The sequence below is a fragment of the Streptomyces sp. NPDC111802 genome, assembly GCF_055634335.1.
The window spans coordinates 109,815-164,457 of record NZ_JBVKCZ010000011.1 but is presented as its reverse complement, the minus strand read 5'-3'; the positions used below and the strand labels follow the sequence as shown (position 1 = coordinate 164,457).

General features: G+C 70.7%; 56 protein-coding genes and 4 pseudogenes (2 of these 60 only partly in view). 34 read left to right on the top strand and 26 right to left on the bottom strand.

From position 1 onward, the window contains the following. Positions 1–930 carry the 5' portion of an ATP-binding cassette domain-containing protein gene (locus ACZ7NC_RS14685; RefSeq protein ID WP_471488190.1) on the bottom strand. It extends 177 nt beyond the left edge of the window, so only the first 930 of its 1,107 coding nucleotides appear in the window; the start codon lies at positions 928–930; the stop codon falls past the left edge of the window. On the opposite strand from ACZ7NC_RS14685, the gene ACZ7NC_RS14680 reads away from it, so the two are divergent. After that, positions 875–1,666, top strand: coding sequence for a TetR/AcrR family transcriptional regulator (locus ACZ7NC_RS14680; protein WP_471488188.1), 792 nt, complete (start codon positions 875–877; stop codon positions 1,664–1,666). The two genes, ACZ7NC_RS14685 and ACZ7NC_RS14680, sit on opposite strands and share 56 nt — an antisense overlap. A 21-nt stretch (positions 1,667–1,687) precedes the next feature. On the opposite strand, the gene ACZ7NC_RS14675 is transcribed toward ACZ7NC_RS14680, so the two are convergent. Then, positions 1,688–2,662: a WD40 repeat domain-containing protein gene (locus ACZ7NC_RS14675; protein WP_471488186.1), complete on the bottom strand. Its 975-nt coding sequence runs from the start codon at positions 2,660–2,662 to the stop codon at positions 1,688–1,690. Between the two features lie 127 nt (positions 2,663–2,789). On the opposite strand from ACZ7NC_RS14675, the gene ACZ7NC_RS14670 reads away from it, so the two are divergent. The 3 genes and pseudogenes from ACZ7NC_RS14670 to ACZ7NC_RS14660 all read left to right on the top strand — a co-directional run bounded on the left by ACZ7NC_RS14670 (position 2,790) and on the right by ACZ7NC_RS14660 (position 5,315). Next, complete coding sequence (locus tag ACZ7NC_RS14670) at positions 2,790–3,455, top strand: SGNH/GDSL hydrolase family protein (RefSeq protein WP_471488184.1); 666 nt, start codon at positions 2,790–2,792, stop codon at positions 3,453–3,455. A 441-nt stretch (positions 3,456–3,896) separates the two neighbouring features. Continuing rightward, positions 3,897–4,292 (top strand): annotated as a pseudogene (locus ACZ7NC_RS14665) (helix-turn-helix domain-containing protein); the annotation flags it as partial. 30 nt (positions 4,293–4,322) lie between these two features. After that, the gene (locus ACZ7NC_RS14660) at positions 4,323–5,315 is read left to right on the top strand and encodes an aldo/keto reductase (protein WP_471488182.1); all 993 of its coding nucleotides are present in this window, start codon (positions 4,323–4,325) and stop codon (positions 5,313–5,315) included. Between the two features lie 131 nt (positions 5,316–5,446). Here ACZ7NC_RS14660 and thpR read toward each other — a convergent pair whose 3' ends face one another. Further along, the gene (gene thpR / locus ACZ7NC_RS14655; RefSeq protein ID WP_471488180.1) at positions 5,447–6,019 is read right to left on the bottom strand and encodes an RNA 2',3'-cyclic phosphodiesterase; all 573 of its coding nucleotides are present in this window, start codon (positions 6,017–6,019) and stop codon (positions 5,447–5,449) included. A gap of 25 nt (positions 6,020–6,044) precedes the next feature. Here thpR and ACZ7NC_RS14650 point away from each other — a divergent pair, with 25 nt between their 5' ends. Both ACZ7NC_RS14650 and ACZ7NC_RS14645 read left to right on the top strand, forming a co-directional pair. Further along, complete coding sequence (locus ACZ7NC_RS14650) at positions 6,045–6,563, top strand: GNAT family N-acetyltransferase (protein WP_471488178.1); 519 nt, start codon at positions 6,045–6,047, stop codon at positions 6,561–6,563. A gap of 109 nt (positions 6,564–6,672) precedes the next feature. Next, a complete protein-coding gene (locus ACZ7NC_RS14645; RefSeq protein ID WP_471488176.1) occupies positions 6,673–7,260 on the top strand; it encodes a Uma2 family endonuclease in 588 nt (195 codons plus the stop codon). A gap of 15 nt (positions 7,261–7,275) precedes the next feature. Here ACZ7NC_RS14645 and ACZ7NC_RS14640 read toward each other — a convergent pair whose 3' ends face one another. Together ACZ7NC_RS14640 and ACZ7NC_RS14635 are read right to left on the bottom strand one after the other, a co-directional pair. Next, complete coding sequence (locus ACZ7NC_RS14640; protein WP_471488174.1) at positions 7,276–8,550, bottom strand: MFS transporter; 1,275 nt, start codon at positions 8,548–8,550, stop codon at positions 7,276–7,278. 102 nt (positions 8,551–8,652) lie between these two features. Beyond that, the gene (locus ACZ7NC_RS14635; protein ID WP_093904463.1) at positions 8,653–9,090 is read right to left on the bottom strand and encodes a MarR family winged helix-turn-helix transcriptional regulator; all 438 of its coding nucleotides are present in this window, start codon (positions 9,088–9,090) and stop codon (positions 8,653–8,655) included. A 118-nt stretch (positions 9,091–9,208) separates the two neighbouring features. Here ACZ7NC_RS14635 and ACZ7NC_RS14630 point away from each other — a divergent pair, with 118 nt between their 5' ends. Beyond that, positions 9,209–9,391, top strand: a complete 183-nt coding sequence (locus ACZ7NC_RS14630) for a ribbon-helix-helix protein, CopG family (RefSeq protein ID WP_471488171.1) — start codon at positions 9,209–9,211, stop codon at positions 9,389–9,391. A 6-nt stretch (positions 9,392–9,397) separates the two neighbouring features. Here ACZ7NC_RS14630 and ACZ7NC_RS14625 read toward each other — a convergent pair whose 3' ends face one another. Next, positions 9,398–10,849: an NCS2 family permease gene (locus ACZ7NC_RS14625; RefSeq protein ID WP_471488169.1), complete on the bottom strand. Its 1,452-nt coding sequence runs from the start codon at positions 10,847–10,849 to the stop codon at positions 9,398–9,400. Positions 10,850–10,967: 118 nt separating this feature from the next. On the opposite strand from ACZ7NC_RS14625, the gene ACZ7NC_RS14620 reads away from it, so the two are divergent. Continuing rightward, entirely contained in the window at positions 10,968–11,264 is a 297-nt protein-coding gene (locus tag ACZ7NC_RS14620) for a DUF2530 domain-containing protein (protein ID WP_471488167.1), read from the top strand. Between the two features lie 103 nt (positions 11,265–11,367). After that, positions 11,368–13,764: a cation-translocating P-type ATPase gene (locus ACZ7NC_RS14615; RefSeq protein WP_471488165.1), complete on the top strand. Its 2,397-nt coding sequence runs from the start codon at positions 11,368–11,370 to the stop codon at positions 13,762–13,764. A gap of 95 nt (positions 13,765–13,859) precedes the next feature. Here ACZ7NC_RS14615 and ACZ7NC_RS14610 read toward each other — a convergent pair whose 3' ends face one another. The 4 genes from ACZ7NC_RS14610 to ACZ7NC_RS14595 form a co-directional block, all read right to left on the bottom strand. Further along, entirely contained in the window at positions 13,860–14,771 is a 912-nt protein-coding gene (locus ACZ7NC_RS14610; protein WP_471488163.1) for a hypothetical protein, read from the bottom strand. Between the two features lie 192 nt (positions 14,772–14,963). Beyond that, complete coding sequence (locus ACZ7NC_RS14605) at positions 14,964–15,722, bottom strand: calcium-binding protein (protein ID WP_471488161.1); 759 nt, start codon at positions 15,720–15,722, stop codon at positions 14,964–14,966. A gap of 171 nt (positions 15,723–15,893) precedes the next feature. After that, positions 15,894–19,043 (bottom strand): sacsin N-terminal ATP-binding-like domain-containing protein, encoded by a 3,150-nt coding sequence (locus ACZ7NC_RS14600; RefSeq protein ID WP_471488159.1) that lies wholly within the window; start codon positions 19,041–19,043, stop codon positions 15,894–15,896. A 121-nt stretch (positions 19,044–19,164) separates the two neighbouring features. Then, positions 19,165–20,244 carry an endonuclease/exonuclease/phosphatase family protein gene (locus ACZ7NC_RS14595; protein ID WP_471488157.1) on the bottom strand — a complete coding sequence of 360 codons (1,080 nt, stop codon included), beginning with the start codon at positions 20,242–20,244 and terminating at the stop codon, positions 19,165–19,167. Positions 20,245–20,331: 87 nt separating this feature from the next. On the opposite strand from ACZ7NC_RS14595, the gene ACZ7NC_RS14590 reads away from it, so the two are divergent. The 4 genes from ACZ7NC_RS14590 to ACZ7NC_RS14575 all read left to right on the top strand — a co-directional run bounded on the left by ACZ7NC_RS14590 (position 20,332) and on the right by ACZ7NC_RS14575 (position 25,008). After that, on the top strand, positions 20,332–21,027 hold the full coding sequence (locus tag ACZ7NC_RS14590; protein WP_471488155.1) for a response regulator transcription factor: 696 nt from the start codon (positions 20,332–20,334) through the stop codon (positions 21,025–21,027). Beyond that, entirely contained in the window at positions 21,020–22,132 is a 1,113-nt protein-coding gene (locus ACZ7NC_RS14585; RefSeq protein ID WP_471488153.1) for a sensor histidine kinase, read from the top strand. Before ACZ7NC_RS14590 ends, ACZ7NC_RS14585 begins: the two co-directional genes overlap by 8 nt. 62 nt (positions 22,133–22,194) lie before the next feature. Further along, positions 22,195–24,321, top strand: coding sequence for an RNase A-like domain-containing protein (locus ACZ7NC_RS14580; RefSeq protein ID WP_471488151.1), 2,127 nt, complete (start codon positions 22,195–22,197; stop codon positions 24,319–24,321). 21 nt (positions 24,322–24,342) lie between these two features. Beyond that, positions 24,343–25,008, top strand: coding sequence for a contact-dependent growth inhibition system immunity protein (locus ACZ7NC_RS14575; RefSeq protein WP_471488149.1), 666 nt, complete (start codon positions 24,343–24,345; stop codon positions 25,006–25,008). A 1-nt stretch (position 25,009) separates the two neighbouring features. Here the strand turns inward: ACZ7NC_RS14575 and ACZ7NC_RS14570 are convergent. The 5 genes and pseudogenes from ACZ7NC_RS14570 to ACZ7NC_RS14550 all read right to left on the bottom strand — a co-directional run. Next, a pseudogene (locus ACZ7NC_RS14570) lies at positions 25,010–25,184 on the bottom strand (IS5/IS1182 family transposase); the annotation flags it as partial. Positions 25,185–25,765: 581 nt separating this feature from the next. Then, a complete protein-coding gene (locus ACZ7NC_RS14565; protein ID WP_471488147.1) occupies positions 25,766–26,329 on the bottom strand; it encodes a DinB family protein in 564 nt (187 codons plus the stop codon). 85 nt (positions 26,330–26,414) lie between these two features. Next, complete coding sequence (locus ACZ7NC_RS14560; RefSeq protein ID WP_471488145.1) at positions 26,415–26,624, bottom strand: DUF397 domain-containing protein; 210 nt, start codon at positions 26,622–26,624, stop codon at positions 26,415–26,417. An 11-nt stretch (positions 26,625–26,635) separates the two neighbouring features. Beyond that, entirely contained in the window at positions 26,636–26,848 is a 213-nt protein-coding gene (locus tag ACZ7NC_RS14555) for a DUF397 domain-containing protein (RefSeq protein ID WP_471488143.1), read from the bottom strand. After that, positions 26,845–27,720 (bottom strand): helix-turn-helix domain-containing protein, encoded by an 876-nt coding sequence (locus ACZ7NC_RS14550; protein ID WP_471488298.1) that lies wholly within the window; start codon positions 27,718–27,720, stop codon positions 26,845–26,847. The genes ACZ7NC_RS14555 and ACZ7NC_RS14550 overlap by 4 nt, the downstream gene beginning before the upstream one ends. A 156-nt stretch (positions 27,721–27,876) precedes the next feature. On the opposite strand from ACZ7NC_RS14550, the gene ACZ7NC_RS14545 reads away from it, so the two are divergent. The 3 genes from ACZ7NC_RS14545 to ACZ7NC_RS14535 all read left to right on the top strand — a co-directional run bounded on the left by ACZ7NC_RS14545 (position 27,877) and on the right by ACZ7NC_RS14535 (position 30,098). After that, a complete protein-coding gene (locus ACZ7NC_RS14545; RefSeq protein ID WP_471488141.1) occupies positions 27,877–28,425 on the top strand; it encodes an ATP-binding protein in 549 nt (182 codons plus the stop codon). Positions 28,426–28,595: 170 nt separating this feature from the next. Next, positions 28,596–29,447 carry a helix-turn-helix domain-containing protein gene (locus ACZ7NC_RS14540; RefSeq protein ID WP_471488139.1) on the top strand — a complete coding sequence of 284 codons (852 nt, stop codon included), beginning with the start codon at positions 28,596–28,598 and terminating at the stop codon, positions 29,445–29,447. A gap of 102 nt (positions 29,448–29,549) precedes the next feature. Beyond that, positions 29,550–30,098, top strand: a complete 549-nt coding sequence (locus ACZ7NC_RS14535; RefSeq protein WP_471488296.1) for a Uma2 family endonuclease — start codon at positions 29,550–29,552, stop codon at positions 30,096–30,098. A 45-nt stretch (positions 30,099–30,143) separates the two neighbouring features. On the opposite strand, the gene ACZ7NC_RS14530 is transcribed toward ACZ7NC_RS14535, so the two are convergent. Continuing rightward, entirely contained in the window at positions 30,144–31,070 is a 927-nt protein-coding gene (locus tag ACZ7NC_RS14530) for a DUF3027 domain-containing protein (protein WP_471488137.1), read from the bottom strand. Between the two features lie 335 nt (positions 31,071–31,405). On the opposite strand from ACZ7NC_RS14530, the gene ACZ7NC_RS14525 reads away from it, so the two are divergent. From ACZ7NC_RS14525 to ACZ7NC_RS14510, 4 genes are all read left to right on the top strand, one after another. Then, positions 31,406–32,833, top strand: a complete 1,428-nt coding sequence (locus ACZ7NC_RS14525) for an MFS transporter (protein ID WP_471488135.1) — start codon at positions 31,406–31,408, stop codon at positions 32,831–32,833. Between the two features lie 80 nt (positions 32,834–32,913). Then, a complete protein-coding gene (locus ACZ7NC_RS14520; RefSeq protein ID WP_471488133.1) occupies positions 32,914–33,387 on the top strand; it encodes a DUF2771 domain-containing protein in 474 nt (157 codons plus the stop codon). A 23-nt stretch (positions 33,388–33,410) separates the two neighbouring features. Then, positions 33,411–34,061: a futalosine hydrolase gene (locus ACZ7NC_RS14515; protein WP_471488132.1), complete on the top strand. Its 651-nt coding sequence runs from the start codon at positions 33,411–33,413 to the stop codon at positions 34,059–34,061. Then, positions 34,051–34,899, top strand: coding sequence for a 1,4-dihydroxy-6-naphthoate synthase (locus tag ACZ7NC_RS14510; RefSeq protein WP_471488130.1), 849 nt, complete (start codon positions 34,051–34,053; stop codon positions 34,897–34,899). The genes ACZ7NC_RS14515 and ACZ7NC_RS14510 overlap by 11 nt, the downstream gene beginning before the upstream one ends. A 15-nt stretch (positions 34,900–34,914) precedes the next feature. Here ACZ7NC_RS14510 and ACZ7NC_RS14505 read toward each other — a convergent pair whose 3' ends face one another. Beyond that, positions 34,915–35,298 (bottom strand): cold-shock protein, encoded by a 384-nt coding sequence (locus ACZ7NC_RS14505; protein WP_404102966.1) that lies wholly within the window; start codon positions 35,296–35,298, stop codon positions 34,915–34,917. Between the two features lie 165 nt (positions 35,299–35,463). On the opposite strand from ACZ7NC_RS14505, the gene ACZ7NC_RS14500 reads away from it, so the two are divergent. Next, positions 35,464–35,715 carry a hypothetical protein gene (locus ACZ7NC_RS14500; protein ID WP_471488127.1) on the top strand — a complete coding sequence of 84 codons (252 nt, stop codon included), beginning with the start codon at positions 35,464–35,466 and terminating at the stop codon, positions 35,713–35,715. On the opposite strand, the gene ACZ7NC_RS14495 is transcribed toward ACZ7NC_RS14500, so the two are convergent. Together ACZ7NC_RS14495 and ACZ7NC_RS14490 are read right to left on the bottom strand one after the other, a co-directional pair. After that, positions 35,691–36,317 carry an HAD family hydrolase gene (locus tag ACZ7NC_RS14495; RefSeq protein WP_471488125.1) on the bottom strand — a complete coding sequence of 209 codons (627 nt, stop codon included), beginning with the start codon at positions 36,315–36,317 and terminating at the stop codon, positions 35,691–35,693. The genes ACZ7NC_RS14500 and ACZ7NC_RS14495 overlap by 25 nt on opposite strands. Before the next feature lie 15 nt (positions 36,318–36,332). Further along, the gene (locus ACZ7NC_RS14490) at positions 36,333–37,334 is read right to left on the bottom strand and encodes a hypothetical protein (RefSeq protein ID WP_471488123.1); all 1,002 of its coding nucleotides are present in this window, start codon (positions 37,332–37,334) and stop codon (positions 36,333–36,335) included. 234 nt (positions 37,335–37,568) lie between these two features. On the opposite strand from ACZ7NC_RS14490, the gene ACZ7NC_RS14485 reads away from it, so the two are divergent. From ACZ7NC_RS14485 to ACZ7NC_RS14475, 3 genes are all read left to right on the top strand, one after another. Continuing rightward, positions 37,569–40,103, top strand: a complete 2,535-nt coding sequence (locus ACZ7NC_RS14485) for a helicase-associated domain-containing protein (protein WP_471488121.1) — start codon at positions 37,569–37,571, stop codon at positions 40,101–40,103. A gap of 183 nt (positions 40,104–40,286) precedes the next feature. Continuing rightward, a complete protein-coding gene (locus ACZ7NC_RS14480; protein ID WP_383414045.1) occupies positions 40,287–40,415 on the top strand; it encodes a hypothetical protein in 129 nt (42 codons plus the stop codon). A gap of 77 nt (positions 40,416–40,492) precedes the next feature. Beyond that, positions 40,493–40,726: a hypothetical protein gene (locus ACZ7NC_RS14475; RefSeq protein WP_471488118.1), complete on the top strand. Its 234-nt coding sequence runs from the start codon at positions 40,493–40,495 to the stop codon at positions 40,724–40,726. Here ACZ7NC_RS14475 and istB read toward each other — a convergent pair. Then, on the bottom strand, positions 40,704–41,921 hold the full coding sequence (gene istB / locus ACZ7NC_RS14470; RefSeq protein WP_471488116.1) for an IS21-like element helper ATPase IstB: 1,218 nt from the start codon (positions 41,919–41,921) through the stop codon (positions 40,704–40,706). The genes ACZ7NC_RS14475 and istB overlap by 23 nt on opposite strands. Before the next feature lie 141 nt (positions 41,922–42,062). On the opposite strand from istB, the gene ACZ7NC_RS14465 reads away from it, so the two are divergent. Next, the gene (locus tag ACZ7NC_RS14465; RefSeq protein ID WP_471488114.1) at positions 42,063–43,706 is read left to right on the top strand and encodes a DNA repair helicase XPB; all 1,644 of its coding nucleotides are present in this window, start codon (positions 42,063–42,065) and stop codon (positions 43,704–43,706) included. Positions 43,707–43,780: 74 nt separating this feature from the next. Beyond that, the gene (locus ACZ7NC_RS14460; protein ID WP_471488112.1) at positions 43,781–44,065 is read left to right on the top strand and encodes a type II toxin-antitoxin system RelE family toxin; all 285 of its coding nucleotides are present in this window, start codon (positions 43,781–43,783) and stop codon (positions 44,063–44,065) included. A 68-nt stretch (positions 44,066–44,133) separates the two neighbouring features. Here ACZ7NC_RS14460 and ACZ7NC_RS14455 read toward each other — a convergent pair whose 3' ends face one another. Continuing rightward, positions 44,134–44,313, bottom strand: coding sequence for a hypothetical protein (locus tag ACZ7NC_RS14455; protein ID WP_471488110.1), 180 nt, complete (start codon positions 44,311–44,313; stop codon positions 44,134–44,136). Positions 44,314–44,589: 276 nt separating this feature from the next. Between ACZ7NC_RS14455 and ACZ7NC_RS14450 the strand changes: the two genes are divergently transcribed. Beyond that, a complete protein-coding gene (locus ACZ7NC_RS14450) occupies positions 44,590–46,638 on the top strand; it encodes a HelD family protein (RefSeq protein ID WP_471488108.1) in 2,049 nt (682 codons plus the stop codon). Positions 46,639–46,666: 28 nt separating this feature from the next. Here the strand turns inward: ACZ7NC_RS14450 and ACZ7NC_RS14445 are convergent. The 3 genes and pseudogenes from ACZ7NC_RS14445 to ACZ7NC_RS14435 form a co-directional block, all read right to left on the bottom strand. Further along, positions 46,667–47,208, bottom strand: a pseudogene (locus tag ACZ7NC_RS14445) (dihydrofolate reductase family protein). A 61-nt stretch (positions 47,209–47,269) separates the two neighbouring features. Next, entirely contained in the window at positions 47,270–47,965 is a 696-nt protein-coding gene (locus ACZ7NC_RS14440) for a copper homeostasis protein CutC (protein WP_471488106.1), read from the bottom strand. Positions 47,966–48,067: 102 nt separating this feature from the next. Then, a pseudogene (locus tag ACZ7NC_RS14435) lies at positions 48,068–48,646 on the bottom strand (maleylpyruvate isomerase mycothiol-dependent enzyme family protein); the annotation flags it as partial. Positions 48,647–48,736: 90 nt separating this feature from the next. Here ACZ7NC_RS14435 and ACZ7NC_RS14430 point away from each other — a divergent pair. The 4 genes from ACZ7NC_RS14430 (at position 48,737) to ACZ7NC_RS14415 (ending at position 51,580) form a co-directional block, all read left to right on the top strand. Then, a complete protein-coding gene (locus ACZ7NC_RS14430; RefSeq protein WP_471488104.1) occupies positions 48,737–49,390 on the top strand; it encodes an HD domain-containing protein in 654 nt (217 codons plus the stop codon). A gap of 28 nt (positions 49,391–49,418) precedes the next feature. Beyond that, positions 49,419–50,537 carry a GNAT family N-acetyltransferase gene (locus tag ACZ7NC_RS14425; RefSeq protein WP_471488102.1) on the top strand — a complete coding sequence of 373 codons (1,119 nt, stop codon included), beginning with the start codon at positions 49,419–49,421 and terminating at the stop codon, positions 50,535–50,537. Between the two features lie 39 nt (positions 50,538–50,576). After that, the gene (locus tag ACZ7NC_RS14420) at positions 50,577–51,014 is read left to right on the top strand and encodes a PPOX class F420-dependent oxidoreductase (RefSeq protein ID WP_471488100.1); all 438 of its coding nucleotides are present in this window, start codon (positions 50,577–50,579) and stop codon (positions 51,012–51,014) included. A gap of 92 nt (positions 51,015–51,106) precedes the next feature. After that, positions 51,107–51,580, top strand: coding sequence for a carboxymuconolactone decarboxylase family protein (locus ACZ7NC_RS14415; RefSeq protein WP_471488098.1), 474 nt, complete (start codon positions 51,107–51,109; stop codon positions 51,578–51,580). Positions 51,581–51,628: 48 nt separating this feature from the next. Here the strand turns inward: ACZ7NC_RS14415 and ACZ7NC_RS14410 are convergent, their stop codons facing one another. Together ACZ7NC_RS14410 and ACZ7NC_RS14405 are read right to left on the bottom strand one after the other, a co-directional pair. Next, positions 51,629–51,898, bottom strand: coding sequence for a DUF4031 domain-containing protein (locus ACZ7NC_RS14410; RefSeq protein ID WP_471488096.1), 270 nt, complete (start codon positions 51,896–51,898; stop codon positions 51,629–51,631). Between the two features lie 25 nt (positions 51,899–51,923). Further along, on the bottom strand, positions 51,924–52,310 hold the full coding sequence (locus ACZ7NC_RS14405) for a hypothetical protein (protein ID WP_471488094.1): 387 nt from the start codon (positions 52,308–52,310) through the stop codon (positions 51,924–51,926). Positions 52,311–52,365: 55 nt separating this feature from the next. Between ACZ7NC_RS14405 and ACZ7NC_RS14400 the strand changes: the two genes are divergently transcribed. The 3 genes in view from ACZ7NC_RS14400 to ACZ7NC_RS14390 are tightly spaced (at most 59 nt apart) and all read left to right on the top strand, a layout consistent with a single transcriptional unit that may run on beyond the window. Further along, complete coding sequence (locus ACZ7NC_RS14400) at positions 52,366–53,277, top strand: MurR/RpiR family transcriptional regulator (protein WP_471488092.1); 912 nt, start codon at positions 52,366–52,368, stop codon at positions 53,275–53,277. Positions 53,278–53,336: 59 nt separating this feature from the next. Further along, positions 53,337–54,272, top strand: coding sequence for an N-acetylmuramic acid 6-phosphate etherase (gene murQ / locus ACZ7NC_RS14395; protein WP_471488090.1), 936 nt, complete (start codon positions 53,337–53,339; stop codon positions 54,270–54,272). Between the two features lie 25 nt (positions 54,273–54,297). Beyond that, on the top strand, positions 54,298–54,643 hold the start of the coding sequence (locus ACZ7NC_RS14390; RefSeq protein ID WP_471488088.1) for an aldo/keto reductase. 500 nt of this gene lie beyond the right edge of the window; 346 of the gene's 846 nt are visible here — the first part of the coding sequence; the start codon lies at positions 54,298–54,300; the stop codon falls past the right edge of the window.

Genomic DNA, 54,643 nt, shown 5'->3' with positions numbered 1-54,643 from the left:
CGACTCCTCCTCGTCCGCCTCGGGTTCGCCGTCCGAGACACGGGCGACCACCTTCACCACACGCGGGATGTCGGACCGCTCGGCGACCACGACCTCGACACGGTCGCCGCCGACGAGGTTCTTCAGCCCGTCGGGGGTGTCGTCCGCGATGGCCCGCCCCTGGTCGATGACGGTGATCCGCGAGGCCAGCTTGTCGGCCTCCTCCAGGTACTGCGTGGTCAGCAGCACGGTGGTGCCGCCCGCCACCAACGCCCTTACCGATTCCCACACTTCGCCGCGGCTGCGGGGGTCGAGTCCCGTCGTCGGCTCGTCGAGGAAGAGCACCGCCGGGGCGAGGATCATGGAGGCGGCGAGGTCGAGGCGGCGCCGCATGCCGCCGCTGTACTTGCCGACGCCCTTGTCGGCGGCGTCGGTCAGGTCGAACTGCTCGAGCAGTTCGGTGGCGCGCAGCTTGGCCCGCCTGCCGCCCAGGTGGAAGAGCCGGCCGAACATCTCCAGGTTCTGCCGGCCGGTGAGCACCTCGTCCACGGCGGCGTACTGGCCAGTGAGTCCGATCCGCGCCCGCACCTCGCGCGACTGCCGGGCCACGTCCAGACCGGCCACCGTCGCCCGGCCGCCGTCCAGCCTGATCAGTGTGGACAGGATGCGCACGGCCGTGGTCTTGCCGGCGCCGTTCGGGCCCAGCAGCCCGTGCACCGTCCCCTCACGGACAGCCAGGTCGAAGCCGTCGAGCGCGCGCTTCTCGCCGTAGCGCTTCTCCAGCCCCTCGGCTCGTACCGCGTATCCGTCGTCCCCCTTTCGGTAATTGAGTACACCGTACCCGATTGCGCGTACACCGTACCCAGTTTTTTCGGCAGGACTTAAGCTGAACCGCATGACGAGCGGCAAGGGCGGCACCAGCGGTACGGAGACCAGCGGCAGCGGCGACATCGTCCGCACGCTGGAGCTGCTGTGGGACACGGGCCGACGGCCCAGCCGCGGGCCCAAGCCGGCTCTCACCCTGGACCAGATCGTGGAAGCGGCCGTCCGGGTCGCGGACGCCGAGGGCCTGGAGTCCGTCTCGATGCGCCGGGTCGCCGCCGAGCTGGGCACCGGCACGATGTCGCTGTACCGGTATCTCCCCGGCAAGGCCGAGCTGCTCGACCTGATGCTGGACCGCGTCCAGCGCCCCACCGAGAACCCGGCCGACCTGGGCGACGGCAGCTGGCGCTCGGCGCTGGCGGCGATGGGCCGCGCGACCCTCGACCTCTACCGCCGCCACCCCTGGCTGCTCCAGGTCAACCAGTCCCGCCCGATCCTCGGCCCGAGCGCCCTGGACGGCATGGAGAAGGTGCTCTCACGCATCCGCCCGATGGGCCTGAGCGACCCCGAGCTGGTCTCCGCGATCATCATGATCGACGGCTATGTCGTCGGGGCCGCGCGCACCCAGCTCTACCAGCGGGAGGCGGAACGCCGAACCGGCCTGACGGACCTGGAGTTCTGGCAGGCCCAGTCCCCCATGCTGGAGAAGGTCATGGCCTCCGGCCGCTACCCCCTCCTCGCCTCCCTCGACGAGAACACCTGGGGCCCCGACTTCGACCACTTCGAGTTCGGCCTGCAACGGATCCTGGACGGCCTTGAGGTCTTCGTCGCCCGGCGGGCGGAGGAACGTGGCGGGGAGGGCTGACACGCTCCCCGCCCCGGCGCCTCACCTGCGGCGCAACAGCCTGCGCAGTCCGAGCAGGACGACACCCGCGACGACCACCGCCACCGCGCCGACCTTGATGTCGCCGGTCGAGCCGCCGTCGCCACCGTCGTCCGAGGAGGCCGAACTCCCGTTGCCCGAGGACGAGTCGGAGGACCCCCCACCCCCGGGGGCGTCCTCGGCCACGACGGTGCTGCCCGCGCCCTCCATGCCGAGCATGAGCTTGCTGCCGTCGGGCGAGTAGCTGGCGGACTCGCCCTGGCCCAGCGGGACGTTGATGCGCTCCAGCCGCTTGAGCTTGCCGCCGTTCCAGTCGTACGCGATGCCGCCGAGGTATCCGCGCACGGCGAGCGTCCCGCCGTCCGGGGAGAACGCGGCGTCGGTGGCCCACAGGTCCACGGGGGTGGTGGGCTTGAAGACGTTCGTGCCCGACGAGGAGAGCTCGGCCGGTCCCTCGTACAGATGCCCGCCTTCCTCGTGCTTGTCGATGATGTAGACCCGGCCGGTCCTCGGGTGCACGACCATCGACTCGGCGTCGCGGGTGCCGTCGGAGTACTTCACGACGTACTGCGTGGCACGGATCGTCTGGTCCTTCAGCGTCCTGGGCTCGGGCAGGCGGTAGATCCAGACGTACGGCCACTGCACGCCGTCGTTGTCGCCGATGTCGCCGACCCAGATCTCGTTCCCCGGCCCGATGGAGATCGCCTCCACGTCACGCGGGGTGCCCACGCCCGTCATGGTGATCGTCGCGACCGTCTCGCCGGTGCCGCTGTCCACGGCGTAGAGGTAGGCGCCCTTGTCCTGGTCGTTGTGCGTCCAGTAGATGCCCGGGTGCTGTCGTGAGGCGGCGAGGCCGCTGGACTCCGTGATCCGCGGGTCCTTGATCGTGAAGTCCTCGTCGCCGTCGGCGGCGGAGGCGGGCAGGGTGAACGCAGCGGTGAGAAGGACCCCGGCGAGGATGGCTAGCGGTCGGCGCATGCCCCAAGCCTGCCATCCGGCCCGTGGGTTCGGAGGCCGGGCCGGACGGGGCGTCGGTCTAGGGGCGTGTCGGGGTTCACACCGCGCCGGGCGCTACCGAATGGTAGCGATCGTCCATCATGAGCGGATGCTCAGGTTCATGCCCGTCGGCGACTCCATGACCATCGGCAGCGCCGGCGAACACACATGGCGCTACCGCATGTGGCAGCACCTGCGTGAGACGTACGGCGGCCCCTTCGCCCTCGTCGGTCCGCGCGAGACGCTGTACGACAAGGCGATGGACGCTCCCACGTCGTACGAGTACGCCGACCCCGACTTCCCCCGTGCGCATCTGGCCGGCTGGGGCGAGGGCTGGCTGCACATGGCGCCGCTGATCGGCGAGGCGGTGCGGGGGTGCAGGGCGGATGTGCTGCTGGTGTCGCTGGGCCTGATCGACCTGGGCTTCTACACGGACGCCGAGCAGACGGCGCGGAACGTACGGGAGTTCGTGGCCGAGGCACGGTCGGCGAACCCGCGCGTGCGGATGGTCGTACTCCCCGTCATCCCGAACGTGCGCGCCGAGTCCGACCCGCCCTTCGCCGCCGAGGTCGCCCGCTTCAACGAGCTGCTGGCGAAGACGGTGGCGGACCTGGACGAGCCGCGCTCACCGCTTCTGCTGGCGTCCCCGCCACCGTCGTACGACATCCATCTCGACACGTACGACGGCACGCACCCGAACGCGAGCGGCGAGCACAAGATCGCGGAGGCGTACGCGGAGGCGATGTATCAGGCGTGGGGGCTGGGCGAGCCGTAAGACGACGTCTGAGGGCCGCCCGGTCGCGGCCGCCGGGGCGGACATGGCCGGGGCGTGCGGCGAAGAGCCCGGCGATCGTCTCCGGCACCAGCAGGGCGATCAGCACGCCGAGCGGCACGCGCCAGCCGTGGGTGGCGTCGTGCAGCACTCCCATGGCCAGCGGGCCGAGGCCGGCCAGCAGATAGCCCGTCGTCTGCGCCATCCCGGACAGGTCGGCGGCGGCCCGCGGGCCGTCCGTGCGCAGCCCGAGCAGCGTGATGGCCAGGGGGAAGGCGCTTCCGGTCGCCGCGCCGAGCAGGCACACCCACACCCAGCCCAGAGCGGGGGCGAGCAGCAGCCCCGCGAGGGAGAGCGCCTTGGTCACGATCACTGCCAGCACCAGGGTGCGCTCGCCGCGGCGGTCGCGGACCTGCTCGCCCGTGCCCGCGCGGCCACATCGCACCGCGGGCACAGTCCCAGTTCAGTGTGCCGCTGGAGCGGGTGTCCACGACCCGGCGCATCGAGGACCTCCGGCTGTACATCCGCAACCACATCGACGAGCGCCTCACCGTCGCGGACCTCGCCGCGCACGCCCATGTCAGCGACCGCCAGCTCACCCGCATCTTCAAGACCGAGCTGGAGACGACACCGCACGCCTACATCGAGTCGGCCCGGGTCGAGATGGCCGGCAACCTGCTGGAGACCACCGACGACACCCTGGAACGGATCGCCTCCGCATGCGGCTTCGGCACCGTCGACACCCTCATCCGGGCCTTCCACCGCCGCCGCGCCACGACCCCCAGCGAGTACCGGGCGAGGTTCCGCGGCCGCGGCGGCCCGTCTGGATCTCTTGCCTAGAGCGCACTCCACGTCGCTAGCGTGCACTTCATGAAGTACACGCAGCTCGGACGCACGGGACTCAAGGTCAGCCGGCTGGTCCTCGGCACCATGAACTTCGGCCCGCAGACCGACGAAGCGGACAGTCACGCGATCATGGACGCGGCGCTGGACGCGGGCATCAACTTCTTCGACACCGCCAACGTGTACGGCTGGGGCGAGAACAAGGGCCGTACCGAGGAGATCATCGGCAACTGGTTCGCCAAGAGCGCGGCCAACCGCGACAAGGTCGTCCTCGCCACCAAGGTGTACGCCAACATGGCCGCCGACGGCGAGGCCTGGCCCAACCACGACAAGCTGTCGGCGGTGAACATCCGACGGGCCGTGGACGCGTCGCTCAAGCGGCTGCGGACCGACCACATCGACGTCTACCAGTTCCACCACATCGACCGCGCCACCGGCTTCGACGAGATCTGGCAGGCCGTCGACGTCCTCGTCCAGCAGGGCAAGATCCTGTACGTCGGGTCCAGCAACTTCCCCGGCTACAAGATCGCCCAGGCCAACGAGACCGCCGCCCGGCGCGGCGGCACCATCGGCCTGGTCAGCGAGCAGTGCCTGTACAACCTCTTCGAGCGCCGCGCCGAGATGGAGGTCATCCCGGCCGCGCGGGACTACGGCCTCGGCGTCATCCCGTGGTCGCCGCTGCACGGCGGACTGCTCGGTGGCGTCATCAAGAAGGAGGTCGAGGGCGGCCGGCGCAGCTCCGGGCGGGCCGCCGAGTCCCTCGCCGACCCGGCCGTACGCGGGAAGATCCAGGCGTACGAGGACCTGCTCGACAAGCACGGTCTGGAGCCCGGCGAGGCCGCCCTGGCCTGGCTGCTCACCCGCCCCGGCGTGACCGGCCCGATCGTCGGCCCGCGCACCGCCGGGCAGCTGGAGTCCGCGCTGCGGGCGTCCGAGCTGGAGCTGAGCGAGGAGCTGCTGTCCGGGCTGGACGAGATCTTTCCGGGTCCGGGGCCGTCCCCGGAGGCCTTCGCCTGGTAGGCGGTCGTGCGGGCGCGGCAGTGGCCCTCGGTCACCTACCGAGGGCCGCCGCCAGCGCCACGAGCACGAACATCAGCACAAGCGCACCGGCCATGATCCGGTTCCGGGTTTTCGGGTCCACGTGGACGAGCCTAACCGGCCCCGGTGAGCGGTCGACGGGCGACCGCCTCGTACCGGGGCTGCTCGCCCGCGACCCCGGACCTCGGCAGATGGCTGCGCATCAGCACCAGCTCGTCCACCGTCCATGTCCGGCTGGTGAACTCGTCGAGGGCGGCGACATACGGCCGTACCTCCACCGCCGACCGGCTCCTCGCCACCGTCAGGTGCGCCTTGTAGCGCCGGTGCTCCCCCATCGGCACCCCGGCCTTGCGCGCCGCCGCCTCACTGCGGTCCGCCAGCAGCCGCAGGGTCGCCAGGTCCCCCTCCGCGCCCGTCCACAGCGCACGTCCGTGCCCGAACTGCCCGCCACGGCTCAGCGCCAGCGGGAACGGCGGCGTACGGTGCGCGGCGCGCTCCAGGCGGGCCGACAGGTCGGGTACGAGGTCGTCGTCGACCTCGCCGTAGAAGGCGAGGGTGAAGTGCCAGCCGGGGCGGCCGGTCCAGCGCAGCGCGTCCGCGCCGGGCAGCTTCTTCAACTCGGCGATCTCGGCGGCCAGTTCACGAGTCACGTCCTCGGGCGGCAGCACGGCGGCGAAGAGTCTCATGGGTCCAGCCTGGCATCATGAGGCGATGACGATCACCATCAGGGAAGGCGGGCGCGACGACCTCCCCGCGATACTCGGCATGCTCGACAGCTGCGTGGAGTGGCTGGTCGCGCAGGGGCGGCCAGGACAGTGGGGCACGAAGCCGCTGTCCGAGAACCCCGGGGTCGCTCAGTCGGTGACCCGTGACATGGACGAGGGCACCGCCTTCATCGCCGAGGTCGACGGCGTGCCCGCCGCCACCCTCACCCTCACCGCCGCTCCCGGCGCCTCCCTCTCCCACCTCCCGCCGCCCGGCGAACCCGAGCGCTACATCCACTGGCTCGCCTCCGACCGCCGCTTCAAGGGCGTCGGCGTGGGCAGCGCCCTGCTCGCGCACGCCGTCGAGGTGACCCGGCGGGCGGGTGTCTCGCTGCTGCGGGTGGACTGCTACGCGGGCGACGACGGCAGGCTGGTCCGCTACTACGAGGCGCATGGCTTCGTCCGCACCGAGACCTACACGGGCAAGGACGACTGGCCGGGGCAGGTGCTGGCGCGGCGGCTCTAGTCCTCGCGGGCCGCGAGAGTGGCCATGGCCACACGTGTCCCGGTCACCGTGCGTATCGTTGTACTGCGCGGCTGTACTCGTCCGGGGGCAGCCGGGGAGGAGCGCCACGATGACCGTCCTTGACGACAGGATCGAGATGGCCGAGGACTGCGGCGAGCTGACTCTGGACGTCCTGTTCGAGTGGCTCGAGAAGATGCCCATCCCCGAGGGAACGAAAGTTGAGATCGTCGGGGGGAACATCTTCATGTCACCGCAGCGGCAGACCCACTTTGAGATCGCTTTCGACATCCTGGAGCAGCTGCGCGCCAAGTACCCGCGCAAGCGGCTGGCCTCGGACGTGCGGATCGACTTCCCCGGGCATCTGAACGGCTATGCCTCTGACGTGGTGGCCATGGCCGAGCGGTCGGTGAAGGACGGCAAGGGCCGCTGGCGTTATCAGGACGTCGAATTCGTGGCCGAGGTCATCTCCAAGGACACGGCGGCCAACGACTACGGCCCGAAGAAGGACGTCTACGCCGCGGCCGAAGTGCCGGTGTACCTGGTCGTGGACCCGTACACCGGCGAGTGGCATCTCCACACCATGCCGAAGGACGGCAAGTACCACAGCCACGTCAGCTTCTCCTTCGGGGAGGACATCGACCTGACGGGTACGGCGGTCGGCCTCGTCCTGAAGACCGACGAGTTCCCCCAGGACTGACGCGCCTCCCCGCCCCTACGCCACCGTCGCCAGCTCCTCCTCCCGCTCCCTCGGCACGAACCGCACCTGCGGATGACCGTCGTTCCAGCCGACCGACAGGCGCAGGCCGCCGAGGCGGGCCAGGACCAGGGCGATGGTGACTGCCGCGGCGGCGGTGATCGCACCACCCACCGCCAGGCCCGCCCGGACGCCGTACGCGTCCGTGACCCAGCCGGCGATCGGCGCGCCCAGTGGGGCGCCGCCCATGAAGACCATCATGTACAGGGCCATCACGCGCCCCCGCATGGCCGGGTCCGTGGTCATCTGGATGCTGCTGTTGGCGGTGACGTTCACCGTCATGCCGAACATGCCGATGGGGACCATGAGCAGGGCGAACAACCACAGGGAGGGGGCGAGCGCGGCAACCATCTCCATCGCGCCGAACGCCACCGCCCCCGCGATCAGCACCCGCATCCGGGCCGTACCGCGCCGGGCCGCGAGCAACGCGCCCGCCAGGGAGCCGACCGCCATCAGCGTGTTGAAGAGGCTGTAGGAACCCGCGCCCGCGTGGAAGACGTCGTCGGCGAAGGCCGACAGGTAGACCGGGAAGTTGAAGCCGAAGGTGCTGACGAACCCCGCGAGGACGATGGTCCAGATCAGCTCCGGGCGTCCGGCGACGTACCGCAGGCCCTCCCGCAGCTGGCCCTTGCCGCGCGGGGCGCGCTGGACCGGGTACAGCTCACGCGCCCGCATCAGCAGCAGTCCGGCGATCGGCGCGACGAAGGACAGGCCGTTGGCGAGGAACGCCCAGCCCGTGCCGACACCGGTGATCATCAGGCCGGCCACGGCGGGGCCGACCAGACGGGCCGACTGGAAGTTCGCGGAGTTCAGGCTGACCGCGTTCTGGAGCTGGTCGGGGCCGACCATCTCGGAGACGAAGGACTGGCGGGCCGGGTTGTCGACGACCGTGGCGAGGCCTACGGCGAAGGCGGCCAGGTAGACGTGCCAGACCTGGACGTTGCCGGTGAGGGTGAGGACGGCCAGCGCGGTGCCGCTGAACGCCATCGACGTCTGGGTGACGAGCAGTGTGCGGCGCTTGGGCAGCCGGTCGACGAGGACGCCGCCGTAGAGGCCGAAGAGCAGCATCGGCAGGAACTGGAGGGCCGTCGTGATGCCGACCGCGGTGGCGGAGCCGGTGAGGCTGAGCACCAGCCAGTCCTGGGCGATGCGCTGCATCCAGGTGCCGGTGTTGGAGACGACCTGTCCGAGGAAGAACAGGCGGTAGTTCCTGACCCTCAGCGAGCTGAACATCGAGGACTTGCGGGGGACAGAGGTAGAAGGAGTGGTCGGTGCGGGTGCGGAAGCTGCTCCGGGTCCCGAACTCAAAAGCGTTCGCCTCCTCGCGGTGACTGCTTACAGGTGTGCGAGCTTCTCCAGCACGGGGGCGGCGGCGCGCAGTTTCGCCCACTCGTCCTCGTCGAGGCCCTCGACCAGGGTGGCCAGGAAGGCGTTGCGCTTGCGGCGGCTCTCCTCGAGCATCGCCTCGGCCTGCTCCGTCTTCGTGACGACCTTCTGGCGCCGGTCCTCGGGGTGCGGCTCCAGGCGGACCAGTCCCTTGGACTCCAGCAGCGCGACGATGCGGGTCATCGACGGTGGCTGTACGTGCTCCTTGCGGGCCAGCTCACCGGGGGTGGCCTTGCCGCAGAGGGAGAGGGTGCCCAGGACCGACATCTCGGTCGGGCTCAGCGACTCGTCGACCCGCTGGTGCTTGAGCCGGCGCGACAGTCGCATCACGGCGGAGCGCAGGGAGTTCACGGCGGCAGCGTCGTCGCCATGGGTAAGGTCCGACATCTCTTTAGAGTAACTCATTACCCTGACTAAAGACCACCAGGGGCAATATCACTCATCCGGGTGATCCGGTGGCGAAACGTGACGCGCCGAGCCTGCGGGTACCGCAACCCTCGTGTCCATGGGGACCAGCGTGCTCAGCCTGCGGATAGACCACGAGCTGCTCGAACGACTCAAGGAGCATGCGGCGAAAAGAGGAATGAGCGTCCAGGACTACGTCGTCCGGACGCTCATCCGCGATGACTTCGACGAGCGGTTCCAGACCGCCGTCGACGAGACCGAGAAGTTCTACGGCCTTGCTTGATTCCGGCTACGTCAGTCCCAGCGCCGGCATCAGGTAGTAGAACGTGAAGACGGCGGCCACGACGTACATCGCCACCGGCACCTCCCGGCCCCGCCCGGCGGCCAGGCGCAGCACCGCGAAGGTGATGAAGCCCATGCCGATGCCGTTGGTGATCGAGTAGGTGAACGGCATCATCACCATCGTCACGAAGGCCGGGATCGAGACCGTGTAGTCGGCCCAGTCGATCTCCTTGACGGAGTTCGCGAGGATCAGGAAGCCGACCGCGAGCAGGGCCGGGGTGGCCGCCTGGGACGGGACCATCGTGGCGACCGGCGTCAGGAAGAGCGCCACGCCGAAGAGGGCACCGGTGACGACGTTCGCGAATCCGGTACGGGCGCCCTCGCCGACGCCGGCCGTGGACTCCACGAAGGCGGTGGTGGCCGAGGAGGAGCTGGCGCCGCCCGCCGCGACGGCGAGGCCGTCCACGAACAGGACCTTGTTGATGCCCGGCATCTGGCCCTGGCCGTCGGTCAGCTTCGCCTCGTCGCTGACGCCCATGATCGTGCCCATGGCGTCGAAGAAGCAGGACAGCAGGACGGTGAAGACGAACAGGACGCCGGTCAGCGCGCCGACCTTGTCGAAGCCGCCGAACAGACTGACCTCGCCGATCAGACCGAAGTCGGGGCTGGCGACCGGGTTGCCGGGCCACTTGGGGGTCGTCAGACCCCAGGACGGCACGTTCGCCACCGCCTCGATGACGACGGCGAGCACGGTCATCGTGACGATCGAGATGAGGATCGCGCCGGGGACCTTGCGGACGATCAGCGCGAGGGTGAGCAGCACGCCGAGGATGAAGACCAGCACCGGCCAGCCGTTGAGGTGACCGTCGGCGCCGAGCTGGAGCGGGACCGTGGTCTGGGCGGCGTCCGGGATGCGGGAGACGAAGCCGGAGTCGACGAGGCCGATCAGCATGATGAACAGGCCGATGCCGATGGAGATGGCCTTGCGCAGGCTGTAGGGCACGGCGTTCATGACGCGCTCGCGCAGACCGGTGGCGACGAGCAGCATGACCACGAAGCCGGCCAGCACCACCATGCCCATGGCGTCCGGCCAGGACATCCGGGGCGCGAGCTGGAGCGCGACGACCGAGTTCACACCGAGACCGGCGGCGAGCGCGATCGGCACATTGCCGATGACGCCCATCAGCAGCGTGGTGAACGCCGCCGTCAGGGCGGTCGCGGTGACCAGCTGTCCGTTGTCCAGCTGGTGGCCGTACATGTCCTTCGCGCTGCCGAGGATGATCGGGTTCAGCACGATGATGTACGCCATCGCGAAGAAGGTGGCGAGACCGCCGCGGATCTCGCGGGGCAGGGTGCTGCCGCGCTCGGAGATCTTGAAGAAGCGGTCGAGTGCGCCGTAAGAGGGCCCGGCTCCCGGCTGTTCAGGGGTGGGGGCCTTGGCAGGAGCCGAGGTGGACATGCTTTTGGTGTTTCCTACGAATAGAAGTGGTCAGACACAAACCGTTTCAGTATGAACATATAAAGCCCCGAACGGCCATCTCCGCGCGTAGACCTGATCGCCTCGTAAGCTGTCCCCCATGGCCGGATTTTTCACGGGACCCATCAAGCACGAGGCGCCGGAGCCCCTGGAGGGACCCGTGGTCCCCACCATCGTCGGCGGCACGATCATCTGGTTCGTCCTGTTCGTCGTCCAGCTCCCCTTCTACGGCTGGTTCGAGGACCACGGCCACACCTGGTGGGTGTGGACCTGCCTGGCCGGCGCGGGTCTCGGCCTGATCGGCATCTGGTACGTCCGCAGGCGCGACGCGGCCATCAAGCGGGCGGCGGCCGTCGGGACGGCCCGGGAAACCACCGGCGAACCCCAGTCGTCCTGAGCCGGCGCGCCCTACAACCAGGGCACTAGACCCGTCCTCCCCAAGTCGGAACTTCCGCTCACTCAGCGGGTGAAGCCGTAAATCCGCACGTACCGTCGAATGCATGACGCATGCCGACGCGAGCGCCGAAGTGGACACCCCCGCGCAGCCCGTCCCCGTGCGGGTGGCGAAGGGCGGGCTCACCGCCGCCGAGGTGGCCGAGCGCGTCGCGCGCGGGCAGGTCAACGACATTCCGGTGCGCAGCAGCCGGTCGATGGGCGAGATCGTCCGCGCCAACGTCTTCACCCGGTTCAACGCGATCATCGGCGTGCTCTGGCTGATCATGCTGTTCGTCGCGCCGATCCAGGACAGCCTGTTCGGCTTTGTGATCCTCGCCAACACCGGCATCGGGATCGTCCAGGAGTGGCGGGCGAAGAAGACCCTCGACTCGCTCGCGGTGATCGGGGAGGCCCGGCCCATGGTGCGGCGGGACGGGGTCGCCGCCGGCGTCGGCACCTCGGAGATCGTGCTGGACGACCTGATGGAGATCGGGCCGGGCGACAAGGCCGTCGTGGACGGGGTGTGCGTCGAGGCCGACGGGCTGGAGATCGACGAGTCGCTGCTCACCGGCGAGGCCGATCCGGTCGTCAAGCGGCCGGGCGACCAGGTGCTGTCCGGCAGCTTCGTCGTCGCGGGCGGCGGCGCCTTCCAGGCCACCAAGGTCGGCCGCGAGGCCTACGCCGCCCAGCTCGCCGAGGAGGCCTCCCGCTTCACCCTCGTCCAGTCCGAGCTGCGCTCCGGCATCTCCATCATCCTCAAGTACGTGACATGGATGATGATCCCGGCCGCGATCGGCCTGATCGTCACCCAGCTGTTCGTGAAGAACAAGGACCTCGACGACTCCGTCGCCCGGACCGTCGGCGGCATCGTGCCCATGGTCCCCGAGGGGCTGGTGCTCCTCACCTCCGTCGCCTTCGCGATCGGCGTCATCCGGCTCGGCCGCCAGCAGTGCCTCGTCCAGGAACTCCCCGCCATCGAGGGCCTCGCCCGCGTCGACACCGTCTGCCTGGACAAGACCGGCACCCTCACCGAGGGCGGCATGGACGTCACCGAGCTCCGGCCCCTGGGCGGCAGCGACGAGGAGTACGTACGCAAGGTGCTCGGCGCCCTCGGCGAGTCCGACCCCCGCCCCAACGCCTCCCTCCAGGCCATCATCGACGCCTACCCCGACGCCGAGGACTGGCGCTGCACCGAGTCCCTGCCCTTCTCCTCCGCCCGCAAGTACAGCGGCGCCACCTTCAGCGAGGGCGACGGCGAGGCCAGTACCTGGCTGCTGGGCGCCCCCGATGTGCTGCTGCCCGCCGACGACCCGGCCCTGGCCGAAACCGATCGCCTCAACGAGCAGGGGCTGCGGGTGCTGCTGCTCGCCCGCGCCGACCGCGACCTCGACGATCCCGACGTGGCCGAGGGCGCCAAGCCCGCCGCCCTCGTCGTACTGGAACAGCGACTGCGGCCCGACGCCGCCGACACCCTGCGCTACTTCGCGGAGCAGAACGTCCGGGCCAAGGTGATCTCCGGGGACAACGCGGTGTCCGTGGGCGCGGTGGCGGACAAGCTGGGCCTGACCGGCACCACGGTCGACGCCCGCACCCTCCCCGGCGACCAGGACGCGATGGCGACCGCCCTCGACGACGCCACGGTGTTCGGGCGGGTCACCCCGCGGCAGAAGCGGGACATGGTGGGCGCGCTCCAGTCCCACGGGCACACCGTCGCCATGACCGGCGACGGCGTGAACGACGTCCTCGCGCTGAAGGACGCCGACATCGGCGTGGCGATGGGCTCGGGGTCGGAGGCGACCCGGGCCGTCGCGCAGATCGTGCTGCTGAACAACAGCTTCGCGACGCTGCCGTCGGTGGTGGCCGAGGGGCGCCGGGTGATCGGCAACATCACACGTGTGGCGACGCTGTTTCTCGTCAAGACGGTCTACTCGGTGCTGCTGGCACTGATGGTGGTGTTCTGGCAGGTGGAGTACCCGTTCCTGCCGCGCCATCTGACCCTGCTGTCCACCCTCACCATCGGCGTCCCGGCCTTCTTCCTGGCCCTCGCGCCCAACAAGGAGCGCGCGAAACCCCATTTCGTCCGGCGGGTCATGCGGTACTCGATCCCGGGTGGCGTGGTGGCGGGGGTCGCGACCTTCGGGACGTATCTGATCGCCCGGCACTACTACACGGGCGCGGGGGCGCTGGACGCCGAGACGAGCGTCGCCACGCTCACGCTCTTCCTGATCTCGATGTGGGTCCTGGCCATCATCGCCCGGCCGTACACCTGGTGGCGACTCGCGCTGGTGGCCGCGATGGGCCTCGGGTTCCTGCTGGTGCTGGTCGTGCCCTGGCTCCAGGAGTTCTTCGCGCTGAAGCTGGTCGGGATGACGATGCCGTGGATCGCGGTGGGGATCTCGGCGGGGGCGGCGGTCGCCCTGGAGGTCGCTTGGAAGTGGGTCGACCGCCGGTTCCCCGACTAGCCGCTGCGCTGGGCTTGAGCCGATGGAGCGCCGTGGGTCACTGCGGGTCCGTGGTGGCGGGTCGCGCAGTTCCCCGCGCCCCTCGCGGCGTCGTCCTAACGGACATCGACGAAGTCGCCCGCCGGAGTGGCTGCCGGAGTCGTCGTCGTGCCCGCGAAGGTGAAGCGGAAGTAGCCGTCCTCGGTGGCCGTGACGGTGGTCTTCAGGTTGCCCGTGGCGTTGGTCTTGACGGTCTTCACCGTCGTGTAGGTGTTGCTGTCCTTCTTGCGGAACTGGAGCTTCACGGGCTGCTCGACATAGCCGTTGTACGTGCCGCGGTCCCAGTTGGCGCGGGACAGCTTGCCGGTGACGGTGATGGTCTTGCCCTTGGCGACCGGCTCCGGGGAGGCGTTGACCGTCAGCTTCGAGGCGCGCTGCATCAGCGTGGTGCCGATACCGGCCTGGCTCTTGTAGCCGACCTTGGTGATGTCGAAGGTCTCGCCGGCCGGGTCCTGGCCGTTGAAGGCGGTGGCCTCCGCCGCGGCCCGCCAGGTGCCGGCGTCCGTGTTGCGGAGCTCGTGGCCGCCCGGGTAGACGTCGATCGTGCCCTTGCAGTTGGCGGTGGTCGCGGAGGTCGCGGTGCACTTGGCCGGCTTGTCGCCGTAGAGCATGTTGTCCGGCGCGGTGGCGGAGCCCCGGTAGAGAACGGGATCGGTGAGGAAGTCGGCGGCGGTGATGTCGACGTCCGCGCCGTGGGTCAGCGTGTACGTCACCGTCGTGGCGACGTGGCCGGTCGTACCGACCTTGACCGCCTTGGCGATCTTGAGGTTGGAGAAGCTGACGTTCAGGGCGTACGGCTTGCCCGCGGCCCTGCTCGACGCGGCGTGCGCGGCCTTGCGGACCTTCGCGACGTCGGCGTGGTAGGAGACGGCGGTGTCGTCGGCCTGGGCGGCCGGGACTGCGAGGGCGGAGAGGGCCATGGCGCCGGAGAGAGCGGAGACGGCGGCCACGGTGACTCTGATGCGCATGCGTTCCCCTGGTACGGAAAAGGGGCCCCGCTGGTCACGTCGGGGCCCGGTGGTCGTGGGGCCTGTTGACCCATGTGATCAGATACGCGCCCGGAGGTGGCGGTTGTCTCGTCGGCGGGAAATTTTCGTGACCTTGGTCACGAACCCCCGGACGGCGCCCGGGAGTTCGTGACACACGGCCCAGCGCGCGTCCTACTGCACGTCGACGAAGTCACCCGTGGCGTTGATCGCCGGAGTGGTCGTGGTGCCCGCGAAGCTGTAGCGGAAGTAGCCGTCGGTGGAGGCGGTGACGGTCGTCTTCAGGTCGCCCGTCGAGTTCGACGTGATGGTCTTCAGCGTGGTGTAGGTGGAGCTGTCCTTCTTGCGGAACTGCAGCTTCACCGACTGGTTGGTGTAGCCGTGGTACTGGAGGTCCTCCCAGTTCGCCCGGGAGAGCTTGCCGGTGACCGTGATGGTCCTGCCCTTCGTCACCGGCTCCGGCGAGGCGTTGACCGTCAGCTTGGAGGCGCGCTGGAACTTGAAGGAGCCCGCCTTCTCCTTCCAGACGAAGTCGCCGTCCTTGGCGTCGACCAGCGCGTCCACGTACCAGGTGCCGGCCGAGGCGTTGGTGAGGTAGTCGACCTTCGGGTCCACCAGGACCGAGGCGCTGCAGGTGGAGGTGGTGGCGCTGACCACCGTGCAGGTCGGCTTGCCGGTCGTGAGGAAGCCGAAGTCCGGGCCCGCCAGCGAGAACTCCTCGGCACTCTCGATGCCGCTGTCGTCCACCGCCGTCACGCTGACCTTGATGGTCTTCGCGACCGACGTGCCCACGGACACCATGTTGTCGCCGTCGACGACGACCTTGGTGATCGTCGTGTCGCCGACGCTGGAATCGGCGTGTGCGGCCGGCACGGCGAGGACGGAGAGGGCCAGGGCACCGGAGACGGCGGCCACGGTGGCTCGAATGCGCATGCGTTCCCCAGGAGGAGAAGGGGCCCTGCCGTGGTCGTTCCGTGCGGCTCGTCGCCGGCCGGGCCCAAGTGATCGTTGAGCCTGTTGGCTCGGGTGATCAGATCAACGACGCCCACGAATGGTTGTACGACAGGTGAAGAATATGTGAACGCCCCCTCCGGAGCGCAACGCCTAGTCGAACCACCGGTCCCGCGCCAGCTCCGCCGTCCTCGACGGGTCCTCCAGCAGCGCCGCCACCTCGAACCGTCGCGGCCACTGCCGTGCCGCCCAGGCGAGCCCGGCGGCGACGCCCTCCAGGGTCGAGGCGTGCAGGGCACCGTCGTTCGTGAGTCGCCAGTCGATCTCCACGCCGTCCACGACGAGTTCCTCGTGCTCGACATAGGACTCGGGAGTGCGCGCCCCCAGCAACACCCGCACCGACTCCGGTACGTCGTGCTCGGTGCCCTCGCTCGTGACCTCCCCGGTGACGGACTCGCTCAGCCGCCGCACCTGGAACAGCTCGGCCAGCTCGGCCGCACGCGCCGGCCGTACCGGAAGCAGCGGGACGCCCTCGGTGAAGGGCAGCAGGTCGGGCGAGTCGACGACCACCGCGTCCGCCGCGTCCACGACCTCGACCCGGCCGTCGACCACGGCCCGCAGCTCGTCCGGCAGGGTCACCTGCTCTGGGTCCAGGTCGGCCAGGGCGCCGTACAGGGCGTGCAGCTGGGCGGAGGTGACGGGGCGGTCCGGGTCGGCGAGGCGGTCGAGCAGCTCGGCGGCGCCGCCCGGCTCGTCGAGCAGCGCGGCGACGGAGGTGCGCACCCCGAGCGCCCGCAGCACCTGCTCGTCGTCGAACCCGGTCGCGTCGGCCTCGTCGTACAGACCGCGCAGCAGCGGGTCGCCGCCGGAGGCGAGCAGGCCCGCCGGGCGGCGGCCGTCCAGCACCGGGTTGCCCCGCAGCCACCATGCCGTGTAGGGCCGTACGACTTCATGGGTGCCGTCGGGCAGCAGGATCCGCACCTGCTGGGTCAGCGCGTCCCGCAGGGGCGGCTGGGCGAGCAGGGCGAGTGCCTGGGGCCACTTGTCGTCGTCCACCAGGTCCAGATCGCGTACGGCGATCAGCTCGGTGGCCACCGGCGGTACGGGCGTGTCCGGGAAGCGGTCCAGGATGTCCTCGCACCAGACGTCCACGGCGTCCAGCAGGCCCGCGTCGTCGGGTTCGGCGAAGTCGCCCTCGCGGGGCTCCAGTTCGTCCGGGTCGAGGACGACGTCCGTGGCGCGGACCAGCGCGAAGTTGGCGAGGACACCACACGCGGCGAGCGGCTGCTCCCCCCACTTCCGCGCCAACTCGGCGTCGACGGTGGCGAGTTCGCCCTCCCGCATGATCTGCGCGAAGGGGCTGCCGGGGAGGACCAGCTCACCGGCGGGGGCCAACTCACCCTCCTCGTCGGGCAGCGCGAGCGCACCCAGCCACGGCTCCTCACCGGGCTCCAGGCCCGCGTCCCGCACCAGCGCGAGTACGGTGTCGGCCAGTTCCTCGGCGTCCGGAGCCTCCTCCTCCCAGTTCACCCCGCCGTCGTCGTCGAGGGAGGCGGCGACGGCGGCGCGCACCTGGGGCGTGGTGAGGACCGCGCGGGGCGTGGCCGGAAGGGCGCCGAGCTTCTCCAGAAGCGGGTGGGCGGCCTCCGGGTGGGCGACCTTGAGACCGAGGCGGGCCAGGATCTCCGGGTCGATGCCGACGGCGTCGGGGGTGGGCAGCAGGATCTGCCGGGGGCCGATCGTCGTACGCCCGTCCGCCAACGGCACGGGCAGGCCGGACAGGCGGTCCGGGTCGACCCCGGCGAGGCTGTCGTAGAGCCGCCGCCACCAGCCGGGCTCCTTCTCCAGCCCGGCGAGGCGGTCGATCGCGTCGGTGAGCGGGAGGCGGGCGACGCCCAGGGTCCGCAGCTCCACCCGCCGTTCGAGCCCGGCGGGCAGCAGCGTGGGCAGCACCTCGGCCAGCACGCGCACGGTGTCGGCACCGGCGCCCTCGACGACCTCGGCGTCCCGGGGCCGGAGTGACTCGGGCAGTTCGGAGTCGGCCTCGCTCGGCTCGACGGCGTCCGGGTGGGAGGCGGCCGGGAGGGCGGGCGGGAGAAACTCGGTCCTGGGCAGGCGTTCCAGGATCGCCTGGCGCAGCGCCCCGTCCAGTTCGCCCTTGCCGAGCGGGCCGGGCACGAGGCCGATGATGCCCTCGCCCACCGGACGCCAGTCGGCGAGCAGTTCGGCGTACGCGTCCGCCGCGCGCTGCACCAGGAAGTCGGTCAGCGGGCCGGGGGCGGCGTGCCGGCGGGTGGTGTCGAGGGGGAAGGACGCGATGAGGAGGGCCGGGACACCGAGGGCTTCGTCGCTGGGCGTGGGCGCGTGGACGACGGGGGCGGTGCGGGGGCGGTCGGGCGTGCTGTCGGCGGCGTTGACGGGCACGGCCCAGGTGAGCGACCAGTGGGGGCGCAGCCGCTCCTCGACCGGGCGGTCGGCGAGGAGTTCGGGCGTGAGCGGGCCGTGGGCGGCGGACGTACGCCAGTGGGTGACACCGGCCAGGGAGTCCTCCACGACCGTGAAGGGGCCGTCGACCCGGCGGCGCAGCGTGCGCGGCTCGGCGTCGCCGACCTCGATCACGACCTCCTCCATGCCGGGAAGGGCGAGGAGCAGGGCGTCGTCGACGGCGTGCAGCAGCCGCTCGGCGAGATCGGCGGCGGCGGTGTCACGCAGCGGGAGGATGACGACGGTGTCGTACGGATCCGGGGCGGTGCCCTCGGCGGCGAACGGAAGCCGCAGGAGTGGGACGTGGCCGTCACGGCGCCGGATTTCGTCGCCCAGGCCGGGACTGTGCCGGGCGGTCTCTGTCGCAAGCTCGCGGGCCTCGGCGAGGGCCCACCGCACACCGCCGTGCCGTCCGACGACGGCGGGTTCGTCGGTGACGGCGAGGACGGCCGCGAACCCGACACCGAACCGCCCCACGGAGGCCGTGTCCCGCTTGGCGGAGGCACGCAGGGTGGACAGCGACTCGACACCGGCCGCGTCGAGGGGAGCTCCGGTGTTGGCGGCGACGAGAACACCCTCGCGGAGGGTGAGCCGAAGGCGTCCGGCCACCCCTGCCCGGGCGGCGGCGTCGGCGGCGTTCTGAGCGAGCTCGACCACGAGCCGGTCCCGGTACCCGCCGAGGACGAGGTCCTCCTCGGCGTTGGCGTCCTCCCGGAAACGGGCGGGGCTGGTCGCCCAGGCATCCAGCACTCCGCGACGCAGACGGGCCGTACCGAACGGGTCGGCGCCCTCGGCCGCGGGCCGCACGAACTTGCTCACGTTGACTCTCCTCATCGGCGTGATGATGAAGGTACCGCCGATGGGAGGTGCGTGCGATCAGCCCTGGCGCCTCCCGTGGGGGACCGGGAGCCCGGGCCGGATCCGGCGGCGAGCGAGGTGTTCACCAGCTGATACCGGCCGCCACCGGCAGGTGGTCGCTGCCGGTGGCCGGCAGTACCCACGAACTCCGCGGCTCCACGCCCCTGACCAGGATCTGGTCGATCCGGGCGACCGGGAACCTCGCCGGCCAGCTGAAGCCGAAGCCGTCCCCGGCGGCCTCCTGGGCCGAGCGCAGCCGCGAGGTGAGGTCGGTGAACGCACGGTCGTCCATGGTGCCGTTCAGATCGCCGAGCAGCACCACCCGCTCGTTGCGCTCGGCGGCGAGGGCCTCGGCGAGCGCCTGCGCGTTTCTGTCCCGGCTGTCCGTCCAGAAGCCGTTCCTGGGAAACACGCGTACGGATCCCAGGTGGGCCACGTACACCGCCAGCGGCCCGTGGTCCGTGACCACCGTGGTGCGCAGCGCACGGGCGTAGGCCTTCTTGACGTCGGCCGGTTTGGTGTCCGCCAGCGGCCCGGCGTCCTGCTTGATGTCGACCGGCCTGGTGTCCGACAGCGGCAGCTTGCTCCACAGCCCGACCGTGCCCTGCACCGTGTGGTGCGGGTACGGCTTCGCCAGCTCCTTCTCGTACGTGCCCCTGGCCTGCGCGGTCACCTCCACCAGGGCCAGCACGTCCGCGCCGGAGGCGGCCAGGTCGCGGGCGGTGCCGGCCGGGTCGGTGTTGTCGGCGTTCACGTTGTGCGTGGCCACGGTGAGATCGCTGTCCGGGTGGGACTTGTCGATGAGCAGCCCGCCGAAGAGGCTCAGCCACGTGATGACCGGCAGCAGCAGCGCGGCGACCGCGGAGGCGGAACGGCGCCACAGCGCCCCGGCCAGCAGCACCGGGATGAACAGACCGAACCACGGCAGGAAGGTCTCCACCAGGCTGCCGGGGTTCCCGTACCCGCTCGGGAGCATCGAGTGCAGCAGCATGATCAGGCCGAGCAGCAGCGCCAGCGCCGCGAGCAGCGGGCCGCGCTTCCAGGGCTCCGGCCGGGAGCCGCTGCGGATCGCCCGGCGGATGCGTGCGGTTCGTGGTGCCGGCGGAGGGCTTTGAGGACGGTGGCCGCGGGCCGCGTTGATCGCTGATGGGGTTCGCGTCATACCGCCAGTCAAGGCGGCGAGGCGTTGCCGGCATGTATGCGGTTTTCGATACGCCGACGATATGCGCCGGCTCGTAGCCTCGATGACATGCGTGTGCTGATTGTCGAGGACGAGCCCTATCTGGCCGAGGCCATCCGCGACGGCCTGCGCCTGGAGGCGATCGCGGCCGACATCGCGGGTGACGGCGACACCGCTCTGGAACTGCTCGGCATCAACGCCTACGACATCGCCGTCCTCGACCGCGACATCCCCGGGCCGTCCGGTGACGAGGTCGCCAAACGCATCGTCGCCTCCGGCAGTGGCATGCCGATCCTCATGCTCACCGCCGCCGACCGGCTCGACGACAAGGCCTCCGGGTTCGAGCTCGGCGCCGACGACTACCTCACAAAGCCCTTCGCACTCCAGGAACTCGCGCTCAGACTCAGAGCACTCGACCGCAGGCGCGCCCACATCAGGCCGCCCGTACGGGAGATCGCGGGGCTGCGTCTGGACCCGTTCCGCCGCGAGGTCTACCGGGACGGCCGCTATGTCGCGCTGACCAGGAAGCAGTTCGCCGTGCTCGAAGTCCTCGTCGCCGCCGACGGCGGTGTCGTCAGCGCCGAAGAGCTGCTGGAACGCGCGTGGGACGAGAACGCCGACCCGTTCACCAACGCCGTACGCATCACCGTCTCGGCCCTGCGCAAGCGTCTCGGCGAACCCTGGATCATCGCCACCGTGCCGGGCGTCGGCTATCGCATCGGCACACAGCCGGAGGCCGGGGACGAGGGAGGCGACCGTGGATAGGCGGCCCGGTCTGAGCGCTCGCCTCAAACTCACCCTCAGCTACGCCGGATTCCTCATGCTGGCCGGTGTCCTGATGGTCGCGGCGGTGTGGGTCTTCCTGCTGAGGGACCTGCCCGACGTGAAAGCCGGCATCGGCGGATTGCAGGTCCGCTCCGAGCTCGCGCTCGACTTCGTGTCGGGGGCGGCCGTGGTCATGGCGTTCCTGCTGGTGTTCGGCCTCGTGGGAGGGTGGATCCTCGCCGGCCGCATGCTCGCGCCCCTGACCCGCATCGCGGACGCCACCCGCATGGCCACGAACGGATCGCTCTCCCACCGGATCCGGCTGCCGGGCCGCAGGGACGAGTTCCGCGAACTCGCCGACGCCTTCGACACGATGCTCGCGCGGCTCGAAGCGCACGTCGCCGAACAGCAGAGATTCGCGGCCAACGCCTCGCACGAACTGCGCACCCCGCTGGCGATCTCGAAGGCCCTTCTCGACGTGGCCCGCGCCGATCCGGGCCACGACACCGGCGAACTCATCGACCGCCTCCATGCCGTCAACACCCGGGCGATCGACCTCACCGAGGCGCTGCTCCTGCTCAGCCGCGCCGACCAGCGGTCCTTCACCCGGGAATCCGTCGACCTGTCCCTCGTGGCGGAAGAAGCCACCGAAACGCTCCTCCCCCTCGCGGAAAAACGCGGCATCACCCTCGAGACCGGCGGCGACATCGCCCCCACGACCGGATCGCCGGCGCTCCTGCTGCAACTGACCACGAACCTCGTACACAACGCGATCGTCCACAACCTCCCTGAACAGGGCACGGTGTGGGTCAATACCAGCGTCCGCCCCAAAACGGTGATGCTCACTGTCGAGAACACCGGCGACAAGCTCACCCCACAGCTGGTCTCCACCCTCACCGAGCCATTCCAGCGCGGCACCGAGCGCATACACACCGACCACGCGGGCGTCGGCCTCGGCCTGGCCATCGTCAAGACCATCACCCGCGCGCACGACGGAACACTCACCCTCGCCCCGCGCTCCGCCGGCGGCATCCGCATCACCGTGGAACTGCCCGCGACGGACGACACGGCCGTCTCACAACTCCCTTGCCGCACCGCCAGTTGACTGCCTAGCATCGCATTCACTATCGCGAATCGAATGTTGTTCCGGTGCAACGGGGGCCTGGCGTGACGTTGGTGATGGCGGTGGCGGCCGTCTGGGGCGTGCTGCAACTCTTCGCGCTCTCCTGGCCGACGCGTTCGGTGCGCCTGTCGACCGTGCTGCTTGCGCTCGCGGTGGGCGTGTACGGGTGTGGTGTGGCGACGGCGTTGGTGCAGCTCGCCTATACCCGTATCTACGCGGAGCAGTCGGGCCAGTCGCTGGTGACGGTGGTGAACACCACCAGCTACACGGTGGCTCCCTGGGTGGAGGAGTTACTCAAGGTTGCCCCGTTGCTGCTGGCGGGGCTGAGCCTGCGGGTTCGCCGGCAGTGGGGGCTGACCGACTTCGTGGTGGTGGGTGCGGCTCTGGGGGCGGGGTTCGGGCTGCTGGAGGCGGTTCTCCGGTTCGGCCTGGACGCGGACCGGGCGATCCCCCGCGGCGAGGGCTGGATCGTCCCCGACAGTCTGTCCCCGCCCTATGTGCCGGGCCTGGGGCAGGTGTTGACGTCGTGGCTGCCGGCGCCGTTCAGCCAACTGGACCTGGGCGGCCCCGCGGTCCCGGAGACCTTTTCGCATCTGGTGTTGTCAGCCGTGGCCGGCTTCGGGGTCGGGCTGCTGTGGCGTGCACGCGGTGGGGTGCGCCTGCTGTCGATCTTGCCGATCGTGGCCGCCGCGGTACATCACACGGTGACGAACTACGCGGCGCAGGAACACTCCGACCGGGCCAGGGAGTGGCTGGAGTCCCTCGACGGGGTGGCGTGGGCAGCGCCCCTCGCATGCCTGGCCATCGCCATGGCCGTGGACGCACACCAACTCCACCGCGGCAAGGCCGCCGTACCCGGCGTACTCCTCACGTCCGAACGCGCCGACGGCGACAGCCTCGGAGCACTCCTGCGCTACGCGGCCTGGCGCCCGCCCTGGACCCTGCTGATAGTCCTGCGCTACGTCAGACTGCGACGCTCCTTGCTCTACGCCGCCGCGTCGGCGCCGCACACGCCCACCGAGGAGCTTCACCAGGTCGTCGCGGGGATCACGGCCCGGATGGACGCGTCCGACAACGCGATTGCCTGGCGGGCGCTGAACATCCGCGCGTGGCTGAAGGCGACGCGAGCGGCCAGACGCTCCCGCGGGCGATGGCTGCTGCTGATCCCCTGCGTCCTGATGCTCCCCTCACTGCTGTTCCTGGGCGTCGGCTCGTTCACCTCCACCGCCGGCCTCCAGGAATTCTTCAGCACCGGTGCGGGCCCGAAGATCCTCATGGGCTTCGGCATGGCCGCCTTGGCCTGGATCGCCTACGTGCTCACCACCCTGCTGCGCACCTGGCGACAGGTGTCGGCGCAGCCACTGGGCGAGGTACTGGCGGCCCACCGTTTACGTCTCGGAACCGCGCTGGGGTCGGCGACGACCGGAGTACTCCTGCTGTGGCGCGGGTTCGGCGACGCGGGCCCCGCCGGCAGAGCCATCAGCACGCTCCACCTCCTCGACGCCCTGAACACCTTCCTGGTCTACCTCGGCTTCGCCCTCCTCCTTCTCTCCCTGCTCGCCCTGTTCCCACCCGGGGGGCTCGCGCTGGCCGGGGGCGGAGCGGTCGGTGCCCTGACGGCCGAGGCCGCGCTGAACGCCGGCCTCCTGGGCACGGCCGGGCTCGTCCTCATGGGGGTGGGGGCCTCGAATGGCTCCGGCGGGGACTACAACGCTTGGCCTAGGAACAAACGCAAGGGACGCGTAAAGCCTGAGCACCGCGCCGATGTCCGAGGTGACGAAGGGAAGAGTCTTGGGGGCCAGAGCAAGGGCCATACCATCGACAGGCATGTCGACAAGACCATAGCCGGAATGCGTAAGCGATTCCGAGAAAATCCTGGCCTTACGGAGGACTCACGCTACGTTGACGTCGATTCGGCACAACGCTTCACCGACAAGACCCTCACCATCAGGGAGAACCAACGGAAGATATCCGATTGGCTGGCCAGGGGCGCAAAAGCACCACTGCGACTGGAAGCAGAGTTCACCGAAAACACAGGACTCCACCTCACTCGCTACGACTTCACCCATGGGCAGCCTACGCAATGGGTGAGAGGAGTCCGCGTCATTCTCAAGGCAGACCCGACGGCGCCGTCGGGATACCGCGTCCTCACATCGTTCCCCCAGCCCTAGCGCGCACGCTTGGAGCCACTCATGAGTCAGGCACTCCCGTCAGAGCCGCGGTTCTACGAACTCAGCGACCTGTTGAAAGCCTATGCATACACCGGCTTCACATTCACTGACACCGCAGAGACCCCGGGCCCCGGCCTGGCCTCGTACCTCAGAATCGCCGCTCGTGACCCGGCCCGTGCCGCTACAGCCGTCCAGCAAATCGATGAACTGCTCTCCGTCGGACTCTTCTCCGAAGAGATCGCAGATGATGTGGAGAACATTCCGCACATCCGCCCGCCGATGGGCACTAGCGTTGAGGACTGCCTGCGCATCGCGAGGGAGCACCTCCAGCGACTCCTGCAAGACCCGTCACGAATCCCACAGATGAACCCACAGAACCGCTGGGAATGGAATGAGCGCTTCCCCCAGCTGAGCCAGTTCCTCGGCGCCTACTTGCACCGGAATTACTCAGAGTTCTATGCCACTCCCGAGGCGGCTATCGATGAGTACGTCATCGAAGCCGTGCCTGAAGACCGTGAACAGGCGGCAGAGGAGATCACCGAACTTCTGACGATGGTGTCCTCGGATCAGGAACTCGACACGGCAACGACGGCGTTGGGGCTCGACCTTCTGCCACCGCAGGGGGTGTCACTCCGGCAGTGGCTGGAGCTGATGCGACAGAAGATCACTGAAGATCCGCCATCTTGAAGACGCTGTTCTTACGGAACCGCTGGCGAGGCTGCAGGGCAAGTGACGGGGCGACGTGGTCGATGATGCGGCCGGCGGCCGACTTTGAGATCCCGAAGAGCGGGGGGCGAGCTGTCACAGCGTCAGGTCACGAGCTTGCCGAACTGACGTGGGCTCAGTCCGCTGAAGGGGGCTATCCAGACACCTCAGGGCTCTGACGCGTCAAGTCCTCTTCGGTGAGTGAATGGTTTCCCCCAGCGGTTCCAGAGCGTGTGATGCCATTCACCGGAATCGGTGCCGGGAGGCGTCACCGGCGGCACCGGCCCTGGGCTGGTCTCGATCAGGTGCAACAGTGACCAGGCGACGCCGTAGCAGTCGTCGGGGCCGAAGCAGGTTTGACTCGCCGGTCGATCTCCTCCTCGTCGGCATCCCAGGCGGGCAGAGGTCCGTCGGCGACGAAGGTCTGAACTTCGGGTCTCATCCGTGAATGATCGACTGCTGTGGGCGACCTGAGCAAGACGTGTTTGCCGCAGGTCAGGCGGCAGCCCTCTCCGTCACCGAGGGCGGTGTGGGGAAGGCGGCCAGCTCGTCAAACCGTTCGCCGCGCTGGAGGCAGTGGTAGAGCTGGCCGATCATGCGATTGAAAGCGGTCCGGTCGGCAGCGGGGCATCGCAGCCGAGGCCGAGCGGTATCTCAGAATCGCTGTCCGGGACCCTGCGCGCGCATCAATGGCCGTCCAGCAAATTGACGACCGGTTCCACAGGAAATCACCGGAAAGTCATATTGTGCGCGGTACGGTTCCGTCCTGCCAGCGGTAGAGGTCGCGTAGCAGGGAAATCTCGGCGCCGTGATGGATCAGCTCCCTGTTGACGTGCAGGACCCTGTTCTCCATGGGGAACCGCTCGGGACCCACCGTGGGCGGATTGTCCAGGTCAGCGTCCGAGAGCTCGCGGACCCCCGCGTTCCATCTCCCATACATCTCATCGAGCTGTTTCAGCGCCTCGTCAGCGGTCCCCGCGTAGGCGAATGTCTGGGAGTCGACGTCCTGGCCACCGAAGTGCCATCCGACCCGATAGCCCAGGCACGAGACAATGATGTGCGCCAGCCGCCAGGCAATCGTGGTGACCGGCGCAGGCACCGGGTCAGGGGACGCTGAGTCCATCGTCCATTCCCCCGAACCTTCCGACATCGGTGCGGCCGACGTGCCACGTGGGCGGATGCTCCAGCAGTCGCGCACCGGCTCCCAGAAGTACTCCTCGTCGGTAAGACCCTCCAGCCGTGGCCGCAGGCTCTTGCGCCAGTACCAGTCCAACTGGTCCGCGAGTCGCTCGCTTCTTGTCATTTCCGCACACTACATACAACAGAGACCTGACCCTCGCGGACGCCGTCGCCGGCCGTGGGCCGCGAGAGCGTGTCACCGACGGGAGTCAGCCCTCGGACGCGTAGGCGACGAAAGCGGCCCAGGTCTGCGGCGTGAGCGCGAGTCGGGGGCCGGCGTCGCGGTGCTTGGAGTCGCGGACCTGGATGGTGCGGGGCGCTATCGCGATCTCGACGCAGGAATCGCCATCGGGGCCGTCGCTGTAGCTGCTCTTGAACCACGCCAGTTCGGAGGCGTCTCCGGCGGAGGCCTTGCGCATAGCAGGTGACCTCAGCCCTCGGACGCGTACGTGACGAAGGCGGCCCAGGCCTGCGGCGCGAGCGCGAGTCGGGGGCCGGCGTCGCGGTGCTTGGAGTCGCGGACCTGGATCGTGCGGGGCGCTATCGCGATCTCGACGCAGGACTCGCCGTCGGTGCCGCCGCTGTAGCTGCTCTTGAACCACGCCAGTTCGGAGGCGTCTCCGGCGGAGGCCTTGCTCATCATGTCTCTCCCAGCAGGTTCTCGATGAAGGCCAGCGACTCCCTCGGCGGGAGGGCCTGCGCCCGGATGGTGCCATATCGCAACTCAAGGATGCGGAGCTGCCTTGGGTCAGAAACGGGCCGCCCGCTGAACTTACCGTCGGAGCGCCCCACCGCCGTACCGTCCGGGAACTTCAGCAACTCGATCCTGCCGTCCAGCCCTGGATGCGGCTCGGTGTTCGTCGGCATGACCTGAAGCCAGACGTTGTTCAACCGCCCCACCTCCAGCAGGCGTTCGAGCTGCTGTCGCCACACCATTGTGCCCCCGACCTGTCGGCGCAGCGGCGCCTCTTCCAGGACGAAGTGGATTGACGGAGCCGGGTCGCGTTCGAAGACCGACTGCCGGGCCAGGCGAGCGGCCACCATACGTTCCACGTCATCCGGCGAGTAGGGCGGCTGTGCCGCCTCGATCACGGCCCGCGCATGCTCCGGCGTCTGCAACAGCCCAGCGATGATGTTGCACTCGTACACGCCGATCTCGATCGCCTGTGCCTCCAGCTTCCCCAGCTCCCGAACCTTCTTCGGGTACCGGACCTTCTTAACGTCCTCCCACGCGGCGGCGATGAGCCCACCCGCCCCCAACACCTCGTCGGCCCTGTCCAGATACTCCTGCCGGGGAATCCGCTTCCCGCCCTCGATCTTGTAGACCAAGTCCTCGCCGTACCCGACCGCCTTTCCGAAGTCGGCGGCCCGCATCCCCACCGCCTCCCGCCGTAGCTTCAGCTGCCGTCCCACGGTGGCGATGACCGCGACGCCCCACTCGTCGTCCGGATCCACCTCCCAACCCGGCTCGTCGGCCTCCGTCTTGAGCCGTCCCGTTTCCGCCTCGACCGACATCCCGTACCCCTCCGTCGTACCGCCGCAGTGCAGCAGCGCCCTACCCATACGCAACGCCCCGACAGCCCGGACACGACCGGACAAGCTCCGGACAGTCACCGTACGCACCCGCTGAGTCACTGTTCACGGTAAGCACGCACCGCAACGCTGAGTTACGTGAATCAGGTATCCGCCGAAGTCATCACAAGCCCGCCCGCCCGCAGCTTCAGCGTGCAGCTGTCTCCCACGCCACGCGGCGCCCGACTCGCCCGCCTGCTCGCCACCGAGCAACTCCGGAGCTGGGGCCTGCCGTTGGACCCCGCGGCGCACCTCGTGGCGGAGCTCGCGGCCAACGCGGTCACGCACGGCCGAGTCCCCGGGCGGGACTTCCGGCTCCTCGTTCACGTCACCGAAGACACCCTCCGCATCGAGGTCACCGACACCCGCGCCGACCGGCTACCGCACGCCGAACACCCCACCCCCGAAGCCGAGTCGGGCCGTGGCCTCGCCATCGTCGGCGCCCTTGCCGACCGCTGGGGTGTCACACCGGGGCTGCCGCCGCGCAAGACGGTCTGGGCGGAAGTGGACCTCTCACCGGGACCCGGGACCCCGCGCTCCGGTGGCACGGGCGGTCAACCACCAAGGAAAACCAGGGCGAAAGAACCCCACCAAACCCCACCCCACCCTCCCGCAGCGCACACTCAGCACACTCACCCTCGCGGGTGAATATCACCAACTCAGCTGGATTTCACACAGGTTGTCTGACTTACGCTCAGCGCAACACAACCGCAGACACACACAACCGCAGGCACACAACCGCAGACACACAACGGCCCTCGCCGGGACGGCAATCCCGATGCGAGGGCCTGACCACCAAGGAAGCAAGCCCCTTCCCGATGGATACCCAAAACCCTAGCGCGCCCTCGCACGCCCAGTCCCGCCTTACCGCCAAGACCACCCGAACCGGCGGCGGCCTGGTCCACGACAACTCCCGCCACACCACCCGCTTCACGGTGATCGGCAACCACCTCGCCCAGCACCCGGAGCTGTCGGCCCTCGCGATCGGACTGGCCGTCTACATCCAGTCCCTCCCCGCAGGCGCCCGCGTCGACATCAAGACCCTCGCCGCCCGCTTCCCCGAGGGCACGACCCGTATCGCCGCCGCCCTGCGCCAGCTGGAGACCCACGGCTATCTGCGCCGCGAGCGCGAGCGCGTCCCCGGCGGCCGCATCGTCACGCGCACGGTCTCCTGCAACCAGCCCGACAGCCGCCGCCACACCCAGGACGCCCCGCTGGCTCCGCCCCGGAAGAAGCGAACCCCGGCACCCCGCAAGCCCCTCCCCGCCGTACCGCAACCCGCCTACCCGGCCCGCACCCTCCTCCGGGCGGCCACGGACCTCCTCACGGACCTACGCCGCCACGACCCCCGCCTGCTGCTCAGCGAACGCGACACAGCCCACCTGGCCCCCGGCGTCGCCGCCTGGCTGGAGCGCGACGCCACCCCCGCAGCCGTACGCCACGCACTGACCATCGACCTGCCACCCGAACCCCTGTGCCGCCCGGCAGCCCTACTGGCCCACCGCCTCACCACTCAGCTACCACCCCCACCCCCGTTCCGCACCCCAGAACCACCGCCGACCGTCCGGCACCCCTTCCAGACCTGCGACGACTGCGACCGCGCCTTCCGTTCACCCACCCCAGGAGTCTGCCGTGACTGCCGAAGCACTCCCCTTGCCACCGCCGCCTGAGCCCGTTCCGGCCGGGGCACGCATCAGGCGCCGTTCGTCGAGTGACGACATCAACCACGCAAGCGCCTGGAGGAAGCCGTGACCGCCGAACTTCCCGACTGGATGATCCCGCCCAGGCCGAGCGGCTGGGAAGCGGACGACCTCGACCACCTCCCCCAGGCACCGCGGCACACCGAACTCATCGACGGAGCCCTGATCTTCAGGGTGTCGCCGCAGCGGTCCTGGCACTCCCGGCTCGTGCAGAAGCTGACCCTCGCCCTGGAGCAGGCTGCACCGGCGGGGTTCGAGGTCGAGCGCGAGATGACCGTCCGGCTCGACAAAAAGAGCCGCCCGGAGCCCGACATCCTGGTCACCACCGCCGCATACGACCCCGACCGCACCTGGTACGCACCCGCCGACGTCGCCCTGGTCATCGAGGTCGTCTCGGAGGAGTCGGCGGACCGCGACCGGTCCCTGAAGCCCTTCAAGTACGCACAGGCCAGGATCCCGCATTTCTGGCGGGTCGAGGACGAGGCCGGCGGCCCCACCGCCCACACCTACGAACTCGACACCATGACCGGCGCTTACGTGGCCACCGGAATTCACCGTGACCGGCTGAAGGCCGCCGTCCCTTTCTCGACCGACATCGACCTCAAGAACCTCGTGCCCTGACCCCGGACGGGAAGAGAAGCCGTCGCGCTTCTCGCAACACTCGCCCTACGAGTGCCCCAGCTCCGCCGAGTCCTCGTCCGCCGTCACCGACACCGATCCCGAATCCGCCGCCGGACGCAGCGGGAACGGGTCCACCCGGGTCTCGTCGATCACCGGCGGAGCCGGACGCGGGGGCGCGGGCATCACCGCGGCCTCCGAGTGGCCTCCGCAGCCGTAGGTCAGGGACACCACCCGGCCGTCCGCCGGGGAGAACTCGTTGGCGCAGACACCGAAGGCCTGGCCCAGGGAGCCGCCGATCGGGGCGAGGAAGCCGCAGGAGACGCAGGAGGCGGGTGCCGCCTGGGCCATCGGGGTCTTCGCGCCGAACGACTCCTCCCAGCGGTCCGCGGCGATGTGCAGGCCGTAGCGGGACAGGACGCGGGCGCGGCGCATGCCCAGTTCCTCGGCGACCGCGGCGATCGAGCCCCGGGAGGGGGCCACCGGCAGGTTCGCGGGGGCGCCCGCCGTGACCTCGGCGTCCTCGGCCTCCACCAGCTCGGCCATCTCGTGCGACACGGCCGAGCTCGACACCGGCTCGTCCTCGCCCGAGAAACCGGGCTCCAGGCGCAGATCCTCGGCATCCGTCGGCAGCAGATCGCCGGGACCCATGTCGCCGGGGCGCAGCCGCTCGCTCCACGGCACCCACTCGGGGGCGAGGAGGGCGTCCGGCCCCGGGAGCAGTACCACCTCGTCCAGCGTCACCAGCTTCGCGCGGGACGCCCGGGCCACCGTCACCGCCCAGCGCCAGCCCCGGTACCCGAGTTCCTTGCACTCGAAGAAGTGCGTGACAACACGGTCGCCCTCGGAAGCCAGACCCGCGTGCTCGCCCACGACGCCGGGCGCGGCGGCCTCCTCGGCGGCACTGCGGGCGAGGTCGACCGCCTCGGCGCACAAACGGTCGGGGGTGCGGCTTCGCGTTGTCGCTGCGCTCACAGGTATCGCTTCTCTCCTACGCCGTCTCTCGGGTGCGGTTGCCTAAAGGCGGCGGAGCGAACGGAGCGGACCTGTGGGCCGCGTCGACGTCCGCGTCCGAATCGCGCTCGGGCGCACCTACGTCATCCATTGTGCGGGATGGCTGAGATACGCACGCTACCTGTTCGAGAGCGCTGGGCCTACACCGACGGCCCTTTCACCGTACGCGGCGGCCGGTGGAACCGTGCCACCGACCCGAGACTCGCCTTCGGCCAACCTGAGACCTTGCCCATGAAGTGCCCCCCATACGCGCCGTAACCGCGCTAGCCACCCCCATCTCGGGGCACTATTGCGTCGTGGCAACCGCGAGGACGCCCCAAGGAGCCACCGGAATCGGTGGGGCCAAGGGTGGCCGTAGTCGAGGTGGCGGAACGGGCCGGATGAGCGGCTCCCTCCGCGCGGTCGGCCGTGCCCTGCACTTCCCGGTCACCGGCCCCGCCCGCGGCATCCGCAAGGCCACCCACGCCCAGGGCGCCGGCGAGTCCGGTCTCGGCAAGCTGATCGAGCTGCACGCCGTGAACGGCGCCGGGGACATGATGATCACCGTCGCCCTCGCCTCCACCGTCTTCTTCTCCGTACCGACGGACGAGGCCCGCGGGCGCGTCGCGCTCTACCTCGGCATCACCATGGCGCCCTTCACGCTCCTCGCCCCCGTGATCGGCCCCCTCCTCGACCGCCTCCCGCACGGCCGCCGCGCGGCGATGGCCGGCGCGATGCTCGCACGGGCGCTGCTCGCCCTGGTCCTGTCCAGCGCGGTCGTCAGCGGCGACCTCCAGCTGTATCCGGCCGCGCTCGGGGTGCTGGTCGCCTCGAAGGCGTACGGCGTGGTCAGAAGCGCCGTCGTGCCCCGCCTGCTGCCACCCCGCTTCTCGCTGGTGAAGGCGAACTCGCGGGTCACCCTCGGGGGGCTTCTCGCCACCGGTATCGCGGCGCCCATCGGCGCCGGGCTCCAGGCGATCGGGCCGCGCTGGCCGCTCTACGGCGCCTTCGTGATCTTCATCGCCGGTACGTTCCTGTCCTTCACCCTGCCGCCGAAGGTCGACTCGGCCAAGGGCGAGGACACCGCGCTGCTGGCGGCCGACGAGCAGCATCTGCACGGGCCGCACCGCCGGCCCGTCAAGCGCCCCGGGCTGCGCACGGTCGGCATCGCCGTCACCCACGCCCTGGGCGCCAACGCCGCCCTGCGCTGTCTGTCCGGCTTCCTGATCTTCTTCCTGGCGTTCCTGCTGCGCGAGCACCCGATGTCCGGGCAGAGCGCTGCCGTGTCCCTGGGCATAGTCGCCGTCTCGGCCGGGGTCGGGAACGCTCTCGGTACGGCGGTCGGGGCATGGCTCAGGTCCCGGGCGCCGGAGATCATCATCGTGACCGTCGTGGGCTTCGTGCTGGGCGTGGCGATCACGGCCGCGCTCTTCTTCGGGGCGGTCCTGGTCGCCTGTCTCGCGGCGGCCGCCGGGTTCGCGCAGGCGCTGGCCAAGCTGTCGCTGGACGCGCTGATCCAGCGGGACGTGCCGGAGCTGGTGCGGACGTCGGCGTTCGCGCGCTCCGAGACGCTGCTGCAGATGTCCTGGGTGCTCGGCGGCGCGGTCGGCATCGTGCTGCCGCTGAAGGGCTCGTTCGGTCTGCTGGTCGGCGCGGCGATCGTGGCCGTCGGCTGGATCACCACCGCCAAGGGCCTGATCAGCTCGGCCCGGCAGGGCGGCCACACCCACCCACGCGTGGCCTGAGACGCCACGGGCCCTGCGTGACGTACGGCACGCCGCCCCCGCGTAGAGAGAGCGTCACACCCGCCCGATAGCCTTCGGCCATGACCACGCTGCAATCCGCCCAGCGACGCCGCCGCGCCGTCGCCGCTGCCGGCGCCGTTTCCGCCGGACTGCTCGTTCTGTCGGCCTGCGACAAGCCGACACCGCTGGCCACGATCACCGTCGGCACCGCGTCCGTCCACTCGCAGGCCACCTGCGGTGGTGAGGGCGACGCCCTCAAGACCGCGGACCTCGCGAAGTGCCTGAAGGACAAGGGCATCGAGTCCATCAAGGTGGACCCGGACGACACCGTGCGCTTCGGTGTCGACCCGGAGATCGCGGACGAGGGCTGGACCATCCTCATGAACGGCCAGCCGCTCACCGACTCCAGCACGAAGACGTACCGCACCGTCCCGGGCAGCGTGTTCTTCAACGCCCAGTACGGCGCCAGCGGCAACTCCACGCTGGTGTCCATCAAGGAGGGCGAGAGGGACATCACCGGCCTGTGGTCCTTCAAGCTCAAGAAGGACAGCTGACCACGTCCGCTGTACATGTCCTGGTGGCCACCGCCGTCCCCGCCGAGCGGGACGCGGTGGTCCGGGCGCTCGACGGGCTGCCCGGCGTCGATGTGATCGCCGCCGGCGTCGGCCCCGCGCTCGCCGCCGCGGCCACCGCCACCGCCCTCACCACGGCCGCCCTCGAAGGCACGCCCTACGGCCTGGTCGTCTCCACCGGCATCGCGGGCGGCTTCGCACCCCACGCGCCCGTCGGCTCCCTCGTCGTCGCCGACGAGATCACGGCCGCCGACCTCGGCGCGGAGACCCCCGACGGCTTCCTGCCGGTCACCGAGCTGGGTTTCGGCACCGTCACCCACCGTCCGCCGGAAACACTCGTACGAGAAGTCGCGACCGCCACCGGCGCGCGCCCCGGCGCCGTCCTCACCGTCTCCACCGTGACCGGCACCGCCGTCCGCGCCGCCCGGCTGCGCGAGCGCCACCCCAGCGCCCTCGCCGAGGCCATGGAGGGCTTCGGCGTCGCGGAGGCCGCCGCCGCGCACGGCAAGCCCGTACTGGAGCTGCGCGCGATCTCCAATCCGGTGGGCCCCCGCGACCGCGCCGCCTGGCGCATCGGCGACGCGCTGGCCGCGCTGACCCGGGGCTTCGGGAAGCTCGCGCCCGTACTGGAGAGTTGGAACCCACATGACCAGTGAGCCGCTGAAGATCGCGTACTCCCCCTGCCCGAACGACACCTTCGTCTTCGACGCCCTCGCCCACGACCGCGTCCCCGGCGCGCCCGCGCTCGACGTCACCTTCGCCGACATCGACGTCACCAACGGCATGGCCGAGCGCGGCGAGTTCGATGTGCTGAAGGTGTCGTACGCCGTGCTGCCGTACGTCCTCGACGAGTACGCGCTGCTTCCGTGCGGGGGTGCGCTGGGCCGGGGCTGCGGCCCGCTGGTGCTGACGCGGGAGGCGGACGTCGACCTGACGGGCCGTACGGTCGCGGTGCCGAGCGAGAAGTCGACGGCGTATCTGCTGTTCCGCCTGTGGGCGGCGGACACGATCCCCTCCGGGGTCGGCGAGATCGTCGTGATGCCGTTCCACGAGATCATGCCGGCCGTGCGGGACGGGAAGGTCGACGCGGGCCTGGTCATCCACGAGGCGCGCTTCACGTACCAGAACTACGGGCTGCACAAGCTCGCCGACATGGGCGAGCACTGGGAGCACACCACGGGGCTGCCGATCCCGCTGGGCGCGATCATCGCCAAGCGGTCACTGGGCGCGGACACGCTGACGCTGCTGGCCGACTCGATCCGTACGTCCGTCCGGGCCGCCTGGGACGACCCCGAGGCCTCCCGCCCGTACGTCATGGAACACGCCCAGGAGATGGACCCGGCCGTCGCCGACCAGCACATCGGCCTGTACGTCAACGAGTTCACGGCCGGTCTCGGCGAGGACGGCTACGCGGCCGTGCGCGGACTGCTCACACGTGCGGCGGCCGAGGGGCTGGTGCCGCCCCTCGGCCCGGATGCGTTGAATTTCCCGTGAGCGGGTGAAGCGCCCCTATACGTCGAGCTGGTCGGCGACCGCGCGGAGCAGGCCGGCGATCTTCTTGCCGGAGGTCTTCTCGGGGTAACGGCCCTTTTCGAGCATCGGCGTGATGTTCTCTAGGAGGGTCGTCAGATCCTGGACGATGGACGCCAGTTCGTCCGGCTTCTTGCGCTGGGCGGCCGCGACGGACGGGGTCGGGTCGAGAATGGTGACCGAAAGCGCCTGGTCACCACGCTGACCGGCGACGACGCCGAACTCCACTCGCTGTCCCGGCTTGAGCACGTCTACTCCGGCGGGGAGGACCGAGGAATGAACGAAGACGTCACCGCCGTCGTCGCGGGAGAGAAAGCCGAAGCCCTTCTCGCTGTTGAACCACTTGACCTTGCCGGTAGGCACGTCTGTCCTCGTCCTCGTACTCGTCGGAAAACTGCTTCGGAAAACGGCTCTTGATAGCACTACAGCGGGTCGACCATGACCCGCCGGTACCAAGGCTAATGGTCCCCGGGCGGGTGACAAGACGTCGCCCGGTAGTTCCCTCGCGCAGGGAACTACCCTGGTCCGGTGCGTGACAAAACCCAAACGAATTCCGCCGCTCCCGGTGACCGACTGATCCGTGCCGGCGCCGTCGTGTTCTTCATCGGTGCCGTGGCCACTCTGGTCACGGTGGCCCCGTTCCTGCTCGGTACGACGCCATTTCCGACATACATGTTCGGACTGAGCATGCTCATGGGCGTCGGATTCCTCGTCGCCGGCGCGGGAGTGCTCCGTTCGGTCGCGGCGGGGCGGCGTCAGGCGCGCGCCGCGTCCAGGTAGCCGGCCAGCCAGTCCGGGAACTTCGTCAGGTCGGTGAGGACCACGTCCGCGCCGAGCGCGGCCAACTGATCCTCGCTGTACGGCCCGGTCGCCACGGTGACCGACAGGGCGTCGGCCGCGCGGGCGGCGCGTATGTCGCCCTGGTGGTCGCCGACGTAGACGCTCGCCGTGTACTCGCGCAGGGCCTCGGCCTTCTGCTCGGCCCAGAGGTTGCCGACGACCGCGTCCGGCTGGATGCCGAGGTGCTTCAGGTGCAGCTTGGCGTTCGGCTCGTACTTGGCGGTGACGACGATCGCACGGCCGCCCGCGTCCCGTACGGCGGCGATGGCCTCGCGGGCGCCGGGCAGGGCGGGCGTCGCGGCGATGGCGATCGTCGGGTACATCTCGCGGTACAGGTCGGCGATGACCGCGAGCTGATCCGCCGGGAACCAGTTGATCAGCTCCTCCTCCAGCGGGGGCCCGAGCCGGGTGATCGCCAGGTCGGCGTCGATGTACGTGCCCGTCCGCCCGGCGAGGGCCGTGTAGCAGGCGTGGATGCCGGGGCGGGAGTCGATGAGGGTCATGTCTAGGTCGAAGCCGACGGTGAATGCCATATGGGCCATTGTGCCGTTCAGTAGCTAAGGGCGTTTCTGTGAGCGCCAGACGATGAACAGCGCCGACGCCACGGCCGCCGCTCGCAGTACCCAGGGCCAGGTCTCCGCGATCGCGGCGTTCGTCTGGCCCTCCGCGATGGGGTCGCCCCAGCGGCCTGTCGTGCGGCCCCAGAGCCAGGTGACACCCGCCGTGAGGGAGAGGCCGGGCAGGATCACCACCGCCCACTTGGTCTCGGCATCGCTCAGCCGGCGTGAGCCCCAGGCGATGAGCCAGCCGAGGAGCAGGGCGATGAGGTTGCCGAGGATGGCACCGGTGACGAGGAGGGCGGCGGCGAGCAGGAGGAGGGGGTTGCTCCAGCGGCCGGAGGGGAGGGCCGGGCGGCGGAAGAGACGGCGGCGGCCGGAGGCTTCCGGCTCCGCGTCCTCGGTGACCTCCTCGGCCGCCTCCAGCGCGGGTTCCTGCTTCCGGAGCCGCGTCAGCTCCTTCTCCTTCGCGGGCGGACGCCTGAGCATCTCCGGGATCTCGATGCCGCCGACGAATCCGGGGACGTCCTCGCCGGGCCCGAAGGAACTGCTGTCCACCCGCCACCAGTCCGGCTGCGTCGCGCTGCCGCCGAGGTCCGCGGTGCTCGCGAGGTGGGGCGGTGGGGGAGCGTCGTCGCGGGGCGCCGGGGGCTCGGCGGGGCGCGGGCGCGGCACGATCCGACGCAGGCCCTTGGGGCGCTGCTCGTCGCTCTCGTCGGCCCGGTTGTCCGGCTGTACGGGCACGGAGGCGACCGGCGGCCGCGGTGCGGGCGCGCTGCCGCCGGCGGCCGAGACGACCTCGTCCGGGCTGCCGAGGCGGGCGATGATGCGGCGGACGGCGGCGGGGCTGTCCACGGGCGCCTTGGCGCGGCGGCGGTCGATCTCGCCGCGCAGCTCGTTCACCAGGCGCATGCGGGCGGCCGACGGCAGCTGCCGCTGCTGGGCCACGTCGCCGACGCGGCTCAGATACTCGTAGACGACCTGGTCGCTCTCGATCCCCACGAAGTCCCCTCCGGGGTGGGTGCGTTGGATACCCCGTGGGACGACGTTAGCGCAGGAAGTTCGAGGATCTCGGCGTGCACGGACTGGGTCCGGTTCGCGGCGACCGTGTCCCTCTGCACCCGACAGCCGAGCCCCGGGGGGCCAGCTGTGCAACGTTCTGTTCGCCCACCGGACCGCGGTCCGAGCCCTCGGCGCACCCCCTGCCGCGGCGTCCCACCCGCTAGATTTGGTCGGATGAGCGACCCGGCTACACCGCCGCCCCGTTCCCTCGCGGAAGCTCTCCGCGCGCGGGACGACGCCTCGCTGGCCGTACTCCTGCGCAGCCGGCCCGACCTCATCACGCCCGTCCCCACCGACCTCACCCAGCTGGCGACCCGCGCCGGCACCCGGGCCTCCGTGGTGCGCGCCCTGGAGCGGCTGGACCGTTTCACGCTGCAGACGGCGGAGGCGCTGGCCGTGGCGGCGGACCCGGCGACGTACGACGAACTGCTCGCCCTGATGGCCGGCGACGAGGGCGACCCGGCGGTCGCGGGCGCGCTGCCGCACGCGCTGGGGACGCTGCGCGAACAGGCCCTGGTATGGGGCGCCGACGACCGGCTGCGCCTCGTGCGCACGGCCCGCGAGCTGCTCGCCCCCTCGCCGCAGCACCCGTCCCCCACCGGACTGGGCCCGACCGCGCAGGAAGCCACCTCGGGCATGTCGCCGGGCCGTATCCAGGAGATCGTCCGGACGGCCGGGCTGGCCTCGACCCACGACGCGGTGTCCGCCGTGTCGTCGCTCACCGCGCTGTTCACCGACCGGCGGCGCATGGCGGCCCTGCTGGCCGACGCCCCGGAGGAGTCCCGGGAGGTGCTGTCCCGGCTGGTGTGGGGGCCGCCGTACGGCCAGGTCACCGCCGACCCGGCGCCCCGTCTGCGCTGGCTGCTGGACCGCGGCCTGCTGCTCCCGACGGCACCCGGCACCGTCGTACTCCCCCGCGAGGTGGCCCTGCACCTGCGGGCCGGCCGCGCCCACCGCGCCACCGAGCCGCTGCCGCCGCCCGTCGAACCGGCCGCCACGCACCGTCCACAGGTTGTGGACGCGACGGCGGCGGGGCAGGCGTACACGGCGCTGGCCACCGTCGAGGAGCTGCTGAAGGACTGGGACGAGGGCGGTCCCGCCGTACTGCGGGCCGGTGGGCTCAGCGTGCGCGACCTCAAGCGCACCGCCGTCGCCCTGGACGTGTCCGAGCCGATCGCCGCCTTCTGGGTCGAGCTGGCCTACGCGGCGGGTCTGCTGGCCTCCGACGGCGAGGCCGACGAGCGGTACGCGGCGACGCCCGCCCACGACGAGTGGCTGGAGCAGCCCGCCGCCGAGCGCTGGGCACGGCTGGCGCAGGCATGGCTGACGGCGACGCGCACGCCGGGGCTGGTCGGCGGACGGGACGCGAAGGACCGTACGTTGTCGGCGCTGGGCCCCGGACTGGACCGCTCCGCCGCCCCGGAGGTACGGCACCGGGTGCTGACCCTGCTGGCCGGGCTGCCGGAGGGCGCGTCCCCGTCGGCCGAGTCGGTGCTGGCCCGACTGCGCTGGGAGCGCCCGCTGCGGGGCCCTCAGCGCGATGACGACCTGCGCAGCCGCCACGCCCAGTGGACGCTGAGCGAGGCGGAGCTGCTGGGGGTGACGGGGCGGGGGGCGCTGTCGGGGCACGGGCGGGCGCTGCTGGGGGCGCGACCGCCGGGGCACGCTCCCCAGGAGCCGGTCGGTCCCGGCGACAAGCTCCCCGTGCATCACCGTCGCACCCCGGCGCCCGAGCCCCTCTCCCCCGCCGAGCAGTCCGTCGCCTCCGCCGCCGCGGCCCGTCTCCTGGCCCCCCTCCTGCCCGAGCCGCTGGACCACGTCCTGCTCCAGGCCGACCTCACGGCCGTGGCGCCCGGTCCGCTGCGGCGGCCGCTCGCGGCCATGCTGGACGTGCTCGCGGACGTCGAGTCGAAGGGCGGGGCGACGGTGTACCGGTTCACGCCCGGTTCGGTGCGACGCGCGCTGGACGCCGGACGCAGCGCCTCCGACCTGCACGCCTTCCTCGCCGAGCACGCGCGTACGCCGGTGCCGCAGCCGTTGGCCTATCTGATCGACGACGTGGCCCGTAAGCACGGCCATCTGCGGGTGGGCGCGGCATCCGCGTACGTCCGCTGCGACGACGACGCGGCGCTGAACGAGATCCTCGCCGACAAGCGCGCCGCCGGCCTGCGTCTGCGGCGCCTCGCACCGACCGTGCTCGCCGCCCAGGCGGACCCGGCCGCACTGCTGGAGGGCCTGCGCGCGATGGGCTTCGCGCCGGCCGCCGAGTCGGCGGAGGGCGACGTCCTGATCACCCGCGCCGACGCCCACCGCACCCCGCCGCGCACGGCACCCGAGCCGGTCCCGGACGGTCCGCCGACGCCGGACACCACGCTGCTGACCGCCGCGATCCGCGCCATCCGGGCGGGCGACCTCGCCTCCACGACCCCGCGCAAGCCGAGCGCGACGGACCCTGGGGTGGGCGGCGGTGAGCTGCCCCGGACCACCTCCGCCGAGACCCTCGCCACCATGCAGGCCGCCGTCCTGACCGGCGAGGCGCTGTGGATCGGGTACGTCAACGCCGAGGGCGCCGCCAGTCAGCGGGTGATCGCGCCGGTGCGGGTCGAGGGCGGGTTCGTGACGGCCTACGACCACACCGCGGACGAGGTGCGGACGTATCCGCTGCACCGGATCACCGGCGTCGCCGAGCTCGCGGACGACCAGCTCTGAGGACTGAGGACGGCGTCACGGCTCACTCGTTCGGGCGTACGCGGCGGTTCACGCACGCCACGCCGGGTTTTTCCAACTCTTGAGGGACCTTTCGGATCTTTCCGCATTCCGTCCTGGAGCGCGGGGCAGCCACTCGATGTCCTGATCTCGCTCAAGTGAGCGCAACAGAGAGGTAGTTGTCCCATGCGCACAGCTCGTCGTCTTGCCACCGTCCTGGCCGCCGCGGCCATGATGATCGGCGCCTTCACCACCCAGGCCGCGGCGATCGGCATCGACGTAGCCGGACTGGTCATCGAGACGCCGCAGGTCTGACGCGACCGCAGTGCACCCGTCGGGCCGGTCCGGCGAGCAGGACCGGCCCGCCCTCCCTGAAAGGCCCTGAAGTCCGCATGCGTTCCAAGCGCCCCGTCCGCGCCCCTTCCGCCGCCCTGACCGCACTCACCACCCTCGCCGCCCTCCTGGCGGCGGCCGCGATGATCACCGCCCTCGCCCCCGAGGCCGCCGCGGCCGCCTCCGCCCTGCCGCTGCCCCTCCCGGCCCCCGCCGGGGAGTCCCTGGTCACCGAGGGGCTCACCATCGAAGGCCCTCTGATCAACAACCTCAATCTGCCCACGCTGAAGTAGCGCGGCGCATCCGGTAGCTCTCGCCCTCGATCCGCACCAGCTCGGCGTGGTGGGCCAGCCGGTCCACCATCGCCAGGGCGGCGGGGCCGCCGAAGATCTCGCCCCAGCGGCCGAGCGGACGGTCACTGGTCACGATCAGCGAGGCCCGTTCGTAGCGGTGCGCGACCAGCTGGAAGAAGAGCGCGGCGCTCTCCGCGTCGAAGGGCGTGTAGCCGACCTCGTCGACGATCAGCAGGGGGTGTGCGTCGAGCGCCGCCAGCTCCTCGGCGAGCCGCCCGGCGTCCCGCGCACCGGCCAGCCGGGCGGCCCACCGAGCGGCGCTCGCGAACAGCACCGAGTGCCCGGCCTGACAGGCCCGCACGCCCAGGCCGACGGCCAGATGCGTCTTGCCGGTGCCGGGCGGGCCGACGAAGACCACGTTGCGCCCGGCGGTGACGAAGTCCAGCTTGCCGAGCCGGGCCACGGTCTCCCGGTCGAAGGAGCTGGGGTGCTCGGAGTCGAAGTCCTCCAGCAGCTTGCGGGCGGGGAACCCGGCCGCGCGCAGCCGCTCCTCGGCGCTGGGCAGGTCCTCGCGCGAGGCGGCCTGTGCCGGGACGAAGGCCTTCGGGGCGGGGGCCTCGGGGGTGTGCTCGTGGTGCGCTTGCTGATGGGCCCGCTCGGCCTGCGCGGCCATCGGCCCCGACATGTACGCCAGGATCGCGGCCGAGGCGATGAAGGCCATGTGGATCACCGTGCCCCACAGCAGGGAGTGGTGCGAGGTGCGGTGGACGTCCACGAACATCTGCAGCAGATGGACGGAGGAGATGCCCACGATGGCCGTGGCGAGCTTGACCTTCAGTACGTTGGAGTTGACGTGCGAGAGCCACTCCGGCTGGTCACGGTGGCCCTGGAGGCCGATGCGGGAGACGAAGGTCTCATAGCCTCCGACGATCACCATGATCAGCAGATTGGCGATCATCACGACATCGACGAGCTTGAGCACGGCGAGCATGACGTAGGTCTCGGTCGCCTGCCCGGTCACACAGCGGAGAATTAAGGCCCAGAGCTCGTTGAAGAACTTGTAGACGTACACCCCCTGGGCGGCCACGAGGCCGAAGTAGAGCGGCGCCTGCAACCACCGGGTGGCGAACAGCGCGTACCCGAGGGTGGTGGTCGGCGGGGCGGGATCACGATCGATGGCCTGCACGCTCGGCATTCTTCGCAGCCGCCGCCGTACAGGTGAAACCACGCCACTCACAGGAATGAAAAGACATCCTGTAGGACTCCGGAATCGATCAGGAATCGATCAGGCACACTGGACGTTTGGCCGGGTGGCCGAGCGGAAGGACGTACACACGTGAACGGACCACTGATCGTCCAGTCGGACAAGACCCTGCTCCTGGAAGTCGATCATGAGCGGGCCGACGAGTGCCGTCGGGCGATCGCGGCGTTCGCCGAGCTGGAGCGGGCGCCCGAGCACATCCACACCTACCGGGTGACCCCGCTGGGCCTGTGGAACGCGCGCGCGGCCGGACACGACGCCGAGCAGGTCGTGGACGCGCTGGTGACGTACAGCCGCTACCCCGTACCGCACGCCCTGCTGGTCGACATCGCCGACACGATGGACCGCTACGGCCGTCTGACGCTCTCCAAGCACCCCACGCACGGCCTCGTCCTCACCACCACCGACCGCCCGGTCCTGGAGGAGGTGCTGCGCTCGAAGCGGATCGCGCCGCTCGTCGGCGCCCGCATCGACCCGGACACCGTGGCCGTGCACCCCTCCGAGCGCGGGCAGATCAAGCAGACGCTGCTGAAGCTGGGCTGGCCGGCCGAGGACCTCGCCGGGTACGTCGACGGCGAGGCGCACCCGATCGAGCTGCATGAGGACGGCTGGGCGCTCAGGCCGTACCAGAAGCAGGCCGTGGAGAACTTCTGGCACGGCGGCAGCGGCGTCGTCGTGCTGCCCTGCGGCGCGGGCAAGACCCTCGTCGGCGCCGGGTCCATGGCGCAGGCGAAGTCGACGACCCTCATCCTCGTCACCAACACCGTCTCGGCCCGGCAGTGGAAGCACGAGCTGATGAAGCGGACCTCGCTCACCGAGGAGGAGATCGGCGAGTACAGCGGTACGAAGAAGGAGATCCGCCCGGTCACCATCGCCACGTACCAGGTGCTCACGACGAGGCGGAAGGGTGTCTATCCGCACCTGGAGCTGTTCGACTCCCGGGACTGGGGACTGATCCTCTACGACGAGGTGCACCTGCTGCCGGCGCCGGTCTTCAAGTTCACCGCGGACCTCCAGGCCCGCCGCCGCCTGGGCCTGACCGCGACCCTGGTCCGGGAGGACGGGCGCGAGTCGGACGTGTTCTCCCTCATCGGCCCGAAGCGGTTCGACGCGCCCTGGAAGGAGATCGAGGCGCAGGGCTACATCGCGCCCGCCGACTGCGTCGAGGTCCGGGTCAATCTCACCGACGCCGAGCGGCTCGCTTACGCCACCGCCGAGCAGGAGGAGAAGTACCGCTTCTGCGCGACGACCGACACCAAGCGGAAGGTCACCGAGGCGATCGTCCGCAAGTTCGCCGGGCAGCAGATCCTGGTCATCGGCCAGTACATCGACCAGCTCGACGAACTGGGCGAGCATCTGAACGCCCCCGTCATCAAGGGCGAGACCTCCAACGCCCAGCGCGAGAAGCTCTTCGGCGCCTTCCGGGAGGGCGAGATCAGCGTCCTCGTCGTCTCCAAGGTCGCCAACTTCTCCATCGACCTGCCGGAGGCCACGGTCGCCATCCAGGTCTCGGGCACCTTCGGCTCCCGCCAGGAGGAGGCCCAGCGGCTCGGCCGTGTGCTGCGGCCCAAGGCCGACGGCCACAAGGCCCACTTCTACTCGGTCGTCGCCCGCGACACGCTCGACCAGGACTTCGCCGCACACCGCCAGCGCTTCCTGGCGGAACAGGGCTACGCGTACCGGATCGTGGACGCGGACGAGATCCTCGCGGAGGGCTGAGCGAACGACCTGGTGGGCTTGCGGTGGCTCGGTACTCTGGGGTCACGGCACGAGTCACAGCAGGGGAGGGCGAGATGCCGCACGAGGATGTCTACGAAGTGTTGTACACCGAGTCGGCGGCCCGTGACCGCGACCGACTGGATCCCGTCCGCAGGGCGGCCCTCGACAAAGCCGTCGAGATACTGGCCCGCGACCCCTACACCGAGGTCTCACGCTCGATCGGTGTCGGCGAGCAGGACCGGGAGATCCGGCTCACCTCGCAGATCGTCGCGGAGTACATGGTCTCGCGGGGCCGCCTGCTGCTCATCATGCTGCGGATCTTCGACGACGCCGACATCCTGCTGCCCGAGGGCGACTGAACGGAGCAGGGGCAGGCCCCGCCCACGCGGTCCGTCTCATGGATGCGGCGGGTCCAGAAGCCCGGGCGTCACTTACGGCGGACGCCCGCTTCCTCGCCGTACTCACCGAGGACGATCACATCGAAGGCGGCACCTACGAACACCCTGACGGCACGCAGGGCTTCGCCGAAGCGATGACGGTGGCTCCCCTGGAGCGCTGTCGCTCCTCTGGGGCCCATAGGGGCTGGGTGGATGGTTGCTGCGCTCATGTCTCCATGATGGGTTCGCAGGCATAAAGACCGCATCGGTCTGCGGTCCCAAGCCGCGCACCGCCCGCGTACGCCTCCGGACGGACCCCGCACCCCCGGGAAGAAGGGCCGCTCCCCTAGGGGTCGGAATATTCGTTGGCGTACGACGTCGGCGCTCACCTAAAATCTCCGCTCTTGCCCGCCTCCGTTCACGGAGTGCCGCCGTCCGGACGGAAACCGGTCGGCTCTGTCGACCACCCGCAACCACCTGCCCGTAGGTCCTCCGGAGGCACCCCCTTGTCCACGCCCGTCGACGACCCCCTGGACCCGCTCCTGCGAGAGCGCTCCCACCTCGCCTCCTCCCGTGCCGCCCTGCGTGCCATGCGGGAGGACGTCGAAGCCCTCGACATCAGCGACGTCACCGCGAACTGGGTCAACGCCGAAGTCCTCGCCCGTCAGATCGACGAGCGCATCAAGGCCCTGGCCGACCTCAGCGACACCCCGCTGTTCTTCGGCCGGCTCGACTATCTGCACGCGCCCGGCGCCGAGGAGGCCGAGGGCGCGGAGGGCGAGCGCTTCTACATCGGGCGCCGGCATGTGCACGACGCCGCGGGCGACCCGATGGTCATCGACTGGCGGGCACCGGTGTCCCAGCCGTTCTACCGGGCGTCCAAGAAGGACCCGATGGACATCGCGCTGCGCCGCCGCTTCGGCTACACGGGCGGCGACCTCACCGCGTACGAGGACGAGCACCTCTCCGACCCCGCCGAGGCGGCCCGCACCAGCAAGCTGCTCCAGCAGGAGATCGAGCGCCCGCGCGTCGGCCCGATGCGGGACATCGTGGCGACGATCCAGCCCGAGCAGGACGAGATCGTACGGTCCGGGCTCGGCGGGACCGTGTGTGTGCAGGGTGGTCCGGGCACCGGGAAGACGGCGGTGGGCCTGCACCGGGTGGCGTATCTGCTGTACGCCCATCGCGAGCGGCTCGCCCGCACCGGCACGCTCGTCATCGGACCGAACCGGTCATTCCTCCACTACATCGAGCAAGTGCTTCCGGCCCTCGGCGAGTTGACGGTCCGTCAGGCTACGGTCGACGACCTGGTCGCCCATGTCGAAGTGCGCGGCACCGACGACGCGAGGGCCGCGGTGATCAAGGGCGACGCGAGGATGGCGGAGGTGCTGCGGCGCGCGATCTACTCGCATGTGACCATGCCGACGGAGCCGGTGGTCGTCGTCCGAGGATCACGCCGCTGGCGCGTACCGGCGTACGAAGTCGAGGAGACCGTACGCGAGTTGCTCGCCCGCGACATCCGCTACGGCGCCGCCCGCGAGGCCCTTCCGCAGCGCATCGCGCATGCCGTGCTGGTGCAGATGGAGCGGTCGGGCGAGGCGCCGGACGACCGGGTGCAGGACGCGGTGGCCCGCAACAGCGCGGTGAAGGCCGCGGTCAAGGCGATCTGGCCGCCGGTCGACCCGGCCAAGCTAGTGCTGCGGCTGCTGACGGACGCGGACTTCCTGGCCGAACACGCGCGGGGAGTCCTGGACGAGGACGAGCAGAAGACGGTCCTGTGGGCGAAGCCGGTGCGGTCGGTGAAGTCGGCCAAGTGGTCGGCGGCGGACGCGGTGCTGGTCGACGAGGCGGCCGACCTCGTCTCCCGGACACCCTCCCTCGGCCATGTCGTCCTCGACGAGGCGCAGGACCTCTCCCCGATGCAGTACCGGGCGGTGGGCCGCCGCTGCACGACCGGTTCGGCGACGGTCCTCGGCGATCTGGCGCAGGGCACGACGCCGTGGGCGACGCGCAGCTGGGACGAGGCGCTGGCCCACCTCGGCAAGTCGGACGGGGTCATCGAGGAGCTGACGGCCGGCTTCCGCGTCCCGACGGACGTCATCAGCTACGCCTCCCGCCTCCTCCCCCACATCGCGCCGGGCCTCACACCGGTGGCGTCGATCCGTGAGAATCCGGGGTTCTTCGAGGTCCGCGAGGTGTCGGCGACGGCCGAAGTCGTCGCCGCGTGCGCGGAGTTGCTGCGCAACGAGGGGTCGGTCGGCCTGATCGCCGCGGACGCGCGTATTCCGGCGCTGTCGGAGGCGCTCACGGCGGAGGGCGTCAGCTACCTGGCCCCCGGCGAGGAGACGACCGAGCGGACCCGCCTCACGCTGGTCCCCGCGTCGCTCGCGAAGGGCCTTGAGTACGACTATGTCGTCCTGGACGAGCCCCAGGCGGTGGTGGACGGCGAACCGGACGAGCGGACGGGGCTGCGGCGGCTGTATGTCGCCCTGACGCGAGCGGTGTCGGGGCTGATCGTGGCGCACGGGGGGCCGTTGCCCGATCAGCTGGGGTGACGGGGCGTCCCGGCCGGCGCCCTCCGGCTCAGGACAGCACGCGGTAGGTCACGTGGGTGACCAGGCTCGCCGACGCGAATTCACCTGCTCCAGCTTCAGCGGCGGGACGCCCTCGAACAGACGGGTGCCGGCGCCGAGCGTGAGCGGCACGATGTGCGGCCGCAGCTCTTCGATCAGGCCGGCGGCGAGGTACTGGTTGATGGTCGTCGCGCCGCCGTGCACCGCGACATCGCCGTCACCGGCCGCCGCGCGTGCCGGTGCCAGTGCGGACTCGATTCAGTCGGTGACGAAGTGGTACGTGGTGCCGCCGTCCATCGGCTGCGGCTCGCGCGCGTGATGGGTGAGCACGAACACCGGCGCGTGGAACGGCGGATTGTCGCCCCACCAGCCGTTCCACTTCCGGTCCCATTCGCCACGCACGGGGCCGAACATCCAGGCGTGCAGCCCGGCGCCCGAGCCGTCGCCGCCGTCGTCACCGAACGGGCGTTCCTCGGTCTGGCCGAGCCCGGCCGAGTACCCGTCGGCCGAGATCGTGATGTCGCAGATGACCATGGCCGTGCGTGGGGTCATGGCAGTCTCCTCGACTGGATCGATGCCCCCGCATCCTCGCCTCCCAGGGTGGCGCCGTCGACTACGAAACCCCGTCCAGCGCGGCCCGCCACCGCGCCACGGCCGCCACGGAAACCGGCCCGTCCCAGCCCTCGGGCCGCGCCGCTCCGCCGATGTGGAACGCGTCGATCCCAGCCGTCAGCAACCGCGGCACATGATCGAGCCGCAGCCCGCCCCCCACCAGAATCCGCTGCTCATAGCCGGGCTCCCCGCTCCTGGCCACCTCGGCGAGCAACGTCGGGAGCCCCTCGTCCACGCCGACCGCCGAGCCGGCCGTCAGATACGTGTCCAGCCCCGGCATCCCGTCCAGCTGCTTGCGCAGCGCATCCCGGTCGGCGGCCCGGTCGATCGCCCGGTGGAAGGTCCACCGGCATCCGTCCAGCTCCGCCACCACCCGTTCGACGGCCCCGAGGTCCACGCCGCCGTCGGCGTCAAGGAACCCGAGCACGAACTCATCGGCCCCGGCCCCGCGCATCTCGCGCACCACCCGCACCACATCGCCGACGTCCCCCGCCGCGAACCCGTCCGCCAGCCGCAGCATCACGCGCAGATCGATGTCCACGGCGGCCCGGATCCCGGCGAAGGTCCCGACCGGCGGCGTCAGCCCGTCCGCCGCCATGTCGGTGACCAGTTCGAGCCGGTCCGCACCTCCGGCCTGGGCGGCGACCGCGTCCTCGACGCCGAGGGCGATCACCTCCAGGACTGCACGCTTGCTCATGGGACCCCATTCCTCGGCATTTCGACGGCATCGACGGCATCGACGGCGACTACAGGTCTAGTCCAATCCAGAGTACGCCTGCCCCACGGAAGATCCGTTCAACCCCTGAGGCCGAAACCCGCCGACCGCCGCCGTCCCCCCGAGCCGCAGAGGTTCGTCGACTCGTCCAGATCGGCGCGCAGCGGGATGTGCCGCCGCTCCCGGGTGAACCACCCCAGCAGCCGCAGCGCATCCGGCAGCCCGGCCCCGGCATTCGCCCCGCCCCGGCGTGCACCCTCCCCCCAATGCCTTACGGGCATGGGGGACCCGCACCCCCAGCGCCACGGCATCCAGCACCCCGCCCGCCTTCGCGATCACCGCGCCCGCCCCGGTCATCCCGCGCTCCAGCTCGTCGACGGCCTGCGCGTTCGTGCAGTCGGCGCGCTCGGCGATGTCCCGGTCGTTGGATGCGGGCGAGAACACGCCCTCCTCGAAGCGGCTCTCCACCACCGCGTCAACGCGGCCGAAAAGTGGGGCCGGCACATCCCGCACCGACCACCCCGGACACGCGGCAGTCGGCAGCGCGAAGTCGACGTCCGGCCCGGCCCGCAGCCGCGGAACCAGCGCGTCCCGCTCGACGGGCGGCCGCCGCCCCGGCAGTTCGGGACCCCGTACGTCAGGCACGTCAGGCACGTCAGGCACGTCAGGCACGTCAGCAGCAGTCAAGGCCTCCACGCCGGGGGCCCGCGCCCGTGCCCGGGAGAACGCCGGCGCACGGGCCACAATGACGCCATGGCCGATCCCCGCACTCTCGACGCCCTGCGCAGCCGCTTCGCCCGAGCCCTGAACGCCGCCCGCTCCCCCGCGACCTCCCCCGACCCGGCCCCCTACGCCGACAGCCTCCTCACTCGCTGGCAGGAACCACAGCGCCGCTACCACACCCTCACTCACCTCATCGCGGTCCTGGACCACATCGACGAGCTGGCCGGCCATGCCGACGACCCGGACGTCGTACGCCTCGCGGCCTGGTTCCACGACGCGGTCTATCTCCCCGACCGCTCGGAGAACGAGGAGCGCTCCGCCCGGCTCGCCGAACGCGCGCTCCGCGAGGCGGGCGTGTCCGAGGCGAGGACGGCGGAGGTGGCCCGCCTGGTCCGTCTCACCACCAGCCACGACCCGGCGCCGGAGGACCGTGACGGCGAGGTCCTGTGCGACGCCGACCTCGCGATCCTCGCCGCCCCGCCCTCCGCGTACGCCGCCTACACGGCCGCCGTCCGCGAGGAGTACCACTTCGTCCCGAGCGACGCCTTCCGCGCGGGCCGCGCCGCGATCCTGCGCCAACTCCTCGCGCTGCCCAGCCTGTTCCGCACCCCGCACGGCAGAAGGGAGTGGGAGGCCACCGCCCGCTACAACCTGACCGGCGAACTGGAAATGCTGTCGCCCTGACCGGCCCGGGAGCCGTAGCCTGCGGCCCATGCGACACATGGGCGGGGAACGCGTGACCGAGGCCGTGGCGAGCTGCCTGGCGCTGCTGCGCACGGTGGTGGACCAGGACTGGGAAGGGGTGAAGGCCGGGCGCCTGGAGTGGAGTTGCCGTCACACGGCCGAGCACATCGCGAGCGATCTCATCGCCTACGCCGGCCAGTTGGCGGGCCGCGCCCAGCACGCCTATGTCCCCTTCGAGATCACCCTCGACGAGGGCACCGACAACGAGGGGCTGCTCCACGTCATCGAGACGACCGGCGTTCTCCTCACCGCCGCGGTCCGCACCACGCCCCCCGACGCCCGCGCCTTCCACCCGTACCCCTTCCGCAGCGCGAACCGCGAGGGCTTCGCCGCGATGGGGATCGCCGAGGTGCTGCTGCACACGCACGACATCGCCGAAGGGCTGGGGGTGGCGTACGAACCGGCCGCCGAACTGCCCCAGTTCGTCCTCACGACGATCTTCCCGCACATCCGCCCCGGCCCCGACCACTGGCGCACCCTCCTGTGGGCCACCGGCCGCGGCGACCTGCCGGGCCGTCCGCCCGTCACCGAGTGGCGCTGGAACAACAACCTCGTCATCCCCACCGACCGCCTCACCCTCCAGGGCGTCACCCCCGCGGCCGCCGCCGACCTGAGCAAGGGCGGCGACGGCGGATTCAACTGGGTCGTGGGCGGTCCCTTCGAGGGGACGAGGGAGGCCGCCGCAATGGTGCTGAAGGCGTACGAGGCGGGTGTGCACCGCCCCGAGTTCGGCCTGTTCGTCCTGGTCCGCAAGGAGGACGACCTCGCGGTCGGCGGCATCGGCTTCCACGGCACCCCCGACGAGGAGGGCGTGGCCGAGGTCGGCTACGACCTCGTGGAGGGCGTCCGCGGCCGCGGCTACGCGAGCGAGGCCCTGAGCGCACTGTCGGAGTGGGCCCTGACCCGTGACGACGTACGACTCCTGTGTGCCGCGATCCACGACGACAACACCCCCTCCCAGGGCGTCGCCTCGCGCGCGGGATACGTACGGGCGAGCGTCGAGGAGGAGCGGACGGCCTACGAGGAACACGACATGGACCGCGAGCTGAGGCTCTACGTCCGCAGGGGGCGGCCCACCACGGCCTAGCCTGTGGCGGAGCCGAACCGCGTCGCCGAGGGAGCCGCCATGTCGTTCACCGACGAGGAGATCGCCTACCTGACCTCGAAACCGTTCGCCCGTCTCGCCAGCCTCTGCGCGGACGAGCAGCCCGATGTGGTGCCGGTGGCGCTGGAGTTCGACGGCACCCACTTCTGGGTGGGCGGTCCTCGCGCGGAGGTCCTCGGCACCCGCAAGTTCCGCAATGTCGGCCATGGCCGCGACAAGGTGGCCTTCGTCGTGGACGACCTGGTCTCCGTCGAGCCGTTCGTCGCCCGCGGCATCCGGGTGTACGGCGTCGCGAGCGGCCCCGTCGAGCGGGTCGGCATGGTGGGCCCCGGCCACTACCTGCGCATCACGCCGACGCTGTCGTGGAGCTGGAACCTGTCGGACCCGCCTCGGCCGGCCGGTGACACCTGGTACCCGATGCGACGGACGGAGCACGTCCGCGGCACCCACAGCGAGTGACCCACGTCACACCAGTGCGCGTCACATCGCGCCGAGCCCTTCCGTCATAGCTGTGTAACCACCGACCACGGCCCATGACTGAGGAGTTCGCCATGAGCGCTCGCCTGAACGCCCTTGAGATCCCGACCGTCGGCAAGTTCGTGAAGCACATCGCCTCGGCGGGCAAGGTGATCCATGACTCGTCGCTGCCCGTCTCGACGCAGAACATGGTCACGCTGCGCGCCAGCCAGATCAACGGCTGCGGCTTCTGCACCGACATGCACTTCAAGGACGCCGTCGCCGCCGGTGAGGACACGGTCCGCCTCAATCTCGTCGCGGCCTGGCGCGAGGCCACCGTCTTCACCGAGGCCGAGCGCGCCGCGCTGGCGCTGACGGAGGAGGGCACCCGTATCGCCGACGCGGCCGGCGGCGTACCGGACGAGGTCTGGGAGAACGCCGCCAAGCACTACGACGAGGAGCAGCTCGGCGCGCTGGTGTCCCTGATCGCCCTGATCAACGCCTTCAACCGGATGAACGTCCTGGTCCGGCAGCCGGCCGGCTCCTACCAGCCCGGACAGTTCGCGTAACCGAGCGGGGCCCGGCGCGCGGCCGATGGGGCGCGAGGCCGAGGGGCGTCAGCCCCACCCCCGCCCCTTCGCCCTGCGCAGCCCCGCCCCCTGCAGCAACCGCACCACCTCACGGCTGCTGACCTCCACCGCGCCGGCGCGCACCGCGTCGGCGTACCGGTGCGAGGGGATGTCGTAGTGATCCCGCTCGAAGGCCCGCCGCGGCACGCCCAACCCCTCGGCGAAGGCGTGCAGTTCGTCGTACGACACATCGCTCACCAGGTGGGACCACATCCGGCCGTGGCCCGGCCAGGTGGGCGGGTCGATGTAGACCGTCACGATGTCACCAGCGCCACGAAGGCCCTCACGAGGACGGCGCCTCACCCGCGGTGGCCGGTCCCAGGGACCCCAGCGCCGCGACCTTCACCCCCGCCTTGTGGCACACCCAGTGCGGATCGGGCCCCAGTTCCGGCTCGACCTCCAGCGCGTGCGGATCGCCGGTGCCGCACACCGGGCACAGCGGCCAGCGGCCGAACCGGTCCAGCAGCGCGTCCTGTACGTCCTGGGCGATCAGCCCGGCCACGTACTCGACGCCGTCCGGCCACTGCTCCACCCACCAGCGCCGCTGTACGACCGACTCCTCGACCAGTGACACGACGTCCGCCTCGGCGACCTCTCCCGCGACCAGGTCGGCGAGCACCAGGGCGCGGGCGGTGTGCAGCGCCTGTTCCAGCGGAGTGACGGGTTCCATGCACCTATTGTGCGCACTCTTGACCACGACACGGCTTTGAAAATACCTTTCAGATGTGACCAATGAAGTGAAGGAAACTTTCGGTCGCGCGAGCGCGGCCCCGGCACCCGCCGCCCTCGCGGCCAAAGTGCGCACGCTCGCCCCGTCGATGACCCGCTCCATGCAGCGCGTAGCGGAAGCGGTCGCGAACGACCCGGCGGGCTGCGCGGCCCTCACGGTCACCGGCCTCGCCGAACTCACCGGCACCAGCGAGGCCACGGTCGTGCGCACCGCCCGCCTCCTCGGCTACCCCGGCTACCGCGACCTGCGCCTTGCCCTGGCCGGCCTCGCCGCCCAGCAGCAGTCGGGCCGTGCCCCGGCCATAACGACCGACATCGCGGTGGACGACCCGATCGCCGACGTCGTCGCCAAGCTCGCCTACGACGAGCAGCAGACCCTCGCCGACACGGCCGCGGGGCTGGACACGGTCCAACTGGGCGCGGCCGTCGCGGCTGCCGCCGGGGCCCGCCGGATCGATGTGTACGGCGTCGGGGCGTCGGGGCTGGTCGCTCAGGACCTGACGCAGAAGCTGCTGCGGATAGGGCTGATGGCCCACGCCCACAGCGATCCGCACCTCGCCGTGACGAACGCGGTGCAACTGCGTGCCGGTGATGTGGCCATCGCCATCACCCACTCCGGGTCGACCGGTGACGTCATCGAGCCGTTGCGGGTCGCGTTCGAGCACGGGGCCACGACCGTCGCGATCACCGGTCGTCCGGACGGGGCTGTCACCCAGTACGCCGATCACATCCTTACGACGTCGACGGCTCGGGAGAGCGAGCTGCGGCCGGCGGCGATGTCGTCGCGGACCAGTCAGTTGCTGGTCGTGGACTGTCTGTTCGTGGGGGTCGCGCAGCGGACCTACGAGACGGCGGCGCCCGCGCTGGCGGCGTCCTACGAGGCGCTGGCACACCGGCATCGTCGTTAGACCGTGGGCCTGGCCTGAAGGCCGGACAGGACACCGCACATCAGAAAGAGCCGTCTCTCATGACCTCGACTTCCAACCCCCGTGATCTCCGCGCCGAGTTGGACTCCCTGACCACCGAGGCGTTCCGCCCCGAGCTCGCCGAGATCGACCGTCTCCCCACCCTCGACATCGCCCGGCTCATGAACGGCGAGGACGCCTCCGTGCCCGCCGCCGTCGCCGCACGGCTGCCCGAGATCGGCGCCGCCATCGACGCCATCGCGGAGCGCATGGCACGCGGCGGCCGCCTCGTCTACGCGGGCGCGGGCACCGCCGGCCGCCTCGGCGTGCTCGACGCCTCCGAGTGCCCGCCCACCTTCAACACCGACCCGGACCAGGTCGTCGGGCTCATCGCCGGCGGCCCCGAGGCGATGGTCACCTCGATCGAGGGCGCCGAGGACTCCAAGGACCTGGCCCGCGCCGACCTCGACGCCCTCGCGCTCACCCCCGCCGACACGGTGGTCGGCATCTCCGCCTCCGGGCGCACCCCGTACGCGATCGGCGCCGTCGAACACGCCAGAGCGCGAGGCGCGCTGACCGTCGGGCTGTCCTGCAACCCAGGCAGCGCCCTCGCCACGGCAGCCGAGCACGGCATCGAGATCGTCGTGGGCCCGGAGCTGCTGACCGGCTCGACGCGCCTGAAGGCGGGCACGGCCCAGAAACTGGTCCTCAACATGCTGTCGACGATCACGATGATCCGCCTGGGCAAGACCTACGGAAACCTGATGGTCGACGTCCGCGCCTCCAACGACAAGCTGCGGGCCCGCTCCCGCCGCATCGTCGCCCTCGCCACCGGCGCGGACGACACCGCCATCGAGCGGGCCCTGACCGAGTCGGGCGGCGAGGTGAAGACGGCCATCCTCATCCTGCTGGCGGACGTGGACGGGCCTACGGCGACCGGGCTCCTGGCCGACGCCGACGGTCACCTGCGAACGGCGCTGAAAACGGCCGGGGGCTGAGCAACTCCCCTGTTAGCGTGGCCACATGACGGCACCGAAGACGTTCCGCATCGGCGGCGATCTGGAAGTACGGCGGCTCGGGTTCGGCGCGATGCATCTGCGGCCGCAGACCGCCGAGGACCGCACCGGGTGCGTCGCGGTCGCCCGGCGGGCCGTCGAGCTCGGCGTCACACTGATCGACACGGCGCACATGTACGGCTGGGGCGCCAACGAGGACCTCCTCGCCGAGGCGCTGCACCCTTACCCGGCAGGGCTCGTGCTCGCCACGAAGGTCGGCATCCGGCGGACCACCTCCGGCGAGGGCTGGCGGCACGCGGGCGAACCGGCCGATCTGCGCGCCCAGGTCGACGAGGCCCTGCTCCGTCTCCGCC

Coding starts and splice junctions, on each gene's coding strand:
- ACZ7NC_RS14625 (WP_471488169.1), bottom strand. CDS start 10,849: ATGTCCACCTCGGCTCCTGCCAAGGCCCCCACCCCTGAACAGCCGGGA.
- ACZ7NC_RS14645 (WP_471488176.1), top strand. CDS start 6,673: ATGACCGTCCTTGACGACAGGATCGAGATGGCCGAGGACTGCGGCGAG.
- ACZ7NC_RS14405 (WP_471488094.1), bottom strand. CDS start 52,310: ATGGAACCCGTCACTCCGCTGGAACAGGCGCTGCACACCGCCCGCGCC.
- ACZ7NC_RS14430 (WP_471488104.1), top strand. CDS start 48,737: ATGGCCGATCCCCGCACTCTCGACGCCCTGCGCAGCCGCTTCGCCCGA.
- ACZ7NC_RS14630 (WP_471488171.1), top strand. CDS start 9,209: ATGGGGACCAGCGTGCTCAGCCTGCGGATAGACCACGAGCTGCTCGAA.
- ACZ7NC_RS14480 (WP_383414045.1), top strand. CDS start 40,287: ATGCGCACAGCTCGTCGTCTTGCCACCGTCCTGGCCGCCGCGGCCATG.
- ACZ7NC_RS14610 (WP_471488163.1), bottom strand. CDS start 14,771: ATGCGCATCAGAGTCACCGTGGCCGCCGTCTCCGCTCTCTCCGGCGCC.
- ACZ7NC_RS14560 (WP_471488145.1), bottom strand. CDS start 26,624: ATGCGCAAGGCCTCCGCCGGAGACGCCTCCGAACTGGCGTGGTTCAAG.
- ACZ7NC_RS14635 (WP_093904463.1), bottom strand. CDS start 9,090: ATGTCGGACCTTACCCATGGCGACGACGCTGCCGCCGTGAACTCCCTG.
- ACZ7NC_RS14455 (WP_471488110.1), bottom strand. CDS start 44,313: ATGAGCGCAGCAACCATCCACCCAGCCCCTATGGGCCCCAGAGGAGCG.
- ACZ7NC_RS14460 (WP_471488112.1), top strand. CDS start 43,781: ATGCCGCACGAGGATGTCTACGAAGTGTTGTACACCGAGTCGGCGGCC.
- ACZ7NC_RS14540 (WP_471488139.1), top strand. CDS start 28,596: ATGGATACCCAAAACCCTAGCGCGCCCTCGCACGCCCAGTCCCGCCTT.
- ACZ7NC_RS14425 (WP_471488102.1), top strand. CDS start 49,419: ATGCGACACATGGGCGGGGAACGCGTGACCGAGGCCGTGGCGAGCTGC.
- ACZ7NC_RS14565 (WP_471488147.1), bottom strand. CDS start 26,329: ATGACAAGAAGCGAGCGACTCGCGGACCAGTTGGACTGGTACTGGCGC.
- ACZ7NC_RS14620 (WP_471488167.1), top strand. CDS start 10,968: ATGGCCGGATTTTTCACGGGACCCATCAAGCACGAGGCGCCGGAGCCC.
- ACZ7NC_RS14520 (WP_471488133.1), top strand. CDS start 32,914: ATGACCACGCTGCAATCCGCCCAGCGACGCCGCCGCGCCGTCGCCGCT.
- ACZ7NC_RS14555 (WP_471488143.1), bottom strand. CDS start 26,848: ATGATGAGCAAGGCCTCCGCCGGAGACGCCTCCGAACTGGCGTGGTTC.
- ACZ7NC_RS14605 (WP_471488161.1), bottom strand. CDS start 15,722: ATGCGCATTCGAGCCACCGTGGCCGCCGTCTCCGGTGCCCTGGCCCTC.
- ACZ7NC_RS14575 (WP_471488149.1), top strand. CDS start 24,343: ATGAGTCAGGCACTCCCGTCAGAGCCGCGGTTCTACGAACTCAGCGAC.
- ACZ7NC_RS14535 (WP_471488296.1), top strand. CDS start 29,550: ATGATCCCGCCCAGGCCGAGCGGCTGGGAAGCGGACGACCTCGACCAC.
- ACZ7NC_RS14640 (WP_471488174.1), bottom strand. CDS start 8,550: ATGTTCAGCTCGCTGAGGGTCAGGAACTACCGCCTGTTCTTCCTCGGA.
- ACZ7NC_RS14510 (WP_471488130.1), top strand. CDS start 34,051: ATGACCAGTGAGCCGCTGAAGATCGCGTACTCCCCCTGCCCGAACGAC.
- ACZ7NC_RS14440 (WP_471488106.1), bottom strand. CDS start 47,965: ATGAGCAAGCGTGCAGTCCTGGAGGTGATCGCCCTCGGCGTCGAGGAC.
- ACZ7NC_RS14615 (WP_471488165.1), top strand. CDS start 11,368: ATGACGCATGCCGACGCGAGCGCCGAAGTGGACACCCCCGCGCAGCCC.
- ACZ7NC_RS14680 (WP_471488188.1), top strand. CDS start 875: ATGACGAGCGGCAAGGGCGGCACCAGCGGTACGGAGACCAGCGGCAGC.
- istB (WP_471488116.1), bottom strand. CDS start 41,921: ATGCCGAGCGTGCAGGCCATCGATCGTGATCCCGCCCCGCCGACCACC.
- ACZ7NC_RS14475 (WP_471488118.1), top strand. CDS start 40,493: ATGCGTTCCAAGCGCCCCGTCCGCGCCCCTTCCGCCGCCCTGACCGCA.
- thpR (WP_471488180.1), bottom strand. CDS start 6,019: ATGAGACTCTTCGCCGCCGTGCTGCCGCCCGAGGACGTGACTCGTGAA.
- murQ (WP_471488090.1), top strand. CDS start 53,337: ATGACCTCGACTTCCAACCCCCGTGATCTCCGCGCCGAGTTGGACTCC.
- ACZ7NC_RS14420 (WP_471488100.1), top strand. CDS start 50,577: ATGTCGTTCACCGACGAGGAGATCGCCTACCTGACCTCGAAACCGTTC.
- ACZ7NC_RS14550 (WP_471488298.1), bottom strand. CDS start 27,720: ATGTCGGTCGAGGCGGAAACGGGACGGCTCAAGACGGAGGCCGACGAG.
- ACZ7NC_RS14485 (WP_471488121.1), top strand. CDS start 37,569: ATGAGCGACCCGGCTACACCGCCGCCCCGTTCCCTCGCGGAAGCTCTC.
- ACZ7NC_RS14650 (WP_471488178.1), top strand. CDS start 6,045: ATGACGATCACCATCAGGGAAGGCGGGCGCGACGACCTCCCCGCGATA.
- ACZ7NC_RS14595 (WP_471488157.1), bottom strand. CDS start 20,244: ATGACGCGAACCCCATCAGCGATCAACGCGGCCCGCGGCCACCGTCCT.
- ACZ7NC_RS14670 (WP_471488184.1), top strand. CDS start 2,790: ATGCTCAGGTTCATGCCCGTCGGCGACTCCATGACCATCGGCAGCGCC.
- ACZ7NC_RS14675 (WP_471488186.1), bottom strand. CDS start 2,662: ATGCGCCGACCGCTAGCCATCCTCGCCGGGGTCCTTCTCACCGCTGCG.
- ACZ7NC_RS14415 (WP_471488098.1), top strand. CDS start 51,107: ATGAGCGCTCGCCTGAACGCCCTTGAGATCCCGACCGTCGGCAAGTTC.
- ACZ7NC_RS14590 (WP_471488155.1), top strand. CDS start 20,332: ATGCGTGTGCTGATTGTCGAGGACGAGCCCTATCTGGCCGAGGCCATC.
- ACZ7NC_RS14660 (WP_471488182.1), top strand. CDS start 4,323: ATGAAGTACACGCAGCTCGGACGCACGGGACTCAAGGTCAGCCGGCTG.
- ACZ7NC_RS14495 (WP_471488125.1), bottom strand. CDS start 36,317: ATGGCCCATATGGCATTCACCGTCGGCTTCGACCTAGACATGACCCTC.